This is a genomic window from Azospirillum sp. TSO22-1 (assembly GCF_003116015.1).
GTDB lineage: Bacteria > Pseudomonadota > Alphaproteobacteria > Azospirillales > Azospirillaceae > Azospirillum.
Window position 1 is genome coordinate 1 of sequence record NZ_LGQZ01000005.1, and the last position, 53738, is coordinate 53738.

The window sequence follows — 53738 nt, forward strand, 5'->3', positions numbered from 1 at the left end:
CGCAAGTCGGGCGACCGCGCTCCGCCTACGATCGCCTTCGGCGCTCGTTGCCTATGGCACCGGCTCCACGCCCCCAGCGGGGATGGGGGAGGGCTTATGAGGGCTTTACCCCTTCATGGATGCAGGCGATGCCGAAGCTCAGGTTCCGGTAACGCACGTCCGCCAGCCCGGCCGCCTCGAACATCCCCTTGAAGGTCTCCTGGTCCGGGAAGCGGCGGATCGATTCCACGAGGTACACGTAGGCCTCGGGGTTGCGCGCCACCAGGGCGCCCAGCGCCGGGATCACCGCGTAGGAGAATGCCGTGTAGAAGGGGCGCAGCGGCGCCACCGGGCGCGAGAACTCCAGGCACAGCAGCCGGCCGCCGGGCTTCAGCACGCGCGCCATCTCGGCCAGCGCGCGGTCCAGGTGGGTGGCGTTGCGGATGCCGAAGGCGATGGTCACCGTGTCCACCGAGGCGTCGGCCAGCGGGATGTGCTCCGCCTCGCCGGCCAGCCACTCGATGCCCTGGGAACCGCGGGCGCGACCGGCGCTCATCATCGGAAGGCTCGGGTCGCAGACCGTCACGTGCCGAGCCGGGCCGGCGAGCAGGCGGGCGACATCGCCGGTGCCGCCAGCCACGTCGACGATCACCTGGCCCGAGCGCGGAGCCGCCATGCGGGCGAAGGTGCGCTTCCACAGGCGGTGGATGCCCATGCTCATCAGGTCGTTCATCAGGTCGTAGCGCGGCGCCACGGCGGTGAACACGCGGCGCACGCGGGCGCGCCGCTCGTCCGGCGAGACGGCCTGATAGCCGAAACTGGTGGACAGATCGAAGGTCATGCGCCGCCCCGGATGCGCTGGATGATCTTCTCGGCCAGCTTGTCCGGCGTCAGGCGGTGCGGCAGGCGGTCGAGCAGCTTTCCGTCCGGCCCGATCAGGAAGAAGGACGCGGTGTGGTCCATGGCGTAGGCGTCGGGATCCTCGGGGCGGACGACGACCTTGGCGTACTTCACCCGCATCTGCTTCGCAAAGTCGGCGATGGCCGGCTCGTCGCCGGTCAGCCCGATCAGGTGCTTGTGGAACAGCTCCACGTAGCCGGACAGCTGGGCCGGCGTGTCGCGCTGCGGATCGACCGTCACGAACGCGGCCCGCACCTTGTCGGCCTCCGGCCCCAGCGCGTCCAGCGTCGCCGCCATGGTCTGCAGACCGGTCGGGCAGACGTCCGGGCAGGCGGTGTAGCCGAAGGTGAGCAGCAGGAAGCGGCCGGCGAAATCGGCCTGCGTCACCGCGCGGCCGGTGTGGTCGGTCAGCGCGAAGCGCGGGCTGACGTCCTGCGCAAGGGCCGGCGACAGGCCGGCCAGCAGCACGATCAGGGCGAGGAAGGCACGCATACGGGGTCCCTCAGGCGGCGGCGGGCGAGCACGACGCCCACCGCGGTGACGTTCATGACCAGGGCGTACAGGATGGCCGGCACCACCATGACCGGGTTGCCCAGCAGCACGGCGCACACGGTGATCGCCGTCGCGGCGTTCCGCAAGCCGCATTCCAGCACGATGGCGGTGGCGCGGCGGTCGTCCAGCCGCATCAGCCGCGCCCACAGGAAGGCCAGCGCCATGATGCCGACGTTCAGCGCCGCGACCGCCGGGCCGACCTCGGCGCCGTACTCGATCATCTGCGGCGCCTGGCTCCAGAACGCACCGAGCACGATGGCGGCGAAGATCGCCACGGCGACGCGCCGCAGCGCGCCGGCCAGCCGCTCGGCGGGAGCGGGCCGGAACCGCCGCAGCAGCATGGCGGCGGCCAGCGGCAGCCCGGTGGTGAGCAGCACGCCGCCGAGCGTCGGCAGCACCGGGAGCGAGACCAAGCTGCCGCTGCCGAGGAACAGCGCGGTGGCGGCGCTGGTGATCAGCGGCAGGGTGAGCATGGACACGCTGTTGGTCACGGCGGTGACCGACACCGACAGCGCCACGTCGCCGCCGGCCAGCAGGGTGAGCAGGTTCGACGTTATGCCGGTGGGGCTGGCGGCCAGCACCATCAGCCCGACCGCGAACTCCGGCCGCAGCGGGTGGATGGAGAGGATCAGCAGCGCCAGCAGCGGCAGCAGCACGAGCTGGCTGCCGAGGCCGACCAGCATGGCGCGCGGCTGTTCGATCAGCCGCACGAAATCGGCCACGGTCAGGCGGAGCCCGACGGTGAACATGATGACGGCCAAGCCGATCGGGAGCAGCACCGCAATGGGCAACGGTCAGGACCTCCGGGCGGGAATACGGCGGAACGGCCGTATCCTGCCACGTGCGGCGGCGGCCAGGGTTGACGGTGGTCAAGTGGAGTTGCTCCTTCCCTCCCCCTGCGGAGCAGGGGGAGGGAAGGAGGGGGCAGCGGCCTTTCGGGCAGGCCGTAGCCCCCACCCTCCCGCGTTCCGCGGGTCCCTCCCTCCCCCTGCGGAGCAGGGGGAGGGGCAATCTTCCTAATCCGCGGCTTCCAGCGCCTCCACGGTGCGCTTGCGGGCGATCCAGTCGCTGAGCTGCCGCTGGGCGGCGTCGAAGGCGTCGCGGATGGCGGCGCGCGGGTCGGTGTGGGCGTGGCTGTCGTCGCCGCGGACCGCGATGCGGCCGCCGGGCACCGTCAGGTCGATGCGGACATGGTACATCCAGCCCTTGCGCTGGTCGTGGTGCGGCCGTTCGACCACCACGTCGCAGCGGGTAATGCCGTCGAAGACCTTCTCGAGCTTCGCGGCCTTCTCGCGGATCTTGGCCTCCAGGAATTCGGACGGGTGCAGGTTGCGGAAACTCACCTGAAGCGGCAGACGCATGATGCGGTCTCCTTGCTCGAACCCTCCGCCGGACGGAAGGGGGCGAAGCCGCGCGGGCACCGGTGCTCGTCGTGATCGGGTGCCGGCGGGGCGGCCCTCGCTTCGTCGCAACGACGGAACGATGTCAGTATGACTCAAGCCCGAGGCCTCGTCCATGCCGCCAAGTCCATAGGACCCGACGGCCTGCCGCGTCATCCGACCGCACCCACGAAGTCGAGGTAGCGGTACCCTTCGGCGTAGTCGATGCCGTAGCCGACGACGAACAGGTCGTCCACCGAGAAGCCGACGAACTCCACCGGCACCGGCACCACGCGGCGGCTCGGCTTGTCGAGCAGCGCGCAGATGCGCACCTCGGCGGCACCGGCCTCCTCCATCAGGCGCACCGCGGCGTTCAGCGAGCGGCCGGAGTCCGCGATGTCGTCCACCAGCAGGATGCGGCGCCCGGCCAGCCCCTCCGGCACGTCGCCGATGATGCGCACGATGCCCGAGCTTTCCTTGCCCGCGCCGTAGCTGGCAAGGCGCAGGAAGTCCACCTGCGGCGTCATGCCGGCGCGGCCCAGCGCCCGCACGAGATCGGCGGCGAAGATGAAGCTGCCCTTCAGCAGCACCATGACCGTCACGTCGCCGGGCATGGCGGCGGCGATCTCCGCCGCCATCCCGTCGATGCGGCGGGCGATGGTCGGAGCGTCGAACAGGGGCGTGACGGGGGCGGTCTCGGGCGTCGGCATGGCACTCTCCGGCCGGGCGTGAAGGCGCCCGTTGTGCCGAAGCCCGACCCTCCCTGTCAATCGGACCCTGTCGACCGGGGTGCGATCACCCCTCCGGCGCGCCGGGGTCGTGGTGCAGCTTGTGGCGCGCGTCCTCGATGACCGAGGCGAGGTCGTCGCGGCTCAGGCCGTCGCCGTTCAGAAGGATGTCGATGATGGGATCGTCCAGCAGCTCGGCCAGCGTGGCCGCTTGGTCGCCTTGCGTCATGGCGTTTCCTCCCCATGGAGTCCGATGGGGTTGGGCGCCCGAGACCGGGGTCTCTCCCGTTTTTGTGCTGATCTTGCCCCGGCCGTCCGGCGGGCGCCCCACCGAACCACAGCACGGTAGCGTACAAAGCGGGCGTGACCAAAGCGTGCCACGGTGCGTCACGGTGCCGCGCGCAAGAATCGTTCCAAGAAAGACCCTACTCTGCGGAGGTTCTTTCGGGCGTCGGCCGGGTGACGACATAGACCGCGACCGCCGCCATGACCACGCCGGCGATCACCGGCACGGTCGGCCGCTCCGCCCCATAGGCCACCAGACACCAGCTGCCGGCCATGCCGGCCACCGCCGCCGCCTTGGCGCGCCGGGGGATGGCGCCGCGGTCGCGCCAGTCGGTCAGGAACGGGCCGAAGCGCGGGTGGCGGTACAGCCATGCTTCCAGGCGCGGGCTGCCCTTGGCGAAGGCCCAGGCGGCGACCAGCAGGAACGGCGTGGTCGGCAGCAGCGGCAGCACCACGCCGGCCGCCGCCAGCCCCAGCGCCGCATAGCCGATGCCGAGGTACGCCCAGCGCCAGGGGTGGCGCAGGTCGGGTCCGCCGCTCCGGCTATCGCTTTCCTGCTCGGTCATGTGGGCCTTCTGCGCTTCGCCGCTGTTTATATGTCCCATGTTCGGCAATCCGGCGAGGCTTATCCGGCCGAGCATCATCGAAAGTGGTTCACCCGCATGAAGACGTTGCTGGGTGAAAATCCCGCGCCACCTCAGTCTTGCGAACGGGTCCTTTCGAGTGCGGCGGAGGCTGACCGGCATGCTGTTCGAATTCGAGCCCTCGGGCGTCAACGACACCTATCTGCGCATCACGCGCAACGCGGTCTCGTGCATCCTGGCACCGGCGGACGCCTGGAACGGGCTGGTCCGCCTGAACTACGTCGTCGCCGGCACCATCGGCGGCCGCGAGCCGCACGTCATCTTCCGCTCGCTGGACGTGGGCTGGGACGACGGGCGCTTCTACTGGAAGGGCAAGGCGACGCCGGTGGTGGTCTCCACCGCCATGGTGGACGTGCTGAACGACCGCGGCCTGCTCAGCGACGACGAGGCGGAGCGGCTGGTCTTCGGCACGCCGGGCGCCGTGGCGGCCGGCGGCGGCTCGGACGAGGGGCTGATGCTGCGCGCCATGCTGGCGGGCTGCACCTTCGCGCCGGTCTACGACACCAAGCCGGGGATCTTCGACGGCACCCCGCCGAAGGTGACGGGCTTCGCGCTGAAGACGCTCAACGCGTCGGACGTGCACGTGCTGGAGGCGCGCAACGGCCTGCCGGTGCTGTCCACCGAGGCGCGCGACGCGCTGAAGCGCGAGGTGGGCTGAACTGAGCCGGTCTGCCCCCTCTCCCCAACCCCTCCCCCGCCAGGGGGGAGGGGCTTAGCCCGCCAGCCGTTCGAACAGCTCGGCGTTCGGGCAGAAGTCGCGGTGCGCGGTGTCGGCGGCCGGACGGCCCAGCCATGCGGTGCAGGTCTCGACGGTGCGGCACTGGCTGCACCGCCGCGCCGCCCGGGCGATCATCAGACCCAGGCCGCAGCCGTACGCTGCCTCGCTGTCGACGCCGAGGCGGCGCATCATGCGCGGCATGTTCAGCGCGCGCTGCTCGATCTGGTCCACGCGGGCCTCCATCCTTCGGTCCCTGGCGCAGCGTATACTCGCCTCCCGTGTGTTTCCCCGTGCGGCATTGCGCCTCATGCCACCATTTCGCCCCCGCCCCGTCACCGCCGCCCGTACGGCATCACCGTCTGGTCGATCGCCCCGAAGATGCTGCGCCCTTGCGCGTCCATCATCTCGATGCGCACGCGGTCGCCGAAGCGCAGGAAGGGCGTCGCCGGCTTGCCGTCCAGGATGGTCTCCACCGTCCGCACCTCGGCGAGGCAGGAATAGCCGACGCCGCCCTGGTCGATGGGCTTGCCCGGCCCGCCGTCCAGCCTGTTGGACACGGTGCCGGAGCCGACCACCGTCCCCGCGCCCAGGTGCCGCGTCGCCGCGGCGTGGGCGATCAGGCGGGCGAAGTCGAAGGTCATGTCCACCCCGGCCTCCGGCCGGCCGAACTCCCGCCCGTTGATCCAGGACAGCAGCGGCCGATGCACCGTGTGGTCCCGCCACGCGTCGCCCAGTTCGTCCGGCGTCACCGCGACGGGGGAGAAGCTGCTGGCCGGCTTCGACTGGAGGAAGCCGAAGCCCTTCGCCAGCTCCGCCGGGATCAGGCCGCGCAGGCTGACGTCGTTGACCAGCATCAGCAATTTGATGTGCCGCCCGGCCGCCTCCGGCGTCACCGCCATCGGCACGTCGTCGGTGATCACGGCGATCTCGGCCTCCAGGTCGATGCCGTGGTCTTCCGAGATGGCCTCGATGGGGTCGCACGGGCCGATGAAGCGGTCCGAACCGCCCTGGTACATCAGCGGATCGGTCCAGAAGCTCGGCGGCATCTCGGCGCCGCGGGCCTTGCGCACCAACTCCACGTGGTTGACGTAGGCCGAGCCGTCGCACCACTGATACGCCCGCGGCAGCGGGGCGGCGCATGTCGCCGGGTCGAACGGCACGGCGCCCTCCCCGTGCCCGGCCTCCAGCCGCTCGGCGATGATGCGCAGCGCCGGTTCGGTCTCCTCCCAGCGGTCGAGCGCGGATTGCAGGGTCTCGGCGATCTCCGGCACCGCCACGGCGCGGGTCAGGTCGCGGGAGACGACGACGAGGGTGCCGTCACGGCCGCCGGCCTTCAGGGACGCGAGCTTCATCGGGTCACTCCGCCGCCTTCGGGGGAGCCGGCGTCTTCCACGAGTCCACGTAGCCGGCGAACTCGACGCCGGCCGCCGCCTCGCCGACCTCCAGCGCGTCGCGGGCGTCGAGCATCACCGCGTACTCGTCGGTGGCCGGCTTCTTCGGCGTGAAGGCGTTGTTCAGCGCCTTCGGGTGCGGGCCGTGGGTGAAGCCGCAGGGGTGGAAGGTCACCATCCCCGGATGGATGTTGTCGCGCGAGAAGAAGTCGCCGGCGTGGTAGAACAGCACTTCGTCGAAGTCGTCGTTGTTGTGGTAGAACGGCACCTTCAGCGCCCCTGGATCGCTCTCGAACGGGCGCGGCGCGAAGGTGCAGACGACGAAGCGGTCGGCCACCCAGGTGGTGTGCGCGCTGGGCGGCAGGTGGTAGCGGTGGCTCATCACCGGCCGGATGTCCGCGACGTTCACCCGCACGACGCTGAGGTCGCCCTTCCACCCCACCGCGTCCAGCGGGTTGAACGGGTAGGTCACGGTGGTGACGGCGTTGCGGCGCTTGATGCGCACGGTCCACTCGGCCTCGTCCTGCTGCGCCCGGAAGGCGTCGTCGAGCTGCGGCACGTCGAGCACCGCCGGGTCGAAGATGGCGTGCGGGCCGAGCATGCCCTTCTCCGGCAGGCGGTAGGTGGAATTGGTCGCCTCGATCAACAGCGCGGTCACCGGCTCCGCACACTCGATCCGCCACATGGTCGAGCGCGGCAGCACGATGTAGTCGCCGGCGCGGAACTCCAGGTGGCCGTAGTCGCAGAACAGGTCGCCGCGGCCGGTGTGGATGAACAGCAACTCGTCGCCGTCGCCGTTGCGCGCCAGATGGTCCATCCGCTGGGGCGACCGCCACAACCGCATGCGCAGGTGCGCGTTGTGCAGCACGAGGGCGGCGTCCCACGGGCTGGGGTGCTCCCCGTTCAGCCTGGTCAGGTCGAAGGCGCGCGGCTTCAGCGGGCCGTTCCAGTTGGTCCAGCCGGTCGGCGGGTGGCGGTGGTACATGTGGGTCGCCGGGCCGAAGAAACCCTCCTTGCCCAGCTCGCGCTCGAACGTGCCGGGCGGCAGGTCGGCGTGCGCCTGGCGCGACGCGCTGCCCTCGACGCGCGGGAATTGGATGTAGCTCTTCACGGTTCCCCTCCCATGGCCCCGTTTACCGGGGCTTGACGCTGCATGCTCCCTCAGTAGGATTGTTTCAAACGAAACCGTTCGCAAGCCCCCCAATGGCGCAGATCACCGATGAGCCCGTCGCGGACGAGGAGAACGACGCCCTCGAACTGGGCCGCTTCCTGCCCTACCGCCTGTCGGTGGTGTCGAACCTGGTGAGCAAGGCGTTCGCCCGCCGCTACGAGGCGGCGTTCGGGCTGTCCATCCCGGAATGGCGGGTGATGGCGGTGCTGGGGCGCTACGCCCCGGCCTCCTCGGCGGACATCTGCGCGCGCACCGCGATGGACAAGGCGAAGGTCAGCCGCGCGGTGGCCCGGCTGGTGGCGGGCGGGCTGGTCAGCCGCAAGGACAACCCGCTCGACCAGCGGCAGAACGTGCTGGCGCTGTCGAGGAAGGGCCGCGGCGTCTACCAGCAGATCGTCCCGCTCGCCCGCGCCATGGAACGTGAGGTGCTGGAGACGCTGTCGGCCGACGAGGTGCGGCAACTGGACACGCTGCTGACCAAGCTGCACGCACGGGCCGAGGCGATGGCGCCGGGCGGCGGCGAGGGGGTGGACTGACCGCCCGACCAACAGTCCGTCTTGACAGCGGCCGGGCGCCGCCCGCTTCATCCGGACCCGACCGCCCGATCCCACTTTGACGCGTGGTGCACCATGAAGCTGTACGGTTACTTCCGCTCCTCCGCCGCCTACCGGGTGCGCATCGCGCTGAACCTCAAGGGTCTGGCGCCCGAACACGCCTTCGTCCACCTGCGCAAGGGCGAGCAGCAGGCGGCCGCCTACGCCGCGCTCAACCCGCAGAAGTTCGTGCCCGCTCTGGAGACCGACGACGGCGCGCTGCTCACCCAGTCGCTGGCGATCGTCGAGTACCTGGACGAGGTGCACCCCCACCCCGCCCTGCTGCCCGCCGACCCCGCCGACCGCGCGCGGGTGCGGGCCATCGCGCTGGCCGTCGCCTGCGACATCCACCCGCTGAACAACCTGCGCGTCCTCAAGCACCTGGGCAAGGCGCTGGGCCTGGACGAGGAGGCACGCAACGCCTGGTACCGCCATTGGATCGCCGAGGGCTTCGACGCGCTGGAGGCGATGCTGGCGAACGACCCGCGCACCGGCCGTTTCTGCCACGGCGACCAGCCGACGCTGGCGGACGTCTTCCTGGTGCCGCAGGTGTCCAACGCCGAGCGGTTCGACTGCGACCTGACGCCCTACCCGACCGTCGTGCGCATCGCCGCCGCGGCGCGCGCCCTGCCGGCCTTCGCCGACGCCGCCCCCGAACGCCAGCCGGACGCCGAATAGACCTCGCTTCGGAGGGAATGAACCACAGAGACACAGAGATTGGTTTTCCCTGTGCCCCTCCGTGTCTCTGTGCCTCTGTGTTTTCCGTCCCAACCCGAGGATGTTGCGCCGGCTTGACGCCGCGCCCCCGCTCTGGCCCGATGGCGCCAGGAGGATTCCGGGACATGGTTCAACGCGTCGACGTGGTGATCGTCGGCGGCGGCGTGATGGGGTGCGCCACCGCCTATTTCCTGGCAAACGACCCCGGCTTCCGCGGCAGCGTCGCCGTGGTCGAACGCGACCCGTCCTACGCGACGGCCAGCTCGGCACTGTCGGCCAGTTCGATCCGGCAGCAGTTTTCGACGCCCGCCAACATCGCGCTGTCGCGCTTCGGGCTGGAGTTCCTGCGCAACGTGACCGCGCTGCTGTCGGTGGACGGCGACGCGGTCGACCTCGGCCTGCGCACGCCCGGCTACCTCTACCTCGCCACCGCGGCGGGCGAACCGGTCCTGCGCGGGAACCACGCCATCCAGCGCGCCTGCGACGTGCCGGTGGCGCTGCTGACCCCGGATGAACTGGTCGCCCGCTTCCCGTGGCTGAGCACCGGGGGGATCGTCCTCGGCTCGCTGGGCCTGGAGGGGAGCGAGGGCTGGTTCGACGGCTACGGCCTGATGCAGGCGTTCCGCCGCAAGGCGAAGGCGCTGGGCGTCACCTTCCTGACCGGCGAGGCGGCGGGCATGGAGGTGCGCGGCCGCCACGTCGCGTCGGTGAGCCTCGCGGACGGCACGCGGCTGGAGTGCGGCACGGTGGTGAACGCCGGCGGCCCGCGGGCGCGCTCGGTGGCGGCGCTGGCGGGAGTGGAACTGCCGGTGTCGGCACGCAAGCGCTGCGTCTTCGTCTTCGACTGCCGGCAGGAGCTGCCCGGCTGCCCGCTGGTCATCGACCCGTCGGGCGTGTGGTTCCGGCCAGAGGGCAGGACCTTCATCTGCGGTGCCCCGCCGCCGCCGGACCGCGACCCCGACACCTTGGACCTCACCGTCGAGCACGACCTGTTCGACGATCACCTGTGGCCGGCGCTAGCCGGGCGCGTGCCTGCCTTCGAGGCGGTCAAGGTGACCGGCGCCTGGGCCGGGCACTACGAGTACAACGACGTCGACCAGAACGCGATCATCGGCCCGCACCCGGAAGTGACCAACCTGCTGTTCGCCAACGGCTTCAGCGGACACGGCCTGCAGCAGGCGCCGGGGGTGGGGCGCGGCCTGGCGGAGCGGATCGTGTACGGGGAGTACCGCACGCTGGACCTGACGCCGTTCCGGTACGAGCGGCTGGCGGAGGGGAAGCCGCTGCGGGAACTGAACGTGATTTGAGGTGGGCATGCGGGCCCTCCCCCAGCCCCGCTGGGGGAGGGTTGGGTGGGGGCAACGGCTTCGCGGAAAGGCCGCTGCCCCCACCCTTCCCGCTATGCGGGCCCCTTCCATCGGTCGCCCGCAAGTCGGGCGACCGCGCTCCGCCTACGATCGCCTCCGGCGCTCGTTGCCTTCGGCACCGGCTCCACGCCCCCGCCGGAGGCGAGGGAGGGAGAAATCCACCTCGCCAGGAACTCGTCCTCCGGCGGGACATCCACCGGCCGCCGCGCCGCCATCAGCACCTGCAACAGCGCGGTGTGCAGCTCCGTGCACGGCCCCAGGTCCAGGCGCGCGTCCGGCGTCGCCAGCAGCCAGTCGCTGAGCGGCAGCGCCTCCTCCACGCCGCACAGGCCCTCGAAGCGGGCAACCACGCCGTCGTAGCGGACCGGCATCACAGCAGCTCCCTCAGGTTGATCACCGGCAGCAGCCGGCCGTCGGACAGCTCCGCCGTGCCGCTGTAGCCGCGCAACGTGGCCAGCACGCCCGACAGCGGCTTCAGCACCGCGTCGAGCCGGTCGCGGATGCCGTCCACCACCAGCCCGATCGGCTCGCGGTCGAGGCGCAGCACCAGCACGGTGACGGTCCCGCCCCCGCCCTCGCCGTCCGGCAGCGCCAGCAGCCGGCGCAGGCGGAACACCGGAATCAGCTGGCCGCGCAGCACCACGCTCTCCGCGTGCTTGACCCGCCGGATGTCCGTGGCCGGCACCTTCGCCACCTCCGCCACCGCCGAGGTCGGGACACCGAACAGGCCGTCCGCCGCCTCCACCACCATCACCGGGGTGATGACCATGGTCAGCGGCAGGACCAGCCGCACCCGCGTGCCCCGCCCCAGCTCCGAGGCGATCTCCACCCGCCCGCCGGCCAGCCCCACCGCGGTGCGCACCGCGTCCATGCCGACACCGCGGCCGGAGACGTCGGTCACCGCCCTGGCGGTGCTGACGCCGGGCAGCAGGATCAGCGGCAGCGCCTCGGCGTCGGACAGCGCGGCGGCGCGCGCGGCGTCGATCACGCCGTTCTCCACCGCCTTGCGCCGCACCGCCGCGGCGTCGATGCCGCCGCCGTCGTCGGCGATCTCGATGACGACGCTGTCCTTGTCCTGGCGGGCGTCGATGCGGATGGTGCCCGCCTCCGGCTTGCCGGCGGCTGCGCGGCGCTCCGGCGCCTCGATGCCGTGGTCCACCGCGTTACGGACGAGGTGGATCAGCGGCTCGCCCAGCACGTCCAGCACATCCTTGTCGGCTTCGGTGCGCTCGCCGCCGACCAGCAGGTCGATCCGCTTGCCGAGCCGCTGGGCGAGGTCGCGGACCATGCGCGGCAGCGGCTGCAGCACCGTCGCCAGCGGCAGCATGCGCAGCCGCAGCACGGCGTTCTGCAACTCGTCGGACAGGCCGTCGATGGTGTCGGCGACCTCGCGCAGGGTGCGCGCCAGCGCGCGGTCGCCCTCGGCCTGGCGGACCAGCGGCGGCAGCCGGTTCTTCGCCACCGCCAGTTCGCCGACCAGCGCCAGCAGGCGGTCCACCCGCTCCGGCTCGACGCGCAGCGCGCGGCGGGCGGCGCGGGGTTCGGCGTGTTCGTTCAGCTTGGCCTCGGTCGCCTCGGCGGCCACCGCGGCGAGCAGCGTGGCGAGGTGGTTGGCCAGCGGCCCCGGCCGCCCGACCGCGCGCGCCGACGCCGCGGCGGCCTGCACCGCCGCCCCCTCGGCCGCGCGGCCCAGCGCCGTCAGCACGTTGAGCGCCGTCCGCTCCACCGAGGCGAACCGCCCCTCCAGCTCCCCCGGCGCGGCGTCGAGCGCCAGGATGCGCCGCTGCTCGCCGAGGATCGCCTCGGCCATCGCTGCGGCGCCCGGGGCCGGGGCGGCGGGCGGCGGCGCGGGGGCGGGGCCGACGAGGTCGGCGGGCACCGGGGCGACGCGCACCTGATCGGGCGCGGTGCGGAACACCGGCGCCACGTCGCCGGCCGGCGCGGCGCTGACCGCGCGGAAGCGCAGCCGGCAGCGATAGGGGTCGAGCGCCGCAAGGTCCGGCAGCGGTTCCGCCGCCTCGACGCGCAGCAGCACGAGGCGCGGGATGCGCCGGCACAGCGCCAGCGGATCGTCACCGTTGAAGAAGCACTCCGGGTCGGGATCGTAGGCGACGGCGGTCAGCGACGGCCCGGCGGCGCGCAGCGCCTCGCGCTCCTCGCGCGACAGGTCGCGCAGCCAGCCGAACGCGTCCGGCAGGGCGGTCTCCGGCGCCGCCTCGCCGGGCGCGGCGCGCAGGCGTTCCTCCAGCACGCGGGCCCGCTCGCCGGCGTCGGCGGGCAGGCCGCGGTGCTCGGCGATGTGGTCGATCCAGCGCGAACTCTGGTCGGCCACCGCGAACAGCCGGTCGATGAGGTCCGCCGTCGCCGCCACATCGCCGGACCGCACGGAGGCCAGCAAATCCTCCGCCGCGTGGACGAGGTGGGTGAAGGCCGGCCAGTCGAACAGCGCCGTGCCACCCTTCAGCGTGTGGAAGGCGCGGAACAGCTCGTTGATCGCCGCCTTGTCCTCCAGGCTGCGCTCCAGCCGCAGCAGCCCGGCGCCGATGCCGTCCAGCAGCTCGCGCGATTCGACGAGGAACTGGTCGAACAGCTCGCTCACGAGGCACCCCCGGCCACCGGGCGCCCGGTCAGCAGCCGCGCCGACAGGGTCAGCGCGTCGGGGCGCGCCGGCTTCACCAGATACCAGTTGGCGCCGGAGGCCAGCGCCTTCTGGCGGTCGGACTCCTTCGCCTCCGTGCTGACCATCAGGGCGGGGATGGCGCGCAGGCTCTCCTCGCGGCGCACGGCGCGCAGCATGGCGTAGCCGTCCATCTTCGGCATGTTGACGTCCACCAGCAGCAGGTCGGGCGGGTCGAGCAGCGCGCGCTCCAGCCCCTCGATGCCGTTGACCGCCTCCTCCACCGTGAAGCCGTCGGCCTCCAGCACCTGGCGCGTGTAGGCGCGCACGGTGACGGCGTCGTCCACCACCAGGACCCGGCGGGTCGCCTCGCTCATGCCTGCCTCCCCTCCTGGTGGCCCTTCTGGTAGACGATCGCCTCCGGGAACCGGCGTGGCACGTACAGCGACGACATGCGGGCCATGCTCTCCGAGTGGCCGAGGAAGACGAAGCCGCCCGGCGCCAGCGCGTCCCAGAACCCCGCGGCGGCCTCGCGCCGTCCGAGATCGTCGAAATATATCAGCATGTTCCGGCAGAAGATGACATCGAGATCGCGGAAGCGCCCCATCTGATCCGGATCCCGCAGGTTGAGGTGCGAGAAGTCGATGGACTCGCGCAGGTCCTGCATGATGCGCCAGCGGCCCGGCGCCTCCAGCGTGAAGTACTTCGACACGAGGTGCGGCGGGAGGAATTGCAAGGAGCGCTCCTCGTACAGCCCGGCGCGGGCGGCGTCGAGCACGCGGCTGTCGATGTCGGAGGCGTGCAGCTCGATCTCGAACTCATCCACCCGCTTCCAGAACTCCAGCAGCATGATGGCGATGGAGTACGGCTCCTCGCCGGTCGAGCAGCCGGCCGACCAGATGCGGATGCGGTCGCCCGGCTTGCGGTCGCGCACGATCTCGTCCAGCGTCGAGTTCACCAGACAGTCGAACTGGTACTTCTCGCGGAAGAAGTACGTCTCGTTGACCGTCATCAGGTTGACGAGCCGCTGCAGCTCCTCGCCCGACGCCTGGAAGCGCAGCAGGGTCAGGTAGTCGCGGAAGTCGCCGGCGCCGACCGCGGCCATGCGATCGACCACGCGGCGCTCGACGTAGTAGCGCTTGTTCTCCCCGAACGACAGACCGGTGCGCTGGCGCAGGAAGTCGCACAGCAATTCGTAATCCTCCGGCGAGGCACCGGAGGACGGCTTCTTTCCCTTGGCGTCGCGCGGCGCCAACCGGCTCAACCCTGCGCGAAGCGGCGGTGCGCCGCGTCCACCGAGAAGGCGACGACCGGGTCGTCCGGAAAACGCGCCTTCAGCCGGTCGAGCGCCGGCAGCGCCTCCGGCCGCCCGGCCTCGACCACGCCCTCGACGGCGGCGAGACAGACGTTGACGTGCGGCTCGTGGTCCAGAACGGCGGTCAGGCGGGCCATGCGTTCGGGGTGCGGCAGCTTGGCGACGAGCTGCACGGTGAAGATGCGCACGTCGGAATCCTCGTGCGCCAGCAGCGCCCCCACGTGCGGCAGCACGAGGTCGGGTGGCATCTGCTGCAAGGTCTCGATGGCGGCGTTGCGCAGGCCGGCGTCCTCGCTCTCCAGGAACGGCAGCAGGCCGGGGACGGCGTCCGGCGGGTGGCCGTGCAGCAGCGCGGTGAGGATCGCCTCGCGCACGCTCAGGTCGTCCTCGCGCGCGAGGCGGGCGCACAGCGCCGCCGCGGCGCCCGGACGGGAGGCGAGCTGGTGCGCCGCGCGGCGGCGGGCGGCGGGATCGCGGCTCTCCAGCAGCTCCAGCGGGTCGCCGGAGGGCGGCGGCGCGGTGCCGGCGGAGTCCTTCCTGGCCTTGATCAGTCCCATGGAAGCCAATCCCTTTCCTTCTTCGTCATCCCCGCGAAGGCGGGGATCCAGCGCTCGCGTCCGCGAGCCAGATGACTCATATCGCCCCTGCCGGGGCTCTTCCTGGATCCCCGCCTTCGCGGGGATGACGGTAAAAAATGCACTAGCCGCGGGCGGCCGGCTTCAACCACCGCACCAGCTGTCCCGCCACCTGCTCGGCCGGCAGCACCACGTCGGCGCCACCGCGGCGGATCAGGTCGGCGGGCATGCCGAAGACCACGGCGCTCGCCTCCGATTCCGCGATGGTCCGGCCGCCGCGGGCGTGCATCCCGGCCATCGAGGCGCCGCCGTCCACCCCCATGCCGGTCAGCAGGACGCCGACCAGCCGGGACGGCTCGACGTGCTGCACCGCGCTCTCCACCAGGCGGTCCACACTCGGGTGCCAGGGCCGCGCCGGGTCGGCCGGCACCGGCTGCACCACCAGCCGGCCGGCGCGCCGCGTCAGCACGGCGTCGGCGCCGCCGCGGGCGATGCAGACCATGCCGGGCTCCAGTGCCGTCGGCTGCGCCGCCTCGACCACCTTCAGGGCGCTGATGTCGTCGAGCCGGCGCGCCAGCGTGGCGGTGAAGGTCGGCGGCATGTGCTGCGCCACCACCAGCGGCCAGGGAACGTCCGCCGGCAGCTGGGGAATGATCTCCTCCAGCGTGCTGGGGCCGCCGGTGGACACGCCGACCAGCACCACCCCCGGACCGGCAGCGTCGGGCGGCGTCTCCGCCGGTTCGCCGGGCCGGGGGACCGCGGGCGACGGCAGTTCGCGGTCGCCGACGATGCTGGCCCTGGTGCGTTGCAGGCGCTCGCGCAGGCCGTGTGCGCGGCGCAGCCTGGCGCCGGCCGCGCCCTGGACGATGCGCACCAGCTCGCCGGCCATGCGGCGCAGGCCGACGCCGGCCACGCCCTGCTTGTGCACCACCTCCACCGCGCCCAGGCGCAGCGCCTCCATGCTGGTCTCGGCGCCGGCGTCGGTGAGGGCGGAGATCATCACCACCGGGCGCGGGCTCTCGGCCATGATGCGCTTCAGGCAGGACAGACCGTCCATCTCCGGCATGGCGACGTCGAGCGTCACCACGTCCGGCTGGAAGCGTGCCACCAGCTCCAGCGCTTCGGTGCCGTTGCGGGCGGTCTCCACCCGCATGCCGGCGGTGGTGAGAATGTCGGTGAGCTGGCGGCGCATCAGCGCCGAATCGTCCACCACGAGCACCTTCATGCCGGACTCCTCAAGCGGCTTCGAGGAGGGCTGCCAGGTGCTCCATGTCGAACAGGGCCTCGACCTCCAGCAGCAGCACCATGCGCTTCTGGCCGTCGAGGGTCGCGACACGGCCGATCAGCTGGCGTTGCGCCTCGCTCACGGCGGGCGCCGGCTCGATGGCATCCGCCGGGATGCGCAGCACGCCGCTGGTGGAATCGACGATCAGCCCGGCGCGGAACTCGCGCACCGCCAGGACGACGACGCGCTGGCGCTCGTCCAGCGCCGCCTCGCCCAGGCGCAGGATGCGGCGCAGGTCCACGACCGGCAGCGCCGATCCCCGCAGGTTGACCAGACCGGTGACGAACTCCGGCGCCTTGGGCAGCGGCGACAGCGTCTTCGGCCGGCGCTGGATCTCCTGCACGGCGGAGACCGGCAGACCGTACTCCGCCTCGCCCAGACGGAAGACGACGAAGGACTCGTCGGACCCGCCCGCGCTCCGCTCGGCCATGGTTGCCTCCCCTCCGCTGTGCTCCTCCAGCGCCGCCGCCACCTCGGCCGCGTGCGCCAGCATGCGCCCGGCCGACAGCACCGACACCAGACGCTTGCCCCCCTGCAGGCGGACGATGGACTGGATGTCCTCGAACTCGGCCTCGCGGGCGAGGATGGCCGGGACCGGGGCGACCAGGGCCGGATCGACGCGCAGGATCTCATGCACGCCGTCCACCGCCAGCCCCACCTGCGCCCCGTCGCCCAGCCGGACGACCACGACCCGCCCCTGGCCGGCCTCGGTGTTCCCGAGGCCGAACAGCTCGCGCAGCCCCACCAGCGGCAGCAGCCCGTCGCCCAGCGCCATCACGCCCAACAGGTGGGCGCGCGCCTTCGGCATGCGCGACACCTCCGCCGGGCGCGGCACGATGCGCTCGACGTCGGATACCGGCAGCGCGAACTCCTGCCCGGCGACCGCGAAGGTGACCAGCCCGACGGTCGCCGCCTTCGCCCCGGCCGCGACGGCGGCGACGCCGTCGTGCGCGGCGGCTCGCTCGGCGGGGCGGGCCAGTTCGGCGAACTGCCGCTCGACCAGCGGTCCGGCGTCGAGGATGGCCGCCGCCGCACCGCCCCTGGGGTCGCGGATCACACCGGCCAGCAGTTCGGCATCGACGCCGGCGTCCACGGCGTCGCGATCGATGCGCGTGTCGGCGACGGTGACGATGCCCTCGACGCGGTCCACCGCCAGCCCAATCGGCTGCCCCCTGTGGCCGACCACCACGACGCGCGCGTCCTTGTCGGCCGCCGTGCCGGGCAGGCCGAGCACGCTGCGCAGCCCGATCACCGGCAGCACCACACCGTGCCGCCGCGCCAACCCGTCCAGGCTGGGCGGGCTCAAGGGGATGCGGACGATCTCCGGCCGCCGGACGATCTCCCGCACCTCGGACAACGGCAGCGCCAGCACGCTGACGCCGACGCGCAGCGTGACGAAGCGGGCACCGCCCGCCGCCGCGCCGGCGCTGCTCCCCGCATCGGGAGCCGCGCGGGCGGCCTTCTTGCGCGGAGCGCGGGTCGCCATCACGCGGCGCCCTGCAGCTCGTCGGCCATGATGGCGATCTCCTCGACGGCGGCGGCCAGCTCCTCCGCCCCCTTGGCCTGCTCGCGCGCCGCCTTGGCGGCCTCGCCAGCGGCCATGTTGGCCTGGGTGGCGCCAGCGGCGATCTGTTCGACGCCGGCCTGAGTCTCGCGCACGGCGTTCATCATCTCCTCGGCGCTGGCCAGGATGTCCTGGTTGCTGGCGACGACGGTGCCCAGATCCCCGGCCGCGGCGGCGAGGCTGGCGGCGAATTCCTGATGCCGGGCGGCCTCGGCCAGCGCGGTGGCGGCGATCTCCTCGATGTCGCGGCGCACGCGGATCACCTGGTCCTGGATGCCCTTGACCAGATCCTTCACCCGGTCGGCGTTGTCGGAGGCGTCCTGCGCCAGGGTGCGGATGTCCGAGGCGACAACGTTGAAGCCGCGCCCGAACTCCCCGGCGCGCGCCGCCTCGACCGAGCCGGTGACCGCCAGCATGCTGGTCTGGATGCCGATGACGGTGATGGCATCGACGATCTTGTCGATGCGCCGCGCGGCCAGCTCCAGCTCGCCGATCTGCTCGGCGCTCCGGCGCCCGGCCTCGACCGACTGCGACACGCCGGTGGCCAGCTGCGTGACCGACTCCCGCATCCCGTCGAGCTGCGCGGCCATGGAGCGGCTGCGCTCCAGCGCGTCGGTGGCGCGGCCGACGCTCAGCTTGGCGCTCGCCTCGATCTCGGCGATGGCGGAGGAGGACTGCTGCGTCGCCGCCGACTGGGTCTCCGCGGCACGGGCGATCTGGGTGATGGCGATGGTGATCTGCGCGGCGGCGCGGTTGATCTCCTCGATGGCGGCGGACAGCTCCTCGGCGGCCGAGGCCACCTCCTCGGCGCTGCGGCGCACGTCGGTGCTGGCGGTCAGCTCGTCGGCGATCTCCGCCAGCTGCGAGGCGGTGGATTCGCTCTGGTTCAGCGCCTCGGCCTGCTGGCCGACGGTCTTCAGCGCCTCTTCGGCGGCGGCGGACTGCTCCTCGGCGGCGGCGGCGATGTTCTCTGCGCCGCGCTGCGCCGCGCGCACCGCCTGTTCGGCCTCCAGGGCGGCCTTCACCGTCTCCTGGCCGCCGCGGGCGATGACGGCCATGTCGCTGCGCACCCGCTCCAGTTGTCCGGTGACGTGACGGCCGCGCTCGACCTCGGTCTTGGCCGCTGCGGCGGAGCCGACAATGCCCTGGGCGATGGTGCCGACCGCCGCCTGGATCCGCGCCACGAGGTCCTGGATGTCGCGGGTGCAGCGCTCCGACCGCTCAGCCAGCGCCTGCACCTCGTCGGCGACGACGGCGAAGCCCTTGCCGGCCTCGCCGGCGCGCGCCGCCTCGATGGCGGCGTTGAGGGCCAGCAGGTTGGTCTGGTCGGCGATGGCGGCGACGCCCTGGACGATCTCGCCGATCTCGCCGGCCTGCCGCTCCAGCCGCCCGACCAGGACCACCGCGCCCTCCTGCCGCTCGGCGGCGCGGACGATGGCGTCCACGGAGCCGAGGATGCGGCCGGCGATGCCGCCGATCAGCGTCTCGAGCGCCTCGACCCGGACGATGGACGCCTCGGCGCTGCGGCGGGCACGCCCGACGTGCTCGGCCGAGCGGTCGATGGCGCGTTGCGACTGCTGGGTGGTGGCGGCGGCCTCGTCCGCGCTCGCCGCGACCTGCTCCATCGCCTTGCGCAGTTCCTCCGCCGCCGCCGCGGCCTGGGCGACGCCGCCGGCCAGCTGGGCGGAGGCCGCGGCGATGCCCTCGGCCGCCTTGCGGCGGCGGGTGGTGGCGCGCACGCGGCGCTTCTGCGCCTCGGCATCCGCCGCGTCCGGCGCGCCGGCCACGTCCTCGATGACCGGCGGCGCCTTGGCGGCGCCGGACTTCGCGATCTGCGTCTTCTTCACGAGGGCCATGGAAGGTCGTTCCTCTCTGCCCGGCTTCAGCCGGTGATTTTCCTTATGGTGTGGGCGATCCGTTCGCGCAGCGCCGCCTCGGCCGAGGCGTCCATGGCGATGAGGATCTGCCCGGCGATGTTGGTGCCGTGCACATGGAAGCGGATGGTGAAGACGATGGTCGGCGCCTCATCCCCGGCCGGCGCGCCGCAGCCGGCCAGGATCGCCGCGCCATCGCCGCGCAGCACCGTCGGCAGCGCCGTGTCCAGCCTGGCGTCGAGCATGTTGGCGACCACCGCCAGCCAGTTGTTCAGCACGATGTTGCCGACCTCGGCCAACGCCTCGCCCTCCAGCGCGGGGACGTCGGCGGCCCCGACCTCGGGCGGCAGCACGGCGCGCACCAGTTCGTGGCAGTGCCGTTCCGGGAAGACCAGCAGCGCCGCCCCGGTGAGCGCCCCGTCGAAGCACTCGGACACCGCGACGAGGTGCGTGGAGAGCGCCTCCTCCAGCCCGCGCGCCGCCGCGCCGCGCGGCATGACGCGGACGTCCGGCACGGACATCCGCACCTCGCCGCCCACCAGCTTGGCCAACGCCACCGACGCCTTGGCGACGCCGATGTTGCCCAGTTCGGTCAGCGCGTCGCGCTCGATCTCGTTCAGGGTGGCCATGCCGGGTCCGGTGCGGGGGTCAGGCGGAAGCGCCTGGACGGCGCGGCAGCAGCGTGGAGGCCAGGAAGCGCGCCACCTGCTCCTCGTCCACCGGCTTCGGCAGGAAGGCGGCGTGCAGCTCGCGGATGCCGGCGACCACGGAATCCTGGGCGTTGGCGGTGACCACGGCGATGTGCACGTCGCCCTGCCGGCGCTTCAGCTCGGCCGCCACATCCAGCCCGTTCATGCCCGGCATGTTGTAGTCGATTATGGCAATATGGATAGGACCTTCAGCCAGGGCAGAGAAGAGTTCATCACCGCTTCCCGCCTCCTTCACGGTCCAGTCCGGACGATGGCGCAGAACAATGCCGCGCAGATGCATTCTGGATAGCTTGCTGTCATCGACTATTATTATTGTTCTATTCACCGCATCACTCCACTGGACCTTCGTGACGGAGAATTCCCGCCAACCGACTATAGCGTGCGGAAAAGCCGCATAACCAGCATTCTGCGCCGGAAGGCGGTCGGTGGGAGCCATATGGGGACCGGCCGGAGGGAACGCCAGCGATTCCACGGCACGACAACGGATAGGAGTCCGCCAGCGCGCATTGGTTGCGGGGCGACTCGGATGATTGCGTAGCAAGACAACAGTTCCTCCCCCGCCCCCGGCGGGGGAGGTTAGGTGGGGGCAGCGGCCTGCCAGCAAAGCCGCAGCCCCCCTTCCCGCTTTGCGGGCCCCTTCCCTCCCCCTGCCGGGCAGGGGGAGGGAGAATTAGACCTCCTTCAGCACGCCGCGCTTGATCTGGTCGCGTTCGATGCTCTCGAACAGCGCGCGGAAGTTGCCTTCGCCGAAGCCCTCGTCGCCCTTGCGCTGGATGACCTCGAAGAAGATCGGGCCGATCACCGTCTTGGTGAAGATCTGCAGGAGCAGGCCGCCGCCCGGCGAGCCGTCGATCAGCAGGTTGTCCTTCTTCAGCCGCGCGATGTCCTCGCCATGGTTCGGCAGCCGTTCGGCCAGCATCTCGTAATAGGTGTCGGGCGGCGGCGGCATGAACTCGTTGGCGCGCCCGCGCATCGCCTCGACGGTGGCGTAGGCGTCGCCGGTGCTCAGCGCCACGTGCTGGATGCCCTCGCCGTGGTAGGCCTCCAGGTATTCCTCGATCTGATCCTTGCCGCCGTGCCCGGCGGACTCGTTGATCGGGATGCGGATCTTGCCGCACGGGCTGGTCATCGCCTTCGACCTGATGCCGGTCAGCTTGCCCTCGATGTCGAAGTAGCGGATCTCGCGGAAGTTGAAGAGCTTGGTGTAGAAGTCCGCCCACTCGTCCATGCGGCCCTTGTGGACGTTGTGCGTCAGGTGGTCGATGCACTGCAGGCCGACGCCCGCGGGCTCGGCCGGTTCGGTCTCGTCGAACTCGAAGTCGACGTCGTAGATGCTGCGGTCGCCGTAGCGGTCGACCAGATAGATCAGGCTGCCGCCGATGCCCTGGATGGAGGGGATGTTCAGCTCCATCGGCCCGGCGGTGCTCGGCCCAGGCCGGGCGCCCAGCGACAGCGCCCGCTTGTGCGCGTGCGCGGCGTCGGCGACGCGGAAGGCGATGGCGCAGACGCTGGGGCCGTGCACCCTGGCGAAGGCCTGGGCGTAGCTGTCCGGCTCGGCGTTGACGATGAAGTTGATGCCGCCCTGCCGCCACAGCGTGACGCTCTTGGAGCGGTGCCGCGCCACCGGGCGGAAGCCCATCTTCTCGAACAGGGCGGCGAGCTGGGCGGGATCGGGGGCGGTGTACTCGATGAACTCGAACCCGTCGGTGCCCATCGGGTTGATGTCGGAGATCATCTCCGCCATCCGTCGCGTGCTCATGCGTCTCTCTCCCTGGGATGCTCGAGGCTGTGCCATGGCCTTGATCTGGGGCGCGCGCGCCCGGCCGGCAAACGGCCCCCGTCCATTGGCCGATAGTATGATCCGTCAGGCCCCCTCCCCACCTTGCCGGGTCTGGAGTGAGGGTATACGCTTCGCATTACAAACAACTGATAAGGGCGACCCTTCCGTCGACGTCTTCACGAAGACCCGGCGGAAAAAATCGGTCGCCCACTGGGTACTGGTCACACCGTCCGAGGAGTGCGCCGATGCAGCGTTCGCTGAACATCGACCCCGGCAAATGCACCGGGTGTCGGCAATGCGAGATGGCCTGTTCGTATGAGAACGAGGGCGTCTTCAATCCTTCCAAGTCACGGATCCGCGTCTTCACCTTCGACGCCGAGGCGCGGTTCGTCCCCTACACCTGCACGCAGTGCGCCGAGGCGTGGTGCATGCAGGCCTGCCCGGTGGACGCCATCAAGGTCAACGCGCTGACCGGCGCCAAGGAAGTCCTCAACGAGCTGTGCGTCGGCTGCAAGGTCTGCACCATCGCCTGTCCGTTCGGCACCATCAACTACAACGCCTCCTCCGGCAAGGTCATGAAGTGCGACCTGTGCCAGGGCTCGCCCGCCTGCGCCTCGGCCTGCCCGACGCAGGCGATCACCTATGTGGACGCGGAATGGACCGGCCTGGACAAGATGCGCGCCTGGGCGTCCAGGACCGCGTCGGCCGCGGCGAACTGAGGGGGGCACGACGATGGGATGGGCTGGTAAGATCCTGCGCGTCAACCTGACCGCCGGCACGATCAAGAGCGAACCGCTGAACATGGACTGGGCCCAGAAGTACCTGGGCTCGCGCGGTCTCGGCACCAAGTACCTGGTGGAGGAGATCGACCCGAAGGTCGATCCGCTGTCGCCGGACAACAAGATCATCTACGCCACCGGGCCGCTGACCGGCACCATGGCCTCGACCGGCGGGCGCTACACCGTCATCACCAAGGGGGCGCTGACCGGCGCCATCGCCTGCTCGAACTCCGGCGGCTTCTTCGGCAACGAGCTGAAGAACGCCGGCTGGGACATGATCATCGTCGAGGGCAAGGCGCCGGCGCCCGTCTACCTCTACGTCGAGAACGGCGAGGCGCGGCTGCTGCCGGCCGACGACCTGTGGGGCACGTCGGTCTGGCACACCGAGGAGGCGATCAAGGCGAAGCACCAGGACCCGCAGATCCGCGTCTCATCGATCGGCCTCGCCGGCGAGCGCGGCGTGAAGTACGCCTGCATCGTCAACGACCTGCACCGCGCCGCCGGGCGTTCGGGCGTCGGCACCGTGATGGGCTCGAAGAACCTCAAGGCGGTCGCGCTGCGCGGCACGCTGGGCGTCAAGGTGCGCGACTTCCCGGCCTTCCTGAAGGCGGCGGAAGCCGGCAAGGCGGTGCTGTCCGGCAACGCGGTGACCGGCCAGGGCCTGCCGACCTACGGCACCCAGGTGCTGATGAACGTCATCAACGAGACCGGCGCCATGCCGACGCGCAACCACCGCGACGTGCAGTTCGAGGGCGCGCGCGCCATCTCGGCCGAGGCGATGGCGGAAAAGCGCCCGAGCGACGGCAAGCCCAATCTGGTGAAGAACGCCGCCTGCTTCGGCTGCACCATCGCCTGCGGCCGCATCTCGCAGATGGACAAGACGCACTTCTCGGTCTCCAACAAGCCGGAGTACTGGGGCGCCTCGGGCGGCCTGGAGTACGAGGCGGCGTGGGCGCTCGGCTCCAACACCGGGGTCGATGACCTGGAGGCGCTGACCTACGCCAACTTCATCTGCAACGAGCAGGGCTTCGACCCGATCTCGTTCGGCGCCACCGTGTCGGCGGCGATGGAGCTGTTCGAGACCGGCGCCATCACCACCAAGGAGACCGGCGGCATCGAGTTCCGCTTCGGCTCGGCCGAGGCGCTGGTCAAGGCGGCGGAGCTGACCGGCAAGGCCGAGGGCTTCGGCGTCGATCTCGGCCTCGGCTCCAAGCGGCTGTGCGAGAAGTACGGCCATCCGGAGTTCCACATGGGCGTCAAGGGCCAGGAGTTCCCGGCCTACGACAGCCGCGGCATCCAGGGCATGGGCCTGACCTACGCCACCTCCAACCGCGGCGCCTGCCACCTGCGCAGCTACACCGTGGCCTCGGAGATCCTCGGGATTCCCGAGAAGACCGATCCGCTGGCGACCGACGGCAAGCCCGGTCTGGTCAAGGCCTTCCAGGACGCCACCGCGGCCTTCGACGCGGCCGGCATCTGCATCTTCACGTCCTTCGCTTGGACCTTGCAGGACGTGGCGCCGCAGGTGGACGCGGCCATCGAGGGCGGCTGGTCGGTCGAGCGCATGGTCGAGACCGGCGAGCGCATCTGGAACCTGGAGCGCCAGTTCAACCTGGCGGCCGGCTTCACCGCCAAGGACGACACGCTGCCCAAGCGCCTGCTGACCGAACCGGCGAAGACCGGCCCGGCCAAGGGGCTGACCAACGGTCTGGCGAAGATGCTGCCGGAGTACTACGAGCTCCGCGGCTGGACGCCGGACGGCGTGCCGACCAACGAGACGCTGGCGCGGCTGGCGCTGTGACGTAAGCCCCTCCCCCCTCGCGGGGAAGGGGTTTGGGGAGAGGGGGCGCGGGCGAAGCCCGCAAGGTACGTCCGCCACCCTCTCCCCAACCCCTCTTCCGTCAAGGGAGAGGGGCTTTAAGGAATCTCACCCAAAGAACATCGGGTGCCCCATGCACTACGTCGTCCTAGGCGCCGGCCCGTCGGGCGTGGTCGCCGCCGAGACCCTGCGCAAGACCGACCCCGCCGGCACCATCACCCTGGTCGCCGGCGAGCCCGAACCGCCCTATTCCCGCATGGCCATCCCCTACGTGCTGACCGGCAAGGTCGGCGAGGACGGCACCTATCTGCGCAAGACGCCCGGCCACTACGCCGCGCTCGGCATCGAGGTGCGGCACGGCCTGGCGTCGCGGCTCGACCCCGACCACAAGCGCATCGACTTCCAGGACGGCAGCCACCTCGGCTACGACCGCCTGCTGATCGCCACCGGCGCGCGGCCGGTGCGCCCGCCGATCCCGGGACTGGAACTCAAGAACGTCCACCACTGCTGGACGCTGGAGGACGCCCGCAACATCATCCGCCTCGCCGAGCCGGGCGCGCACGTGGTGCTGATGGGCGCCGGCTTCATCGGCTGCATCGTGCTGGAAGCGCTGGCGGCGCGCGGCGTGCAGCTGACCGTGGTCGAGATGGGCGACCGCATGGTGCCGCGCATGATGAATTCCACCGCCGGCACCATGATCCGCACCTGGTGCGAGAAGAAGGGCATCCGCGTCCTCACCTCGACAAAGATCAAGAGCCTGCAGTCGGTGGCGGCGGAGAAAAGCCGCGGCATCTTCGGCTTTCTCCGGCGCCGCGAGGCGACCACCGAGGGCGACACCATCGACGTCGAATTGGACAGCGGCGAGCGCATCGGCGCGCACCTCGTCGTCGTGTCGGCCGGCGTGACGCCGAACGTCGACTTCCTGAAGGACAGCGGCGTCAAGGTGGAACGGGGCATCCTGGTCGACCGCTACATGCGCAGCAGCGTCAACGACGTGTACGCGGCGGGCGACGTGGCGCAGGGATACGACTTCTCGACCCGCGCGCACGACGTGCACGCCATCCAGCCGACCGCGTCGGAGCACGGCCGCATCGCCGCCATGAACATGGCCGGGCGCAACGTGCAGTACAACGGCAGCCTGCAGATGAACGTGCTGGACACGGTGGGGCTGATCTCCAGCTCCTTCGGCTTGTGGGCCGGCGTGGACGGCGGCGACAGCGTCGAGGTGGTGGACCACGCCAACCACAAGTACCTCAGCCTGCAGTTCCAGGACGACGTCCTGGTCGGCGGCACCGCCATCGGCCTGACCCAGCACATCGGCGTGCTGCGCGGCCTGATCCAGGCGGAAACTCGGCTCGGCCCCTGGAAAGAGCGGCTGAAGAAGGACCCGCACCGCATTATGGAAGCGTACGTCGCGCATTCCCAAGTGAGATAGATGCAGATCACGGTCAAGCTGTTCGCCACGCTCGCCGGCCACCTGCCCGCCGGGGCGCGGCACAACGCCGCCGAGTTGGACGTGGACGACGACGCCACCCCCGCGACGATCATCGAGCGGCTGAACCTGCCGCGCGAGAAGTGCCACCTGGTGCTGGTCAACGGCGTCTACGTGGTGCCGAGCCAGCTGGAGTCGCACCGGCTCAAGCCCGGCGACGCGCTCGCCATGTGGCCGCCCGTCGCCGGGGGATGATCGCGTCCGTCGTCAAGGAGATGGCGCTGACCCGCGCGGAGTTCCTGCGCCTGCTGCCGGGGGCGGCGGGCGGTCTGCCCGTGCACGAGGACGGTGGGGTGGTGTGGGTCGGCGACGCGGTGGAAATCGTCGCTGAGCCGCTGCCGCCGCGCCGGCTCGGGCTGTTCGAGATTCCGGTGATGCGGGTGACGCTGCGCTTCCATGGCTGCGGAGAGGAGGACGCGTGGGCTTTCGTGCGGCGCTTCGACCGGGCGTTCCAGAAGGGTGGCGGCTGAAACCTTTGCAAACCACGTCGAATGGTCGAGACTGCGCTGCCGTAGCGCCCCTTCGCACGGTGTCCCGCCCATGTCGGCCCTCCTCCGCATTGCCGCCGCGCTTCTGATCCTGACGGCGCCCGCCGCCCTGGCGGTGGAGAACCCCAGCTTCTCGCCGGCCGGTCCGGATGCCGACGCCTACGGCGCGGCGGCGGGGTATCCGGTCGGGCGCCGCGGCGCGCGCGAACAGCGCGTGCTGGTGGGCACCTTCAGCCACTTCGACCGGATCTACGACAGCCGCCCGGTGGCGCGGGCGCCGGTGGCATCGCCCCTGAAGCGGACGGACCACGGCGTCACGCTCCGCTACCGCTACGAGCGCCGCGACCGCAGCATCGAGGACTATCTGGCCGAGCACCCGGTCACCGGCTTCCTGATCGCCAAAGGCGACACCATCCTGGACGAGCGCTACCAGTACGGCCGCACCGACCGCGACCGCTTCACCTCGCAGTCCATGGCGAAGACGATCACCGGCATGCTGGTCGGCATCGCCGTGTCCGAGGGCGCCATCCGCTCCATCGACGAGCCGGCAGCCGCCTATGTCCCCGGCCTTGCCGGTACGGAGTACGGTGCCACGCCGATCCGCGCCCTGCTGCACATGGCCTCCGGCGTGGCGTTCCGCGAGGACTACGGCGGCGCCGACGACATCGCCCGGATGGGCCGCGCCCTGTTCGGCAAGGCGCCGCCGGACCCGGTCGCCACGGTGGCCCAGTTCAACACGCGCGACGCACCACCGGGCACGCGCTTCCGCTACGCCAGCATCGAAACGGAAATCCTCGGCCTGATCCTGCGCAACGCCACCGGCATGCCGGTGGCCGACTATCTGCGCACCCGGATCTGGCAGCCGATGGGCGCCGAGTCCGACGCCACCTGGGTGGTGGATTCCGCCGGGCAGGAGGCGACCTATTGCTGCTTCAACGCGGTGCTGCGCGACTACGCGCGGTTCGCGCTGCTGCTGGCGCACGACGGCGCATGGCAGGACCGGCAGATCATCCCGCGTCAATGGCTGCTCGACGCCACCACCGTGCACGCCGGTGAGGAGTATCTGGCGCCCGGCACGGCAACCTCCTACAGCGGCTACGGCTATCAGGTCTGGCTGCTTCCGGGCGGGCGGCGGATGTTCGCGCTGCGCGGCGTGTACGGGCAGGTGATCTTCGTGGACCCGGCGTCGAAGCTGGTGCTCGTGCACACCGCGGCCCGCCGCGTGCCCGCCAACGACCCGGCGGCCCGCGAGCTGCCGGCGCTGTGGAGCGCGCTGGTGGAGCGCTTCGGCAACTGATCCCTCAGACCACCGGCGCGCCATACCCCCAGGAGAACGGCACCGGGCCGGAGAGCGCCACCACGTCGCCGTCCTCCAGCGTGCGCTCCTGGTTGACCATGTCGCCAAGCGTCGGCGTCGGGTCGCGGCCGTTGATCAGCACGAGGTAGACGTCCCGCGGCGGGATGCCGAAGCGGCGGATCACGTCGCCCACCGTGCTGCCGGCCGGCAGCGGCACCGTCTGCACCGGCCGGCCGTGGCCGTGTGGCACCAGGCTGTTGAACAGCCGCACCTCCACCCGGATCTGGATCGCCCCGGAGTTGTCGCCGACGGAACGGTCCTGAACGAGGTCCTGCACGGGTCGATCCTCCACGCTGTTTGCCCGGCCTACGGTCATCCTGCCCCGCCGCGCCGCCCTTGACCGCCGTCAAGGCTGCCCCGCTCACGCGGTGGTGGTCGACCAAAGTATAAGGCCCCATATTGCTGCCCACCAACGAACAGGGAGAGCAGGGATGGTCGAGACGGTTCCGGGCCTGGAGAAGTACACCGCCGACATGAAGGCGTGGCGGCACGACCTGCACGCCCATCCGGAGACCGCCTTCGAGGAGCAGCGCACCAGCGACGTGGTCGCCGGCAAGCTGGAGAGCTTTGGGCTGGAGGTGCACCGCGGCCTCGCCAGGACCGGCGTCGTCGGCATCCTGCGCAACGGCGAGGGGCCGTCCGTCGCCTTCCGCGCCGACATGGACGCGCTGCACATCGACGAGCAGACCAACCTGCCGCACGCCTCGCGCCACGCCGGCCGCATGCACGCCTGCGGGCACGACGGCCACACCACCATGCTGCTGGGCGCCGCGCGCTACCTGGCCGAGAATCCGAATTTCCAGGGCTCCATCGCCTTCGTCTTCCAGCCCGCCGAGGAGAACGAGGGCGGCGGCCGGGTGATGGTCGAGGAAGGGCTGTTCGAGCAGTTCCCGGTCACCGAGGTCTACGGCATGCACAATTGGCCGGGCCTGGACGTCGGCCGGATGGCGATGCGCCCCGGTCCGATGATGGCGTCCTACGACGTGTTCGAGCTGACGCTGACCGGCAAGGGCACGCACGCCGCCATGCCACACCTGGGCACCGACGTGATCGTCGCCGGCACGCAGATCGTCAACGCCTGGCAGACGATCGCCAGCCGCAACACGCACCCCGTCGATTCGGCGGTGGTCAGCGTCACCCAGTTCCACGCCGGCGACACCTGGAACGTCATCCCGGCCAGCGCCGTGCTGCGCGGCACCACCCGCAGCTTCCGCGCGGAAGTGCAGGACACCATCGAGCGCCGCATGCGCGAGATCGCCCAGGCCATCGCCACGGTGATGGGTGTCGAGGCGTCCTTCCGCTACGAGCGCCGCTACCCCTCCACCGTCAACACCGCCGACGCCACCGAGAAGGCCCGCCGCGCCGCCGCCCGCGTCGTGGGCACGGAGGCGCTGGACCTCGACCCGATGCCCAGCATGGGTGCGGAAGACTTCTCCTTCATGCTGCAGAAGCGGCCGGGGTGCTATGTGTGGCTGGGCGCCGGCCCGTCGGATGGCGGGCGCAACCTGCACAGCCCGCACTACGACTTCAACGACGAGGTGCTGCCCATCGGCGCCAGCTACTGGGTGCGGCTGGCCGAGACGGTTCTGCCGAAGGCAGGATAATACGCATTACTAATGTGAATAACAGCCATATCCCGCATTTTAATCGGGGGATTTGCATCGTACCCCGTTCTGCCCCATAGTTCGGCCCTGAAGGAACTGGTCGGACCAATTCGGACGGCGCACGTGGCAGAGACGACGAACAGCATCCCCGGACAGGGCGGTATTTGGGAACGCCCCAACTCGCTGTGGGAGGCGACGGCCCCGCCGCCGCCGGCCCTGCCCGTCCTCAAGGACTCGGTGGAGGCCGACGCGCTGGTCATCGGCGGCGGCTTCACCGGTCTGTCGGCGGCGCTGCACCTCGTCGAGGCCGGCAAGCGCCCGGTGGTGCTGGAGGCGTCCGAGCTGGGCCGCGGCGCCTCGGGCCGCAACAACGGGCAGATCATCCCGACGCTGACCCGGCCGGACCCGGACGACCTCGTGGCGCGCTTCGGGCCGGTGGACGGCGAGCGATTCGTGGCGTTGGTGCGCGACAGCGCCTCGTACCTCTTCGACACGGTGCGCCGCCTGGGCATCGACTGCGCGGCGGAGCAGAACGGCTGGATCCAGCCGGCGCACACGCCGGGCCGAATCAAGATCGCGCAACGCCGGGTCGAGCAGTGGGGCCGCCGCGGCGCCGACGTCGAGCTGCTGGACCGCGACCGGGTCCGCGGCCTGCTCGGCTCCGAGTATTACCACGGCGGCTGGATCAACCGCACCGGCGGGCACATCAACCCGCTGGCGCTGGTGCGCGGGCTGGCGGCCAAGGTGGTGGAAGCCGGTGCGTCCATCCACGTCAACTCCCCCGCCCTGTCGGTGGAGCGCCGCGGCGACCGCTGGGTGGCCCGCACACCGGAGGGCGAGGTGACGGCCGACGCGCTGATCCTCGGCACCAACGGCTACGCCTCCAGCGTCTTCCCGACGGTCCGCACCGAGGTGGTGCCGATCCTGTCCTGGCAGATGGCCACGGCGCCGCTGGGCGACAATGTGCGCAAGACGGTGATCCCCGGCCGGCAGGCGATGTCGGACACGCACGGCGACCTGCGCTTCATGCGCTGGACCGCGGATAACCGCTTGGTCACCGGCGGCGCGCTGCTGATCCAGGTCAACGGGCCGGAGCGGCTGAAGACGATCGTCGGCGCGCGGCTGGCGGAGATGTTCCCGCAGCTGGCCGGCGTCACCTTCGACTATGTGTGGAACGGCCGCATCGCCATGACCACCGACTATTTCCCGCGCGTCCACCGGCTGGGGCCGAACGGCTTCGCCTGGGCGGGCTGCAACGGGCGCGGCGTGGCGCTGTCGGTGTCGCTGGGCCGCGAGCTGGCCCAGGCCGCCGCCGGGCGCGACATCCGCGAACTGGCGCTGCCCTTCACCGAACCGACGCCGCTGCCCTTCAACAGCCTGCTGCAACGCGTCGGGCCGCTGAAGCTGTTGCAGTACCGCTGGAACGATTCCCAAGAGATCTGAACGAGAGCATCATGGCCGACACCCCCGATTATCCCACCCTGCTGCGCAACTCCTACGCCATGCGCGCCGCCGCCTACGCGCACATGTTCGACGTGCTGCGCGAGCGCTTCGGCACCGAGACCGCGCTGGAGGTCGGCAAGGAATCGACCCGCCGCCTCGGCGAGCAGATGGGCACCAAGTACGCCGGGCACGGGCCGGGCGACCTGGAGGGCCTGTGCGGCGCCTTCCTCGACGGCATCCCGCTGCGCGACCAGATGTTCGCGCCGGAGATCAAGCGCTGCGACGGCGAGATGCTGGAGATCCACTTCCACCGCTGCCCGCTGAAGGAAGCCTGGCAGGGGCAGGGCCGCAGCGACGAGGATCTGGAGCTGCTGTGCAAGATGGCCGGCGCCATCGACGGCGGCCTGTTCGAGTCCGCCGGCTTCACCTTCAAGGGCGAGACCTGGAAGCCCGGCGACGAGGGCTGCTGCCGCCTGAAGGTCGTGCCGGGTCCCGGCGCTGCCGCCAAGTAAACCGATAAACGACAACGACTTCAGGGAACCGCAACGATGACCCTCCGTCTCGCCGCTCTCACCGCCACCGCCGTGGTCGGGCTGTCCGTGTCCGCCCACGCTGCCGACGTCAAGATCGGCTACCAGCTGCCGCTGACCGGCGACACCGCCCAGTATGGCCAGGACTTCCGCAAGGCCGCGGAGATCGCGCTGGACGAGTTCAAGGCCGCCGACAAGCCGTTCAAGGTGGAGATCGTCTTCGAGGACAGCCGCTCCGACGCCAAGGAGGGCGTGAACATCGCCCGCAAGTTCGTGGACGACAAGGCGATCGTCGGCGTGCTGGGCGACTTCACCTCGGGCGTGTCGATGGCCGCCGCGCAGGTCTACAAGGAGGCCGGCCTGGCCCAGCTGTCGCAGACCGCCTCGCACCCCGACTACACCAAGATCTCCAAGTACCAGTTCCGCAACATCGCCACCCAGGCGCAGGAAGGCCCCTACAACGCCAAGTGGATGGCATCCAAGGGCTTCAAGAACGTCGCGGTGATCGCCGAGCAGACCGACTGGGGCCAGTCGGTGGTCGCCGGCTACACCGAGGCGGTGAAGGCCGGCGGCGGCCAGGTGGCGTTCAGCGAGTTCTTCAACCGCGGCCTCAAGGACTACCGCTCGCTGATCTCGAAGATCGAGCGCGCGAAGCCCGACGCCATCTACACCGGCTTCTTCTACGAGGACGGCGCGCAGTTCCTGAAGCAGCTGCAGCAGCTGGGCGTCAAGACGCCGGTCTACTCGACCTCGGCTGCCTACAGCCCGAAGCTGCTGGAGCTGTCCGGCGACGCGGCGGACGGGCTGCACCTCACCTCGAACTTCCTGCCGACCAACCCGGACCCGGCCGTTCAGAAGTTCGTGGCGGAGTGGAAGAAGCGCTCCAACGGCGCCGAGCCCGGCCAGTTCCCGGCGCAGGCCTATGATGCGGTCCGCATCATGCTGGCCGCGGTGGAGAAGGCGCAGCCGAACCCGACGCGCGAGAGCGTGCGCGACGCGCTGGCCCAGACCAAGGACTTCCCGGGCATCACCGGCAAGACCACCTTCGACGCCGACCGCGAGGCCAACAAGGAGCTGACCAAGGTCGAGGTCAAGGGCGGCCAGTTCGCGCCGGTGAAGGAGTAAGGACGGAGATGGGGCGCGGCGCGCGCTTCACGCGCCGCCGCGCCTTCTTCTTTCGTCATCGTCTTTTCTTTCGTCATCCCCGCGAAAGCGGGGATCCAGGCAGCTTGGCGAAACCGTGCCTTGCAAGCGTCCCTGGATCCCCGCTTTCGCGGGGATGACGAAATGACGAAGGAATGCAGAACGGAGCGTCGCCCCGGTGGATTTGTTCGACCCCTACTACCTCCAGCAACTCGCCATCGGCCTGTCGCTGGGCATGACCTACGCGTTGATGGCGATCGGCTTCACGCTGATCTTCGGCGTGCTGAACGTCGTCAACTTCGCGCACGGCGAGATCTACACGCTGGGCGCCTTTGCCGGCCTCGTGCTGATCACCGCGGCTGCCCCGCCCATTGCGGCGGTGGTCTTCGCGGCGCTCGCCATCGGCGCCTTCGCCGGCTTCTCGCTGGAACGGCTGGCGTTCAAGCCGTTCCGTCGCTTCACCGACGAAGCGTCGCTGAAGTCGCGGGCGATGCGCGAGTCCACCCTGCTCTCCTCGCTCGCCGTGTCGATCGTCGTGCGCGAGGCGCTGGAGATCGTCTTCGGCTCGCAGATGCGCTCGGTGCCGTTCGAGTACCTGATCAACACGCCGGTGCGCGTCGGCCCGGTGATCCTGGTGACCGGCGACTTCATCATCCTGGGCGTCGCCGCGGCCATGCTGATCGGCCTGCAGTACCTGCTGACCCGCACCCGCATCGGCCTGTCGATCCGCGCCGTGTCCAACAACCCGCTGGGCGCCAAGTACGTGGGCATCGACACCGACCGCACCATCATCATGACCTTCGTGGTCGGCTCGATGATGGGCGCCGCCGCCGGCATCCTGGTCGGCCTGTACTACGGCGCGATCTTCCCGGCCATGGGCTTCGTGCCGGGCATCAAGGCGTTCGTCGCCATGGTGATGGGCGGGTTGTCCTCGATCCCCGGCGCGGTGATCTGCGCGCTGATCCTCGGCATCTCGGAGAGCATGGCGACCACCTTCGTCTCCTCCGGCTGGTCGGACATGGTGGCTTACGGCTTCCTGATCCTGACGCTGATCTTCTTCCCCAACGGACTGTTCGGAGCGGGCCGTGAGCGCGTCTAAGTCCCGCCCGCAATGGGTTCTGCCGGTCCTGATCGGCCTCCTGGTGTTCGCGGCATTGCCGGCTGTGCTGGCGTCGTTCGACCGCGGCTACTTCTATCAGATCGCCAATCTGGCGCTGATCTTCGTGCTGCTGTCCGCCTCCATGCACCTGGTGACCGGCGTCGCCGGGCTGCTGCACCTGGGGCACGCGGCGTTCTACGGTGTGGGCGCCTACACCGCGGCGCTGCTGACCACCAAGCTCGGCCTGGGGTTCACCTGGACGCTGCCGCTGTCGGGCCTCGTGGCGGCGCTGGTCGCCTTCCTGGTGGCGCTGCCGACCATGCGGCTGGTCAGCATCTACTTCGCGGTGGCGACGCTCGCCATCGGGCAGATGCTGTATCTGGTGATGCTCAACTGGGTCGAGTTCACCAAGGGGCCGAACGGCATCATCGTCACCAAGGGGCTGGAGCTGTTCGGCTTCAGCCTGTCCGGCCGGCTGGCCACCTACTACACGGTGGCCGCGGTGGTGGTGCTGTGCGTGGTCGCCATCGGGCGGCTCAGCCACTCCTACTACGGCAACGCGCTGCGCTCGATCCGCGAGGACGACCAGTGCGCCGACGCCATGGGTGTCCGCACCGTGCGGCTGAAGATGGAGGCGTTCACGCTGTCCGCCTTCTTTGCCGGCGTGGCCGGGAGCCTGTGGGCGCACATGACCGGCTACATCTCGCCGGGCGACTTCAAGTTCTCCGAATCCATCCTGATCCTGGCGATGGTGGTGGTGGGCGGCCTGGGCAGCCTGCCGGGCGCGGTGATCGGCGCGCTGCTCCTCATCCTGCTGCCCGAGGGCCTGCGCGGCTTGGGCGACTTCCGCAACATCATGGTCGGCATGGTGATGTTCCTGTCCATCCTGTTCCTGCCCAAGGGGCTGCTGGGCGAGGTCTCGGCGCTCAGGCTGGTCCGGCAGCAGCTGGGCGCGGCGTGGCGGCGCACCGACAACGGCATCGGGATCGGCTGGCGATGACGCACCTCCTGGAAATCGAGAACGCCTCGCGGCGCTTCGGCGGCGTGCTCGCCGTCAACGACGTCACCGCGCACGTGGACGAGGGCGAACTGGTCGGCCTGATCGGCCCGAACGGCGCCGGCAAGACCACGCTGTTCAACCTGATCTCCGGCTTCACACCGCTGTCCGCCGGCACCGTGCGCTTCGCCGGCACGCCGATCAACGGGCTGCGCACCAACCGGGTGGCGCGGCTGGGCATCAGCCGCACCTTCCAGAACCTGCGCGTCTTCCCGAACATGTCGGTGTTCGACAACGTGTCGGTCGGTGCGGTCGGCACGCTGCCGCAGGGACCGCTGGACGCGCTGTTCGGCGCAGCCAAGCGCGCCGATGCCATCAGCGAGCGGACTTGGGCCGCGCTGGAGGCGGTCGGCCTGACGCACGTCGCCGACGAGCTGGCGGCCAACCTGCCCTACGGCCGACGCAAGTACCTGGAGATCGCCCGGGCGCTGGCCATGCAGCCGCGCTTCCTGATCCTCGACGAGCCGGCCGCCGGCCTCAACGACACCGAGACGCGCGAGCTGGCCGCCTTCATCAAGCGCCTGCACGGCCAGGGCCTCACCATCATGCTGGTCGAGCACGACATGAACCTCGTCATGAGCATCTGCCAGCGCGTGCTGGTGCTCGCCACCGGCCGCAAGATCGCCGACGGCCCGCCGGAGGTGATCCGCCAGGACCCGGCGGTGCTCGAAGCCTATCTCGGAGTGGACGCATGACGACGCTGCTGTCCGTAGACGACCTGCACGTCGCCATGGGGCCGCAGGAGATCCTGCACGGCGTCAGCCTGACGGTGCCGGAAGGCGCGATCGTCGCCGTGCTCGGTTCCAACGGGGTGGGCAAGACGACGCTGATGCGCGCCATTTCCGGCGTCTACCGGGCGCGGCGCGGCAGCATCACCTTCAAGGGTGAGTCCATCGCCAACCTGCCGGCGCACCGCATCGTGCAGGCGGGGCTTCTCCAGGCGCCGGAGGGGCGGCAGATCTTCTCCAACATGAGCGTGCGCGAGAACCTCGTGCTCGGCGGTGGCGAGCACGGCCTGGGCGAGCTGGACCGGGTGTTGGCGATGTTCCCGGTGCTGGGCGAGCGGTTGAAGCAGAACGCCGGCTCGCTGTCGGGCGGCGAGCAGCAGATGCTGTGCATCGCCCGCGCGCTGATGCGCAAGCCGACGCTGCTGCTGATGGACGAGCCGTCGCTTGGCCTGGCGCCAAAGATCGTCGCGCTGATCTTCGATCTGGTGCGGCGCATCCGCACCGAGGGCGTGTCGATCCTGCTGGTCGAGCAGAACGCCCGCGCCGCGCTGCGCGTCGCCGACCACGCCGCGGTCATGGAGGATGGCCGCATCGTGCTGGCCGGCCCCGCCGATCAGCTGCGCGACGACCCGCGCATCGCCGAGGCCTACCTCGGCGGCCACGTGCATTGAGGAGACGTTTATGGCTGACCAGATGGGCATCCTGGAGCGCCGCCGCATCGAGGCGGAGATCCTGAAGCCGGTCTACGAGGAGATGGTCGCCCGCTTCGGCGAGGCCGCCGCGCAGGAGGCGCTGGACGCCGCCATCACCAGGGCGGCGATGACCGCGGCGTCGAACTTCGCCAAGGCGGAGCCGGAGGGGACGAGCCTGCAGAGCTTCGCCGACCTGATGCCGCTGTGGCAGAAGGACGACGCGCTGCGCATGGAGGTGCAGCGGCAGGACGAGACGCACTACGACTTCAACGTGACGCGCTGCCGGTATGCCGAGATGTACCGGGAGATGGGCCTCGGCCACATCGGCCACCTGCTGTCCTGCAACCGCGACGGCGCCTTCTGCGAGGGCTATGACCCGAAGATGAAGATGACGCGGACGCAGACCATCATGCAGGGGGCGAGCCACTGCGACTTCCGGTACACGTACGAGGAATAGCGAACACTTGCCCCCACCCTAACCCTCCCCCGCTCTCGGCGGATCCGAAGGATCCGCCTGTCGCGTCAGCGCAAGCGAAGCTTGCGCGAGAGCTTCGCAGGGGAGGGAACTCCGCCGCTCTGCCCCCTCCCCTGCGAAGCGGGGGAGGGATGGGGTGGGGGCAATTACGCCGCCGCCACCCGCCGCCGCAGCAGCGCCAGCGGCTCATCCTCGCCGACGCTCGCCTGATAGGCGATGGTCACGGTGTTCAGCGTGCGCGCCCAGGTCTCCACGTCGGTGCCGTCCGGCACCTCGACGGTGCTGACGCCGCAGCGGACCAGCAGCGGGTACTGGTCGGCGATGATGTTGCCGACCGCGCGGATCTCACCCGTGTAGCCCCAGCGCTCGCGCAGTTCGCGCGCCGTGGTGAAGCCGCGGCCGTCGCGGAACTTCGGGAACTCCACCACCACCAGGGCGAAACGCTCCAGGTCCGGCGCGACGGCGCCGGCGGACACGGTGCTCGGCAGCCGCACGCCCAGCGGCGCGGAGCGCGCCAGCAGCGCGTCGCGCTCGGCCTGCCAGCGGGCGAAGCTGACGATCACCCCACCCTCGGCGGGCAGCGCCGCGTCGTCGGCCAGCGACACCCAGCGGTCGGCGACGGCGCGCCCGTTCTCAATCAGCGGCATAGGCCGTCTCCTTGAAGGGGGCCTGCCCGAGGCGGGCCAGGGTGGCGAGGAAGCGCTCGCCCGGCTGGCGGCGCTCCAGGTAGCGGTCGACGATGCGCTCCACCGCGTCCACCGCCTCGTCGGCGGTCAGCGCGGGACCGAGGATGTCGCCGATGGAGGCGTCCAGCTCGGCGTTGCCGCCCACCGTGATCTGGTAGAACTCCTCGCCCTTCTTATCGACGCCGAGGATGCCGATGGCGCCGACGTGGTGGTGGCCGCAGGCGTTGATGCAGCCGCTGATCTTGATCTTCAGGTCGCCGATCTCCGCCTGCTTCGCCGGGTCGGCGAAGCGCTCGGACAGCGCCTGGGCGATCGGGATCGAGCGCGCGTTGGCGAGCGAGCAGTAGTCCAGCCCCGGGCAGGCGATGATGTCGCCGATCAGCCCGGCGTTGGCGGTCGCCAGCCCGACGGCCGACAGCGCCTGCCACAGCGCGTACAGGTCGTCCTGCTTCACGTGGGCGAGCACGAGGTTCTGCTCGTGCGTCACGCGGATCTCGCCGAAGCTGTGGCGGTCGGCGAGGTCGGCCACCGCGTCCATCTGCTCGGACGAGATGTCGCCCGGCACGCCGCCGGCCGGCTTCAGCGAGATGGTGACGCTGGCGTGACCCGGCGCCTTGTGGTCGCGCACGTTGGTGCGGACCCACGCGTCGAACGCGGCGTCGTCGGCGCGGCGGCGGACGGCGAGGTCCGACGCCGGCGGCAGCTCCTCGAACGGCGGCGGCGCAAAGTGGCTGCGGATCGCCTCGACGATGGCGGAGTCCAGGCGGAACTTCGGGCCGCGGATGCGCGCGAACTCGTCCTCGACCAGGGCGATGAACTTGTCGAGCTTGGTCTCGTGCACGAGGATCTTGATGCGCGCCTTGAAGGCGTTGTCGCGGCGGCCGGCCTGGTTGTAGACGCGCAGCACCGCCTCGATGTAGGCGATCAGATCCTCTTCGGGCAGCCAGCCGCGGGTCTTCGGCGCGATGAAGGGCGTGCGGCCCAGGCCACCACCGACGTACACTTCGAACCCGGTCTCGCCCTCCGCGTTCTTCTTCACCACCAGCCCGATGTCGTGCACGCGCACGGCGGCGCGGTCGGCCTCGCCGGACGCGCTGATGGCGATCTTGAACTTGCGCGGCAGGAAGGTGAATTCCGGGTGGATGGTCGTCCACTGGCGCAGGATCTCGGCGTAGACGCGCGGGTCCACCACCTCGTCCGGGGCGGCGCCCGCGAATTGATCCGTCGTGACGTTGCGCACGCAGTTGCCGCTGGTCTGGATCGCGTGCATGTCGATCTCGGCCAGCTTGCCCAGGATGTCCGGCGTGTCCTCCAGCTTGATCCAGTTCAGCTGCAGGTTCTGGCGCGTGGTGAAGTGGCCGTAGCCCTTGTCGTAGCGGCGCGCGATCTCCGACAACCCGCGCAGCTGGTGCGAGGCCAGCGTGCCGTAGGGGATGGCGATGCGCAGCATGTAGGCGTGCAGCTGCAGGTACAGGCCGTTCATCAGCCGCAGCGGCTTGAACTCGTCCTCGCTCAGCTCGCCCTTCAGCCGGCGCTCCACCTGGAAGCGGAACTGCTCGACACGCTCGCGGACGAACTGGCGGTCCAGCTCGTCGTAATGATAGATGCCGGCGTGGTTGCGCGGATGCACGTAGGTCATGGTGTGGATCCTCAGGCAGCGGCGCGGGCGATGGGGTCGGCCTGCTTGCCGACGTCGGCGCGCACGCTGGGGCCGAGAGCGCGGATGCGCTCCTTCGTGCGCAGCGGCGACGGCGCGCCGTCCAGGATCTCCACGTCGAGGGTGTAGATCGCCACCACGAGGTTGCGCGCCTCGTCCTGCTGGGCCTGGGCCAGCGCCGCGGCGGCGCCCGCCTCGTCGTAGGTGGCGGCGGCGTCGATCCGCTCCACCCAATCGCCCTTCTGCCCAAGCCAGACGACGGCGCCGTCGCGCAGCCGGTTCGCGGTGATCGCCTTCAACGCCATCGGATCCATTCTCCCGACCACATTCTACAGAACGCCACATTCTACAGAACGAAAGTGGTATTAACATGCTGTGTGAGGGTATTTAAACGCCCCGCCCCGGACATTTCAACACCAAATTCGCCGCTCAATTCTCTATTAAACACATAGATAAGTGTAAATGCGTTGCAACGTGATTTTGTGGGTGGTAGTGTTCAGACGCACACGATCAACTCATCCTATATGTAGAATTGCCGCCATGCCCGAAGGAAACCTCACGCCTCCCGAAGTTCTCCGCGCGGCCGAGCTGACCGAGCGCTACGGAACCCTCGACGGCACCGCACTGATGCAGGCGGTGTTGAAGGAGGAGTTCCCGGATACCATCGCGCTGGTCTCGTCCTTCGGCACCGAATCGGCGGTGCTGCTGGCGCTGGCGGCCGAGGTGGATCCGACCGTCCCGGTGATCTTCGTCGATACGGGGAAGCTGTTCGGCGAGACGCTGCGCTACCGCGACCAGCTCATCAAGCGTCTCGGCCTCACCGACGTGCGCACCGTGGGGCCGGGCAAGGGCGACCTCGCGGCGGCCGACAAGGACGGCCTCTTGTGGCAGAAGGCGCCGGACGCCTGCTGCCACCTGCGCAAGACGCTGCCGCTGCGCGAGTCGCTGCACGGCTTCGAGGCGTGGATCACCGGGCGCAAGCGCTTCCAGGCATCGACCCGCGCGGCGACCCCGCTGTTCGAGACGCAGGACGGCCGGGTCAAGGTGAACCCGCTGGCGCTGTGGGACCGCGAGCGCCTGGACGAGGAGTTCGCCCGGCGCGACCTGCCCCGCCACCCGCTGGAGGAGGACGGCTTCCTCTCGATCGGCTGCTACACCTGCACCGAGCGCGTCGCCCCCGGCGCCGACCCGCGCTCCGGCCGCTGGGCCGGCCTCGGCAAGACCGAGTGCGGCATCCACACCACCAACTCGACCTACAGCGACGCCTGGACGATCTGAGCAACGGCCCTTTGCGCACGTCAGTCACCACGAAGGCACGAAGACACGAAGGTGGGGAGCGCGCACCCGCCACCTTCGTGTCTTCGTGCCTTCGTGGCGAAAAACGCTGCTGGCGTTCCGCTCCCTCCCCGCCCCGGGCGAGGGGCTTGACGTGTCTTCCGCCCTGCTTTAGCGGGGACATCCGAACATAGGAGTGGTCATGTCCATCAAGACCCGCGCCCTGGCGCTCGCCCTCGCCGCGATGGCCGCGTTCACCGCGCCGGCGCGCGCTGCCGATCCGGTGAAGCTGGACGTCGGCTACATCCCGATCCTCGCCGCCGCGCCGCTGTTCGTGCTGACCGGCGAGGGCTGGGCCAAGCAGGAGGGGCTGGACGTCAAGCTCACCCGCTTCGTCGACGGCCCCGCCGCCATCCAGGCGCTGGCCGCCGGGCAGATCGACATGATCTACGCCGGCGTGGCGCCGGTGATCGTCGCCCGCTCCAAGGGCGTGGACGTGTCGGTCGTCGCCAACTCCGGCATCGAGGAGCTGGTGCTGGTCGCCCGCGGCCCGCTCGCCAAGCTGGCCAAGGAAAAGCCGGCCGCCGACGCGGTGAAGGAACTGGCCGCCGCCACCGGCCGCAAGATCAAGTTCGGCACTCAGCCGGCCGGTTCGGTGCCTGACACCGTGCTGCGCCACTGGCTGTTCAAGGTCGCCAAGCTCGACCCGGCCATCGTCGAGATCGTGCCGATGGGCATCGAGAAGACGCAGCAGGCGCTGATGGCCGGTGCGCTCGACGCCGCCGACATCCGCGAGCCGACCATCACCATCGTGAAGAAGACCGACCCGCAGGCGCACATCATGGCGCTGGGCGGCGAGATGTTCCCCGGCCAGCCGGGCACCGTCGTGGCCGCCCGCGGCGAGCTGCTGAAGAAGCACGAGGACGCCATCAAGCGCTTCGTGAAGATCCATGCCCGCGCGGTGGATGTCGTCACCAAGGACCCGAAGCGCGCCGCCACCCTGTCCAACGAGCATCTCGGCAAGGGTATGGTCGAGCCGGAGGTGCTGGAGGAGGCGCTGACGTCCCCCGCCAGCAAGTTCGCCGCCGACCCGCGGGTGATCGTCGAAGCGGTCAAGCGCATGCAGGCGTTCCAGCAGGAGATCGGCACCGCCCAGGGCGGCGGCGCCCCGGTGGACGAGGCCTTCGACCTGCGCTTCATCGACGCGGCGAAGTAAGCGATGTCGAAGCGGACCGCCGCCCTGCTTTCCGCGGCGGGCGTGATCGTCTTCCTGCTGGCCTGGGAAGGGCTGGGGCGCAGCGGCATCGTGCCGCAACGCCTGCTGCCCTCCCCCAGCGCCGTGCCGGCGACCTTCATCGCGGAAATCAAGAACGGCCAGTGGCAGGCCATGGTGCTGGCCAGCCTGTCGCATTACCTGAGCGGCCTGGCGCTCGGCTCCTTCCTCGGCATCGCGGTGGGGACGGCGGCGGCGCTGTGGCCGCGCTTCAACGCCTTTCAGGCGGGCATCGTGCGCATGCTGCGGCCGATCCCGGCCATCGCCTGGATCCCCTTCGCCATCATCTGGTTCGGCGTGTCGGAGGCCTCCGCCGCCTTCCTGATCGCGCTGACGGTGTTCTGGATCAACTACTTCGCTGCCTACGCCGCGGTGGCGTCGGTGGACAAGGACCTGATCGAGCTGGGCCACGCCTTCGGCCAGGGGGCACTGATCCCCAGGCTGTTCAAGATCATCCTGCCCGGCGCGCTGCCCGGCATCTTCGCGGGTTTGCGCGCCGGCCTGGGCCAGGGCTGGATGACCGTCGTGGCGGCCGAGCTGTTCGGCATCCCCGGAGTCGGCATGCGGATGATGGAGGCCTCGGGCCTGCTCGCCACCCACATCGTGGTTCTCTACATGATCACCATCGCCGTGCTGTACGGCATCTCCGACTTCCTGTTCGTGCGCGTCCAGTCGCGGGTGTTGGCATGGCAGCGGTGATCGCCCTCAAGGGCGTGTCGATCGGCTACGGCGCCGACGCGCCGCCAGTGCTCGCCGGCCTCGACCTGGAGGTGGAGCGCGGCAGCTTCGTCGCCATCGTCGGCCCGTCCGGAGTCGGCAAGTCCACGCTGCTGCGGGTCGTCGCCGGGCTGCACCGGCAGCGCGCCGGCACCGTGGTGCTGAATGCCTCGGAACGGCCGCAGCACCGCCCCTTCGGCCTCGTCTTCCAGGACCCGCGCCTGCTGCCCTGGCGGCGGGTCGAGCGCAACGTGCAGCTCGGCCTGGAGGGGCTGCCGGTCGGCCGCGCCGAGCGCCAGGAACGCGCCCGTACGGCGCTGAAGCTGGTGCGGCTGGAGGAGTACGGGACGCGCTGGCCCTACGAGCTGTCGGGCGGCCAGCGCCAGCGCGTCGGCATCGCCCGCGCGCTGGCGGTGGACCCGGACATCCTGCTGATGGACGAACCGTTCGGCGCGCTGGACGCCATCACCCGGCGCGGCCTGCAGGACGAGCTGAAGCGCATCCACCGCGAGACCGGCAAGACGACGCTGTTCGTCACGCACGACATCGAGGAGGCGGTCTTCCTCGCCGACCGCGTGCTGCTGCTGTCGGGAACGCCGGCGCGGGTGGCGCAGGACCTCGACACGCGCAACGGCACCAGCGCCGAGAATGTCGAGCGGATCCGGGCCGGGCTGGCGGGGGATTACGAGATCTGACGGTGTATTGCCCCCACCCTACCCCTCCCCCGCTTCGCAGGGGAGGGAACTCCGCCGCCCTGCCCCCTCCCCTGCGCCAGCGGGGGAGGGATGGGGTGGGAACACGTGGCGCGGCCTACACGTGCTCGCTGACGATCCCCGTCACCGTCTTCGCCACGTCCTTCAGCCGGTCGGCGACCAGCGCCACGAGGTCGTAGGTCTCCTCGACCAGCAGCTTCTCGCCCGACGACAGGGTGTTCCCGGTGCTCCACAGCTGCGCCAGGCCGGAGTCGCGCAGGTCGTTGACCACCTTCTTGGCGCGCTTGACCTTCTTGAAGTTCTCCAGGAGCGGCTCCGACTCCCGGCTGACGGATTCCAGCATCGGCATGCTCTCGCGCACGATCTCGGCGCAGCGCACCACCTCGTCGGCCATCTGCTTCATTTGCGGGGTGAAATCGTGGATGCCGCGCAGCAGGATGCGGCGCGAGGCGTCCTTCATGGTGTCCACCGTGTCGTCCAGCCCGTCGATCAGCGCCTGGATCTGCGAGCGGTCGAAGGGCGTGATGAAGGTGCGGTGGGTGGCCTCGATGGTCTCTTCGGTGATGCGGTCGGCCTCGCGCTCCATCTTGCGGATGATGGCGACGAGGTCCTCGCGCGTGCCTTCACCGTGGATGATGGCGCGGAACGCCCGCGCCGCCTCGGCGACCCGGTCGGCGTGCTCGACGAACTTGTCGATGAACGGCTCTTCCTTCGGCATGAGCCGGTTGAAGAGGCCGATGAAGGTGCGCAGCATGCCGGTCCATCCGATCTGGTCGTTGTGCCGGCGCGCACTCTAGCCGCGCATCATAAAAACGCAACATTCCGGGGCGCAGGCCAGAAGCGCATCAAGGCCGCCGCCCGCCTCGAAGGCTGGAGCGGCGGCCCGATGGAGGTCAACACCGTAACCGGAAGGAGCATCAGCGCCTTTTGCGCCTCGCTGACGCCACTGTCGCGAATTCCACCCCGGGCCGCAGTGACGGCCGTCACACCCTAGCAACTGATCGACAGGCCGGACGTGGACGGCGTGGCGACGTCGGCGTCCGCAGCGGGGGAGCGGTCGATCGACGCCGCGGCCTCGTAGGCGGCGGCGCTGCGCTTGGCCAGGGCCGGCGACGGCAGAACGGTGCGCACCGCCGGGCGCGGCGGCGGGACGGCCTCGGCCAGGGGGCGGGACGGCGGCGGCGGATTGAGGGTGGCGCGGCCGATGGTGGCGACGACCGCCGGCTCGGTCGACAGCGCGGACGCGAAGTCGCGCTGCGGAGCGGGCGCCCGCTGGGACTGGATGGTGTCCGCCTCGCGGTAGCGCCGCGTGACCGCCGACGCCACCGATGCGGCCCCTATGCCCGACTGCGCAACCACGCCTTACGCCCTTCCTCCGGTCATTCCCCGCGATCATCGCACACGCACGGCCGGTCCGCAGTGACGGCCGTCACAGCTCACCCCTGCGTGTTTCGGATTTGACGAATTTGGCCGCCATTCGTCGGAAAATTCTTCGTCTTCGAAGCTTACCCGACGCGCTACCTTCTACCCCACGAGGATGGAGGGAGTCATGAGCGTGTTGGGCCGGACCGTGATCGGCGTGCTTTTCCTGTCCCTGTGCGGGGCGGCGGCACCGGCATCGGCGAGCGACGGCGCCGCGTCCGCCAACGCCTGCCCGTACGACATGGCGGTGACGGTGGCGCTCGGCCGGCAGTCGCTGACCATCCCGCAGAGCGCGCTGCTGGAGGGCGGCGACGTCATCGACGGCTATGAACTGCGCCCGGACCACAGCCGACTCGTGCTGGAAATCGTCGGCCGGCGCGGCGAGGTGTGGCACGCCCCGATGACCAAGCTGGTGCGCGGGAAGCGCTGCCAGGGCATCTTCCTCGGCCGCCCGGTGCAGGCGGCGGCGCGCAGCGACTAGCACCCGCGCACCACTCCGACGGCGCGGACGATCTGATCCCCCCAGAACGGCTTGTGGATGATGACCAAACGCCCTGTGGAGGCGTCGGGGAAAACGTCGCTGTAGCCGGTCATGACGACGATGGGCAACCCGGGGCGCCGTTCGCGCATCCGGGCGATCAGGCCGATCCCGTCGAGCCGCGGCATACGCAGGTCGGTCACCAGAACGTCGGCGGGGTCGCGCGCATCCAACTCCAGCGCCTCGATCCCGTCGCGCGCCAGGGTGACGCGGTAGCCGCTCTCCTCCAGCATGCCACCGACGGTGACCGCGACCAGTGGTTCGTCTTCGGCGATGATCACATGCGGGAACGAAGACATCGGAACCGGCCTGAAAACGCATCACGACTGCGCGGTTGTACCCTACTTGGCCCCGGCGCCGTTATTCGCCATGCGGCAGAGCGACACATCCTGGAAGGCATACCGAAAGACGGACCGCACGCCCCGCCCTAGTCCGCCGCACCGCCGTCCTGGCTGCCGCCGGGCCGGTGCAGCAGCCGCGCCTGATTCTGCCGGGCCGTCTGCGCCGTGGCGGCGCGCAACAGACGGATGCCGTCCCAGGCTTGGGCGTAGGCGGCTTCAGCCCGCGCCAAGCTCTCCTCGACCTGCATGCGCAGTTCCTCCGCCCGGTCGACGATGATGCGGGCACGCCGCGCCCGCTCCGCGGCCTCGGGATTGCCGGGCAGCGCGTTCCGGCCAGCTTCCGCCGCGATGTGGCGGGCCAGATCCTCCGCACGCTTGGCGGATTCCAGAAGGCGGCGCTGCGAATCGATGGAGGCGGGCATGTCGGGGTCACGCATCGGGTTTTGCTAAAACCTGGGAATGATACGTGCGCTTCGGCGGCGGCGAAGGCAACTTGGTCCTTCGGCAATTTTCGGCATAGGCCTCGACGAAATTGTTACCCCGTCCGGCGATGCCCTCCTCGCCCGGCGCACAAAGAAAAAAGGCCGCCGGTTCGCACCCGCGGCCCTGAGTCTAGGGAGGAAACGCCCTGTAAAGGGCATGCCGCCGAAGCGACAACTGATATACTAATACCGCGCCGCACAAAAGCCAAGCCCCCACCGGCCGCCTTTCGGCGCCTGTGTCTGCGACGCAACAACGCAGCGTCCCAACCGCCGTCAGACCGCATACAACGAAGTTCATATTGAAGTGTCTAAACAGTTTTGTATGCTAGCAGCTGAGGATATGCACTATCGCATCTAGGATGCCATGTTACCTCGGGCCGCCGGGCGCACGCTCCGGCGGCCTTTTTTCTTCCGATGCCGGCAGTGCCCCGGTCTTTTTCCACGATGCGGAAATCCCGGCGGCGAATTGCGCCAAATCAATCACCGGCGCCCGCAGCCGACCCAATGTTTGCTCCACCAACCAACAGCCGAGGGGGAGTGAAACGATGAAAGCCATGGACCTGATGACACCACAGGTCATCACCGTTGGCCCGGACACGACCATCGCCGACGCGGCCAGGACGATGCTGGAGAACCGCATCAGCGGCATGCCCGTGGTAAACGCGGCGGGCCAGGTCGTCGGCATCATCAGCGAAGGCGACCTGCTGCGGCGTGTCGAACTGGGCACCGAACGCCATCGCTCCTGGTGGCTCGGCATCGTGTCCGGCGGCACCCTGCCCGCGGAGGACTTCATCAAGTCCCATGCCCGGAAGGTCGCGGACGTGATGACCGCCCACGTCGTCAGCGTGGACGAGAACGCGACGCCCGAGGAGGTGGTGCGCCTGATGGAGACGCGCCGGATCAAGCGCGTCCCGGTGGTCCGCAACGGGACGCTGGTCGGCATCGTCAGCCGCGCGAACCTGCTCCGCGCGCTGGCCAGCGTTGCGCCGGAGACGGCACCGGCCAGCGCGGACGACCGTGCGCTGAAGGACCGCGTGGCCGCCGCCGTCAAGGGCTTGGCCTGGGATCCCCGCGCCCACGACGCCATCGTGGTCCGCAACGGCGTCGTCCACCTCTGGGGCTTCGTCAGCACCGAGTCCCAGCGGGACGCCGTGCGCGTCGCCGCCGAAGGCGTTCCCGGTGTCAGGGGGGTGGAGAACAACATCCAGGTCGTCGATCCCGTCGAGAGCGGCGCCTGGGGCCTCTGACCGCGACCATCATACCCGACAAAAAAACGGCCGCCCTCCTGGGCGGCCGTAGTCGTGACAGGAAGAAACATAGCAGTGCTGGTCAACGCTCATGCCCCACCACCGCCGTCGACGCAATCGACGGCGCTTGGCGTTTTCACGGAACGGAAATTCGGGGTATCCGCTTGGGGAAATGGCGGCCCCGGCGAACGCCGTCGCAGACAGCCCGACGGTGCGCGGGGAGCAACCCGACCCGACGGCTGTACCGCGGTGGCGCCGGCTCATTCCGAAGCCGTGGTCCCGATGATGCGCTCGAAAGCCGCAAGGGTCTCGTCGCTCACGTGATGCTCGACGCCTTCGGCATCGCGCTCCGCCGTCTCGGCGCTCACCCCGATTGCTTTCAGGAAGCCGACGACGATGGCATGCCGCTGACGTGACCGCTCGGCCATCGCGCGCCCGGCCTCGGTCAGGAAGATGGAGCGGTATGGCTGGCTCTCGACCAGTCCGTCCCGTTGCAGGCGGGCGATCGTCTTGACCACGGTCGGGTGGGCGACGCCGAGACGCCGGGCTATGTCGGCCGCGCGCGCCTCGCCTGCGGTGTCGATCAGGTCGGCGATGAGTTCGACGTAGTCCTCGGCCACCTCGGTCTGGTGGGCCTCCCGGACCCGCTGGAAGTTCGCCGCCTGCCGGTCCGCGTCCGGCAGCGACACCAGCACCCTGCGCGTGCGCTCTGCGTTCACCGCTCCGTCCTCCCATCGCCTGCGCAGTGTGCCACAACGCCCAAGGGCGCGGCGGCGCTTCAGTGTCGCCCGAAGGAAAATCCGGGCGGCGGTTGAGAATTATAGCCGAAGCTACATGTTATGGCATCGGGTACATCGCCGGACCGGTGCGGGATCGGTCGCGGTGCGGATGCGCCCTCGTGCCAGGGGTGGAAGAGCGATGCTTCATCGGGCCAGCGAACCCTTCACGGAGGTGCCCTCCACCATTCCCCCCAGCCTGCAGGAGGTCTACCGCAGCGTCCGCGTCCCCGCCGCGGCGAGCGCGGGGCGGCGCCTGTTCGCCTTCGTCGGCCCCGGCTACCTCGTCGCCGTCGGCTACATGGATCCGGGCAACTGGGCCACCTCGCTGGCCGGGGGATCGGCGTACGGCTACACGCTGCTGTCGGTGGCGCTGCTCTCCTCGCTGATGGCGATGCTGCTGCAAGCCCTGTGCGCGCGGGTGGGCATCGCCACGGGACAGGATCTCGCCCAGCTGTGCCGGGACCGCTTCCCCCGCCCGGTCGCCTGGGGGCTCTGGGTGCTGGCCGAGGTCGCCATCTGCGCCACCGACCTGGCCGAACTCATCGGCACCGCCATCGCGCTCAAGCTGCTGTTCGGCATCCCCCTGCTCGGCGGCGTCATGCTGACGGCGCTCGACGCGCTGCTCGTCCTCTGGCTCCAGCATCGCGGCATGCGCTGGCTCGAGGCGTTCATCGTCGCCATGATCGCCCTCATCGCCGGGTGCTTCCTGATGGAAATCGCGCTGGCCGACCCGGACTGGGCGGCCGTGCTCTCCGGCTACGCGCCGTCGGCCTCGCTGCTGAGCGACTCCACGCAGCTGTACCTCGCCATCGGCATCCTCGGCGCCACCGTCATGCCGCACAATCTGTACCTGCACACGGCGACGGTGCAATCACGGGCATTCCGACAGGACGAACAGGGGCGGCGCGAGGCCATCCGCTTCGCGACCGTCGACTCCACGGTGGCCCTGTCGATCGCTCTGGTCATCAACTCCGCCATCCTGATCCTGGCGGCGGCGGTGTTCCACGCCGCCGGTCGGACCGAGATCGCCGAGATCCAGGAGGCCCACCAGCTGCTCACCCCGATGGTCGGCGCCGGGACCGCGGCGACGCTGTTCGCCGTGGCGCTGCTCGCCTGCGGCCTCACCGCGACGGTGACCGCGACGCTCTCCGGGCAGGTGGTGATGGAGGGTTTCCTGCGCTTCCGCCTGCCGCCGGTGTTGCGCCGGTTGGTGACCCGGCTCATCGCCATCATCCCGGCCGTGATGGTCACCTGGCAGTATGGCGAGAGCGGAACGGCGCAACTGCTGATCCTGTCGCAGGTCACGCTGTCCCTTCAGCTGCCGTTCGCCGTCATCCCGCTGATGCTGTTCGCCACCGACCGCTCCCGGCTCGGCGTCCTGGCGGCGCCGCGCTGGCAGGCTGTCCTCGGCTGGGCGGCCACGGCCCTGATCGTCGGGCTGAACCTGAAGCTGCTGTACGACACCGCGGTCGGTTGACGGCAGCCCGGCGCGGCCACCGCGCCCGACCGGCCGCACGCGCTCCGCCCTTGCGGACGGCCGGGCTTGGGATCATGATCCGGCCGCATCGCCGCCAGCCTTCGCGGCCCGATCCAAAGCGTTGTCATGTCTTTGCCCCGGCCAGCGGCCACGATCCTCGGCTGTGTCCTGCTGACCTGCTCAGCGCCGAGCCTTGCCCTCGCATCCGTCGGGATCACCGGGAGCGACTTCCGAACCGTTCCGAGCGCCACCGACGCCATCGGCTCCGCGCCCGCCGCGTGGCGGCCCGTGGGCGGCGCGCCGGACGGGGCGACACCGATCGACGAGCCGGAAGGGGATGCCGCCGAAAGTGGCGAAGCCGGGATCGGGCGCTCGGACGCCGCCGCGCCGGTGACTGCGGAGCTTCGCAAGGAGGCGGAAGACGGCGACGCCGAGGCGCAGTACGAGCTCGCGACCGCCTACGCCGTCGGCGGCGGCGTGCCGCGCGATCCGGCCACCGCCGCCCAATGGATGGAGAAGGCGGCGCTTCAGGACTTTCCTCCGGCCGTGGCGGACCTCGGGGTCATGTACCTGCACGGCGACGGGGTGCCCCGCGACCTGGTCAGGGCGTGCGCCCTCCTGACGGCCGCCATCGGTCTCGCTGTGCCGGCGGAGATCCGGCCAGAGGTGGCGTGCGGCGAACTGTCGGCCGACGACCGGAAGAGGGCCGAGGCGATCGCCGCGGACCGGGCGCTCTGGCGCGGCCATGCGGAACCGCCGTCGGGGCTTCCGTAATCCGGTCTGCCCGGTCAGGCGGCCGAGGGGCCGGCGCGGTGGCCATGGCGGTGGTGGATGTCCGGGTAGTGCGGATGGGCGTGCACCACGGGGGCGTGGGCATGCGGATGGCTGTGCGGCTCTGGCCCCTCCCATCCCTCATGCTCGTGCCGGTGGTGTTCGTCGTGGACGTGGCGGTGCTCGTGCCGCATCGGATCGTGCCGATGCCGGTGCTCGTGGCGCTCGGTAAGGTGCAGGTACAGCCCGACGCCCATCAGCACGGCCGCCGCCGCGAACCGCACCGTCATCGGCTCGCCGAAGGCCAGGATCGCCACCGCGGCCCCGGCGAAGGGGGCGAGCGAGAAGTAGGCGCCGGTCCGCGCCGAGCCCAGGTGGCGCAGGGCCAGCACGAACAGGGTGAGCGACACCCCATAGCCCAGGAAGCCGATGGCCGCCGCACCCAGGAGCGGCCCGGTCGACGGCAGCGCAGCACCGACGGACAGGGCGAGGGCGACGTTCACTACCCCCGCGACGGCGCCCTTGAGCATGGCGATCTGGAGCGGGTCGGCCCTCGACAGCTTGCGGGTCAGGTTGTTGTCGATGCCCCATGCCAGGCACGCCCCGGCGATGGCGACAGCACCCCGACCGACCCCTTCGGGTCCACCGCTCCACGACAGCAGAAGCGCCCCGGCAAGGATCGCCGCCGCCCCGAGGGCGATGCGCCGATCGACGTTCTCGCGGAACACCACCCAGGCAATCCCCAGGGTGAACAGGCCCTCCAGGTTCAGCAGCAGCGACGCCGTCGAGGCGGGCGTCGTGCTCAGGCCGACCATGAGCAGCACCGGCCCGGCGACACCTCCGGCCGCGATGACGGCGGCCAGCCAGGGCAGGTCCCGGCGGCTCAGCGGCGCCTCGGACGACCGCCCGCTCCCGAGGCGGCGGGCGGCGTGGAGCGCGGCCAGCCCGAGGCCGGAGGCGAGGTAGAGCAGCCCGGCGAGCATCCACGGACCGACGTCGCCGAGCAGCGCCTTGGCCAGCGGTGTGCTGGCGCCGAACAGCAGCGCGGAGAGAAGTGCGGCGGCGATGCCCTGCCAGCGGGGATCCATGGCGGCGATCCTCCTATACGACCTCAACCGGAGCGAGGTGACAGCCATCCCCGTCGTGCTCAACCTGGATGGTCGCGTGCCCGATGCCGTACCGCTCCTTCAGGTCGTGCGCGACCCGCCTCAGCAGCTCGTCGTCGATCCCGGCGCCGGGGCGCACGAGGTGCGCCGTGAGCGCCGTGTCGGTCGTGCTCAGGCCCCAGATGTGCAGGTCGTGGACCGCAACGACGCCCGGCAGTCCCGCGAGGTAGTCCTCGACCTCGGAACGGCGGACACCCTCGGGGATGGCGTTCATGGCGAGATTGGCGGATTCCCGCAGCAGCCCCCAGGTGCCGACGACGATGACCGCCACGATGGCGAGGCTGACCAGCGGGTCGAGCCAGAGCCAGCCCGTCCAGCCGATCAGCAACGCGGCCACGACGACGCCGAGCGACACGCCCGCGTCGGCGACCATGTGCAGGTAGGCTCCCTTGACGTTGAGGTCGGCGTCCTTGCCGCCCATGAAAAGCCACGCCGTGACGGTATTGATCGCGATGCCGACGGCGGCCACCCACATCACCACGCCGCCCTCGACCGGCTCGGGGTGCGACAGGCGCCCGACCGCCTCCCAGGCGATGGCGCCGACGGCGACCAGCAGGACCACGGCGTTCAGCAGCGAGGCCAGGATCGAGGAACTGCCGAACCCGTAGGTGTGGCGCTGCGTCGGCCGGCGCCGGGTCAGCCACGCGGCTCCCCACGCCAACAGCAGTCCGAGGACATCGGAAAGGTTGTGCCCGGCGTCGGCCAGCAGGGCGACCGAGTTGGCCACGACGCCGTAGAACGCCTCGACGGCCACGAAGCCGAGATTCAGCGCGGTGCCGATGGCGAAGGCGCGGTCGTGGCGCACCGGACCATGGTGATGGCCGCCGATGCCGTGGGAATGGCCGCGATCATGGCCCTCGTGGGGGTGCCTGTGGCCGTGGGCGTGGTCGTGCGGCACGGATGTCGTCTCCTCGTCACTTGGGGCGCATGGCGCTGGACTTGCCGACCATTGCAGGCACTTCCAAGGTCCCGGCCCTCCCGAAGGTGACCGCGAGTGGGAATTCCTGGCCGGGCTTCAAACCGCCCTTCTGGTCCATCAACATGACGTGCGTTCCTCCCGGCATCGTATCGAGTACACCTCCAGGCAGAACCGTCAAGAGTCCGAACCCCTCCATCGTCAGCACGTCGCCCTCCTGCTTTGTTTCATGCGCCATGACGTGCCCGGCGACCGGTGCCTGCATGGCGGCCAAGCGGCCGGGGTGCGGGCCGGCGTTGCGGATCGTCAGGTAGGCGGCGCCGGTCTTCGCGGCAGGCGTGGGCGCGCGCCACGACGCCTGCCGCGAGTTCGACGACGAACATCGCGGCGTTGATGCCCAGCGCGGTCCAGAGGACTCGGCGGTAGCCCGTGTCGACCGGCGTCCGCAAGGACGGGCAGCCGCCGTTGCAGCACGATCCCGCCACGGCGGATCTCCTTGCGTTCGTGTGTGCCGCCCCTGAAGATGGACCCTCTAGCAACTGCAGGGTCAAGGGGGATATTCCGATGAAATCCGGGCTGGGCATCGGGGCCTTGGCGAAGGCTACCGGGACGAAGCCGGAAACCATCCGCTTCTACGAGCAGATCGGCATCCTGCCGGAGCCCGCGCGCACAGCCGGGAATTACCGGACGTACGGCACGGAGCACCTCCGTCGACTGAGCTTCGTGCGCCGGGCTCGGGATCTCGGGTTCCCGCTCGACGTGGTCCGGGCGATGCTCGCGTTGGCCGACCAGCCGGATCGTCCGTGCGGCGAGGTGGATGATCTCGTGCTCGGGCAGTTGCGTGAGGTCGAGCGCAAGATCACCGACCTCCAGCGCCTGCGCGATGAACTCGACCGTCTGGCCCACCAGTGCCGCCGCGGGGGGCGCATGGCGGACTGCCGCATCATCGAGGCACTGTCGCCGCAGAACGCCGATATGGAGAGACGACCATGAACGCATTGGCCGTCTACGCTGCTCGGCGGTCGGCGGTCGGCGGTCGGCGAGATCGCGGAGATGGAAGACGTTTCCATCTATACCGAAACCACCGTGAAAACGCTGCGCCGCGTCCACCGCCAGCACGTGCCGGACATGCGCGACCGCGTTTTGAAGGCGCTGGGGAGGGGGGAACGGGGGTGTTAGCGTGGATACAAACCGTATCTTCGCTGAAAACTGGCGGACCCGGCGGGATTCGAACCCACGACCTCTGCCTTCGGAGGGAAAGCAACAACCAAATATTATTGTCAGGATGACTTTACATATACCTAGTATACTTTAATTATCAGAAAAATAAATGTAGATGGCGTTAGCGTTTATTCGCAGAAATAGTGGCTAAATTTCCCTTTTCTGCGCGATTGAGCGGTATTGATTTGACAATGCTGCATGCGCCTT

The 53738-nt window shown here is 70.2% G+C and carries 61 protein-coding genes; 28 read left to right on the forward strand and 33 right to left on the reverse strand.

What is annotated here, in order from left to right; all coding sequences use genetic code 11:
- Positions 1-94: 94 nt before the first annotated feature.
- The 7 genes from TSO221_RS01195 to TSO221_RS01220 all read right to left on the reverse strand — a co-directional run bounded on the left by TSO221_RS01195 (position 95) and on the right by TSO221_RS01220 (position 4389).
- Positions 95-820, reverse strand: a complete 726-nt coding sequence (locus TSO221_RS01195; protein WP_109116658.1) for a class I SAM-dependent methyltransferase — start codon at positions 818-820, stop codon at positions 95-97.
- On the reverse strand, positions 817-1371 hold the full coding sequence (locus TSO221_RS01200) for an SCO family protein (protein WP_158283960.1): 555 nt from the start codon (positions 1369-1371) through the stop codon (positions 817-819). Before TSO221_RS01200 ends, TSO221_RS01195 begins: the two co-directional genes overlap by 4 nt.
- Entirely contained in the window at positions 1350-2222 is an 873-nt protein-coding gene (locus TSO221_RS01205) for a bile acid:sodium symporter family protein (protein ID WP_109116660.1), read from the reverse strand. The genes TSO221_RS01200 and TSO221_RS01205 overlap by 22 nt, the downstream gene beginning before the upstream one ends.
- Positions 2223-2447: 225 nt before the next feature.
- Positions 2448-2792 (reverse strand): HPF/RaiA family ribosome-associated protein, encoded by a 345-nt coding sequence (locus tag TSO221_RS35255; RefSeq protein WP_158283961.1) that lies wholly within the window; start codon positions 2790-2792, stop codon positions 2448-2450.
- A 191-nt stretch (positions 2793-2983) separates the two neighbouring features.
- Positions 2984-3520: a hypoxanthine phosphoribosyltransferase gene (hpt, locus tag TSO221_RS01215; RefSeq protein WP_109116662.1), complete on the reverse strand. Its 537-nt coding sequence runs from the start codon at positions 3518-3520 to the stop codon at positions 2984-2986.
- 85 nt (positions 3521-3605) lie between these two features.
- A complete protein-coding gene (locus TSO221_RS35260; protein WP_158283962.1) occupies positions 3606-3767 on the reverse strand; it encodes a hypothetical protein in 162 nt (53 codons plus the stop codon).
- A gap of 196 nt (positions 3768-3963) precedes the next feature.
- The gene (locus TSO221_RS01220) at positions 3964-4389 is read right to left on the reverse strand and encodes a YbaN family protein (RefSeq protein ID WP_109116663.1); all 426 of its coding nucleotides are present in this window, start codon (positions 4387-4389) and stop codon (positions 3964-3966) included.
- A 178-nt stretch (positions 4390-4567) separates the two neighbouring features.
- Here TSO221_RS01220 and TSO221_RS01225 point away from each other — a divergent pair, with 178 nt between their 5' ends.
- Positions 4568-5125 carry a hypothetical protein gene (locus tag TSO221_RS01225; protein WP_109116664.1) on the forward strand — a complete coding sequence of 186 codons (558 nt, stop codon included), beginning with the start codon at positions 4568-4570 and terminating at the stop codon, positions 5123-5125.
- A 54-nt stretch (positions 5126-5179) separates the two neighbouring features.
- Here TSO221_RS01225 and TSO221_RS01230 read toward each other — a convergent pair whose 3' ends face one another.
- The 3 genes from TSO221_RS01230 to TSO221_RS01240 form a co-directional block, all read right to left on the reverse strand.
- Complete coding sequence (locus tag TSO221_RS01230) at positions 5180-5416, reverse strand: DUF6455 family protein (RefSeq protein WP_146208667.1); 237 nt, start codon at positions 5414-5416, stop codon at positions 5180-5182.
- Between the two features lie 101 nt (positions 5417-5517).
- The gene (locus TSO221_RS01235) at positions 5518-6537 is read right to left on the reverse strand and encodes a fumarylacetoacetate hydrolase family protein (protein WP_109116666.1); all 1020 of its coding nucleotides are present in this window, start codon (positions 6535-6537) and stop codon (positions 5518-5520) included.
- A gap of 4 nt (positions 6538-6541) precedes the next feature.
- Positions 6542-7687, reverse strand: coding sequence for a homogentisate 1,2-dioxygenase (locus tag TSO221_RS01240; protein ID WP_109116667.1), 1146 nt, complete (start codon positions 7685-7687; stop codon positions 6542-6544).
- Positions 7688-7779: 92 nt separating this feature from the next.
- On the opposite strand from TSO221_RS01240, the gene TSO221_RS01245 reads away from it, so the two are divergent.
- From TSO221_RS01245 to TSO221_RS01255, 3 genes are all read left to right on the forward strand, one after another.
- Positions 7780-8283, forward strand: a complete 504-nt coding sequence (locus TSO221_RS01245; RefSeq protein WP_109116668.1) for a MarR family winged helix-turn-helix transcriptional regulator — start codon at positions 7780-7782, stop codon at positions 8281-8283.
- 93 nt (positions 8284-8376) lie between these two features.
- The gene (gene maiA, locus TSO221_RS01250) at positions 8377-9018 is read left to right on the forward strand and encodes a maleylacetoacetate isomerase (RefSeq protein WP_109116669.1); all 642 of its coding nucleotides are present in this window, start codon (positions 8377-8379) and stop codon (positions 9016-9018) included.
- Positions 9019-9182: 164 nt separating this feature from the next.
- Positions 9183-10364, forward strand: a complete 1182-nt coding sequence (locus TSO221_RS01255; RefSeq protein ID WP_109116670.1) for an FAD-binding oxidoreductase — start codon at positions 9183-9185, stop codon at positions 10362-10364.
- Between the two features lie 92 nt (positions 10365-10456).
- On the opposite strand, the gene TSO221_RS01260 is transcribed toward TSO221_RS01255, so the two are convergent.
- The 11 genes from TSO221_RS01260 to hppD all read right to left on the reverse strand — a co-directional run bounded on the left by TSO221_RS01260 (position 10457) and on the right by hppD (position 22123).
- Complete coding sequence (locus tag TSO221_RS01260) at positions 10457-10795, reverse strand: hypothetical protein (RefSeq protein WP_247877872.1); 339 nt, start codon at positions 10793-10795, stop codon at positions 10457-10459.
- On the reverse strand, positions 10795-13023 hold the full coding sequence (locus TSO221_RS01265; protein ID WP_109116671.1) for a chemotaxis protein CheA: 2229 nt from the start codon (positions 13021-13023) through the stop codon (positions 10795-10797). The genes TSO221_RS01260 and TSO221_RS01265 overlap by 1 nt, the downstream gene beginning before the upstream one ends.
- Positions 13020-13418 carry a response regulator gene (locus TSO221_RS01270; RefSeq protein ID WP_109116672.1) on the reverse strand — a complete coding sequence of 133 codons (399 nt, stop codon included), beginning with the start codon at positions 13416-13418 and terminating at the stop codon, positions 13020-13022. Before TSO221_RS01270 ends, TSO221_RS01265 begins: the two co-directional genes overlap by 4 nt.
- Positions 13415-14296 carry a protein-glutamate O-methyltransferase CheR gene (locus tag TSO221_RS01275; protein ID WP_109116673.1) on the reverse strand — a complete coding sequence of 294 codons (882 nt, stop codon included), beginning with the start codon at positions 14294-14296 and terminating at the stop codon, positions 13415-13417. Before TSO221_RS01275 ends, TSO221_RS01270 begins: the two co-directional genes overlap by 4 nt.
- Positions 14297-14301: 5 nt before the next feature.
- Positions 14302-14913 (reverse strand): HEAT repeat domain-containing protein, encoded by a 612-nt coding sequence (locus tag TSO221_RS01280; protein ID WP_109116674.1) that lies wholly within the window; start codon positions 14911-14913, stop codon positions 14302-14304.
- Positions 14914-15055: 142 nt separating this feature from the next.
- The gene (gene cheB / locus TSO221_RS01285; protein ID WP_109116675.1) at positions 15056-16156 is read right to left on the reverse strand and encodes a chemotaxis-specific protein-glutamate methyltransferase CheB; all 1101 of its coding nucleotides are present in this window, start codon (positions 16154-16156) and stop codon (positions 15056-15058) included.
- Positions 16157-16166: 10 nt separating this feature from the next.
- Positions 16167-17702 (reverse strand): chemotaxis protein CheW, encoded by a 1536-nt coding sequence (locus TSO221_RS01290; protein ID WP_109116725.1) that lies wholly within the window; start codon positions 17700-17702, stop codon positions 16167-16169.
- Positions 17702-19636, reverse strand: coding sequence for a methyl-accepting chemotaxis protein (locus TSO221_RS01295; RefSeq protein ID WP_109116676.1), 1935 nt, complete (start codon positions 19634-19636; stop codon positions 17702-17704). The genes TSO221_RS01290 and TSO221_RS01295 overlap by 1 nt, the downstream gene beginning before the upstream one ends.
- Before the next feature lie 26 nt (positions 19637-19662).
- Positions 19663-20283 carry a chemotaxis protein CheC gene (locus tag TSO221_RS01300; protein ID WP_109116677.1) on the reverse strand — a complete coding sequence of 207 codons (621 nt, stop codon included), beginning with the start codon at positions 20281-20283 and terminating at the stop codon, positions 19663-19665.
- A 19-nt stretch (positions 20284-20302) separates the two neighbouring features.
- Positions 20303-20800, reverse strand: coding sequence for a response regulator (locus TSO221_RS01305; RefSeq protein WP_109116678.1), 498 nt, complete (start codon positions 20798-20800; stop codon positions 20303-20305).
- Between the two features lie 234 nt (positions 20801-21034).
- Positions 21035-22123: a 4-hydroxyphenylpyruvate dioxygenase gene (hppD, locus tag TSO221_RS01310; RefSeq protein WP_247877873.1), complete on the reverse strand. Its 1089-nt coding sequence runs from the start codon at positions 22121-22123 to the stop codon at positions 21035-21037.
- A gap of 266 nt (positions 22124-22389) precedes the next feature.
- Between hppD and TSO221_RS01315 the strand changes: the two genes are divergently transcribed.
- The 6 genes from TSO221_RS01315 to TSO221_RS01340 all read left to right on the forward strand — a co-directional run bounded on the left by TSO221_RS01315 (position 22390) and on the right by TSO221_RS01340 (position 28019).
- Complete coding sequence (locus TSO221_RS01315) at positions 22390-22863, forward strand: 4Fe-4S dicluster domain-containing protein (protein ID WP_109116680.1); 474 nt, start codon at positions 22390-22392, stop codon at positions 22861-22863.
- Between the two features lie 13 nt (positions 22864-22876).
- Entirely contained in the window at positions 22877-24724 is a 1848-nt protein-coding gene (locus tag TSO221_RS01320) for an aldehyde ferredoxin oxidoreductase family protein (protein ID WP_109116681.1), read from the forward strand.
- A gap of 151 nt (positions 24725-24875) precedes the next feature.
- Positions 24876-26177 carry an FAD-dependent oxidoreductase gene (locus tag TSO221_RS01325; RefSeq protein WP_109116682.1) on the forward strand — a complete coding sequence of 434 codons (1302 nt, stop codon included), beginning with the start codon at positions 24876-24878 and terminating at the stop codon, positions 26175-26177.
- Positions 26178-26429: a MoaD/ThiS family protein gene (locus TSO221_RS01330; protein WP_109116683.1), complete on the forward strand. Its 252-nt coding sequence runs from the start codon at positions 26178-26180 to the stop codon at positions 26427-26429.
- Positions 26426-26704, forward strand: coding sequence for a hypothetical protein (locus TSO221_RS01335; RefSeq protein ID WP_109116684.1), 279 nt, complete (start codon positions 26426-26428; stop codon positions 26702-26704). The genes TSO221_RS01330 and TSO221_RS01335 overlap by 4 nt, the downstream gene beginning before the upstream one ends.
- A gap of 70 nt (positions 26705-26774) precedes the next feature.
- Positions 26775-28019, forward strand: coding sequence for a serine hydrolase (locus TSO221_RS01340; RefSeq protein ID WP_109116685.1), 1245 nt, complete (start codon positions 26775-26777; stop codon positions 28017-28019).
- Between the two features lie 4 nt (positions 28020-28023).
- Here TSO221_RS01340 and TSO221_RS01345 read toward each other — a convergent pair whose 3' ends face one another.
- On the reverse strand, positions 28024-28356 hold the full coding sequence (locus tag TSO221_RS01345) for a MoaD/ThiS family protein (RefSeq protein WP_158283963.1): 333 nt from the start codon (positions 28354-28356) through the stop codon (positions 28024-28026).
- Positions 28357-28510: 154 nt separating this feature from the next.
- On the opposite strand from TSO221_RS01345, the gene TSO221_RS01350 reads away from it, so the two are divergent.
- The 9 genes from TSO221_RS01350 (at position 28511) to TSO221_RS01390 (ending at position 36832) form a co-directional block, all read left to right on the forward strand.
- On the forward strand, positions 28511-29683 hold the full coding sequence (locus TSO221_RS01350; protein ID WP_109116687.1) for a M20 aminoacylase family protein: 1173 nt from the start codon (positions 28511-28513) through the stop codon (positions 29681-29683).
- Positions 29684-29806: 123 nt separating this feature from the next.
- Positions 29807-31126, forward strand: a complete 1320-nt coding sequence (locus TSO221_RS01355; RefSeq protein ID WP_199229356.1) for an FAD-binding oxidoreductase — start codon at positions 29807-29809, stop codon at positions 31124-31126.
- An 11-nt stretch (positions 31127-31137) separates the two neighbouring features.
- On the forward strand, positions 31138-31638 hold the full coding sequence (locus TSO221_RS01360) for an L-2-amino-thiazoline-4-carboxylic acid hydrolase (protein ID WP_109116688.1): 501 nt from the start codon (positions 31138-31140) through the stop codon (positions 31636-31638).
- A gap of 36 nt (positions 31639-31674) precedes the next feature.
- Complete coding sequence (locus tag TSO221_RS01365; RefSeq protein ID WP_109116689.1) at positions 31675-32781, forward strand: ABC transporter substrate-binding protein; 1107 nt, start codon at positions 31675-31677, stop codon at positions 32779-32781.
- Positions 32782-32977: 196 nt separating this feature from the next.
- Positions 32978-33898, forward strand: coding sequence for a branched-chain amino acid ABC transporter permease (locus TSO221_RS01370; protein WP_247877874.1), 921 nt, complete (start codon positions 32978-32980; stop codon positions 33896-33898).
- On the forward strand, positions 33885-34898 hold the full coding sequence (locus tag TSO221_RS01375) for a branched-chain amino acid ABC transporter permease (RefSeq protein ID WP_109116690.1): 1014 nt from the start codon (positions 33885-33887) through the stop codon (positions 34896-34898). Before TSO221_RS01370 ends, TSO221_RS01375 begins: the two co-directional genes overlap by 14 nt.
- Complete coding sequence (locus TSO221_RS01380; RefSeq protein WP_109116691.1) at positions 34895-35650, forward strand: ABC transporter ATP-binding protein; 756 nt, start codon at positions 34895-34897, stop codon at positions 35648-35650. The genes TSO221_RS01375 and TSO221_RS01380 overlap by 4 nt, the downstream gene beginning before the upstream one ends.
- Positions 35647-36354: an ABC transporter ATP-binding protein gene (locus TSO221_RS01385; RefSeq protein WP_109116692.1), complete on the forward strand. Its 708-nt coding sequence runs from the start codon at positions 35647-35649 to the stop codon at positions 36352-36354. Before TSO221_RS01380 ends, TSO221_RS01385 begins: the two co-directional genes overlap by 4 nt.
- A gap of 10 nt (positions 36355-36364) precedes the next feature.
- Positions 36365-36832, forward strand: a complete 468-nt coding sequence (locus TSO221_RS01390; protein ID WP_109116693.1) for an L-2-amino-thiazoline-4-carboxylic acid hydrolase — start codon at positions 36365-36367, stop codon at positions 36830-36832.
- 164 nt (positions 36833-36996) lie between these two features.
- On the opposite strand, the gene TSO221_RS01395 is transcribed toward TSO221_RS01390, so the two are convergent.
- The 3 genes from TSO221_RS01395 to TSO221_RS01405 are packed head-to-tail and all read right to left on the reverse strand — an operon-like array spanning position 36997 to position 39498.
- Complete coding sequence (locus TSO221_RS01395; RefSeq protein WP_109116694.1) at positions 36997-37497, reverse strand: DUF934 domain-containing protein; 501 nt, start codon at positions 37495-37497, stop codon at positions 36997-36999.
- On the reverse strand, positions 37484-39175 hold the full coding sequence (locus tag TSO221_RS01400; RefSeq protein WP_109116695.1) for a nitrite/sulfite reductase: 1692 nt from the start codon (positions 39173-39175) through the stop codon (positions 37484-37486). Before TSO221_RS01400 ends, TSO221_RS01395 begins: the two co-directional genes overlap by 14 nt.
- Positions 39176-39186: 11 nt before the next feature.
- Positions 39187-39498, reverse strand: a complete 312-nt coding sequence (locus TSO221_RS01405) for a DUF2849 domain-containing protein (protein ID WP_199229357.1) — start codon at positions 39496-39498, stop codon at positions 39187-39189.
- A gap of 235 nt (positions 39499-39733) precedes the next feature.
- Between TSO221_RS01405 and TSO221_RS01410 the strand changes: the two genes are divergently transcribed.
- From TSO221_RS01410 to TSO221_RS01425, 4 genes are all read left to right on the forward strand, one after another.
- Entirely contained in the window at positions 39734-40471 is a 738-nt protein-coding gene (locus TSO221_RS01410; RefSeq protein ID WP_109116696.1) for a phosphoadenylyl-sulfate reductase, read from the forward strand.
- 199 nt (positions 40472-40670) lie between these two features.
- On the forward strand, positions 40671-41684 hold the full coding sequence (locus TSO221_RS01415) for an ABC transporter substrate-binding protein (protein ID WP_109116697.1): 1014 nt from the start codon (positions 40671-40673) through the stop codon (positions 41682-41684).
- A gap of 3 nt (positions 41685-41687) precedes the next feature.
- Positions 41688-42440, forward strand: a complete 753-nt coding sequence (locus TSO221_RS01420; RefSeq protein ID WP_109116698.1) for an ABC transporter permease — start codon at positions 41688-41690, stop codon at positions 42438-42440.
- Positions 42428-43153, forward strand: a complete 726-nt coding sequence (locus TSO221_RS01425; RefSeq protein ID WP_109116699.1) for an ABC transporter ATP-binding protein — start codon at positions 42428-42430, stop codon at positions 43151-43153. The genes TSO221_RS01420 and TSO221_RS01425 overlap by 13 nt, the downstream gene beginning before the upstream one ends.
- 115 nt (positions 43154-43268) lie before the next feature.
- Here the strand turns inward: TSO221_RS01425 and TSO221_RS01430 are convergent, their stop codons facing one another.
- The gene (locus tag TSO221_RS01430) at positions 43269-43925 is read right to left on the reverse strand and encodes a DUF47 family protein (protein WP_109116700.1); all 657 of its coding nucleotides are present in this window, start codon (positions 43923-43925) and stop codon (positions 43269-43271) included.
- Between the two features lie 236 nt (positions 43926-44161).
- A complete protein-coding gene (locus TSO221_RS01435; RefSeq protein ID WP_146208668.1) occupies positions 44162-44497 on the reverse strand; it encodes a hypothetical protein in 336 nt (111 codons plus the stop codon).
- Between the two features lie 223 nt (positions 44498-44720).
- Between TSO221_RS01435 and TSO221_RS01440 the strand changes: the two genes are divergently transcribed.
- The gene (locus tag TSO221_RS01440) at positions 44721-45074 is read left to right on the forward strand and encodes a hypothetical protein (protein ID WP_109116702.1); all 354 of its coding nucleotides are present in this window, start codon (positions 44721-44723) and stop codon (positions 45072-45074) included.
- On the opposite strand, the gene TSO221_RS01445 is transcribed toward TSO221_RS01440, so the two are convergent.
- Positions 45071-45430 carry a response regulator gene (locus TSO221_RS01445; RefSeq protein WP_109116703.1) on the reverse strand — a complete coding sequence of 120 codons (360 nt, stop codon included), beginning with the start codon at positions 45428-45430 and terminating at the stop codon, positions 45071-45073. The genes TSO221_RS01440 and TSO221_RS01445 overlap by 4 nt on opposite strands.
- A gap of 128 nt (positions 45431-45558) precedes the next feature.
- Entirely contained in the window at positions 45559-45909 is a 351-nt protein-coding gene (locus tag TSO221_RS01450; protein WP_109116704.1) for a hypothetical protein, read from the reverse strand.
- Between the two features lie 590 nt (positions 45910-46499).
- On the opposite strand from TSO221_RS01450, the gene TSO221_RS01455 reads away from it, so the two are divergent.
- Positions 46500-47201 (forward strand): CBS domain-containing protein, encoded by a 702-nt coding sequence (locus tag TSO221_RS01455; protein ID WP_109116705.1) that lies wholly within the window; start codon positions 46500-46502, stop codon positions 47199-47201.
- Positions 47202-47461: 260 nt separating this feature from the next.
- On the opposite strand, the gene mntR is transcribed toward TSO221_RS01455, so the two are convergent.
- Positions 47462-47920 (reverse strand): manganese-binding transcriptional regulator MntR, encoded by a 459-nt coding sequence (gene mntR / locus TSO221_RS01460; RefSeq protein ID WP_282187694.1) that lies wholly within the window; start codon positions 47918-47920, stop codon positions 47462-47464.
- A gap of 199 nt (positions 47921-48119) precedes the next feature.
- On the opposite strand from mntR, the gene TSO221_RS01465 reads away from it, so the two are divergent.
- Both TSO221_RS01465 and TSO221_RS01470 read left to right on the forward strand, forming a co-directional pair.
- Complete coding sequence (locus tag TSO221_RS01465; protein ID WP_109116707.1) at positions 48120-49457, forward strand: Nramp family divalent metal transporter; 1338 nt, start codon at positions 48120-48122, stop codon at positions 49455-49457.
- A gap of 126 nt (positions 49458-49583) precedes the next feature.
- Positions 49584-50231, forward strand: coding sequence for a tetratricopeptide repeat protein (locus TSO221_RS01470; protein ID WP_109116708.1), 648 nt, complete (start codon positions 49584-49586; stop codon positions 50229-50231).
- A 14-nt stretch (positions 50232-50245) separates the two neighbouring features.
- Here TSO221_RS01470 and TSO221_RS01475 read toward each other — a convergent pair whose 3' ends face one another.
- Genes TSO221_RS01475 through TSO221_RS01485 form a run of 3 tightly spaced genes read right to left on the reverse strand, consistent with a single transcriptional unit; the run spans position 50246 to position 52620 of the window.
- Complete coding sequence (locus TSO221_RS01475) at positions 50246-51316, reverse strand: DMT family transporter (RefSeq protein WP_109116709.1); 1071 nt, start codon at positions 51314-51316, stop codon at positions 50246-50248.
- Positions 51317-51329: 13 nt separating this feature from the next.
- Positions 51330-52292, reverse strand: a complete 963-nt coding sequence (locus tag TSO221_RS01480) for a cation diffusion facilitator family transporter (RefSeq protein ID WP_109116710.1) — start codon at positions 52290-52292, stop codon at positions 51330-51332.
- A gap of 16 nt (positions 52293-52308) precedes the next feature.
- Positions 52309-52620, reverse strand: a complete 312-nt coding sequence (locus TSO221_RS01485) for a copper chaperone PCu(A)C (protein ID WP_348770244.1) — start codon at positions 52618-52620, stop codon at positions 52309-52311.
- Between the two features lie 254 nt (positions 52621-52874).
- Between TSO221_RS01485 and TSO221_RS01490 the strand changes: the two genes are divergently transcribed.
- On the forward strand, positions 52875-53303 hold the full coding sequence (locus TSO221_RS01490; protein WP_109116712.1) for a helix-turn-helix domain-containing protein: 429 nt from the start codon (positions 52875-52877) through the stop codon (positions 53301-53303).
- Positions 53304-53738: the final 435 nt, after the last annotated feature.

Excerpts from the sequence above, each read along its gene's own strand:
- TSO221_RS01195 (WP_109116658.1), bottom strand. The coding sequence starts at position 820 with ATGACCTTCGATCTGTCCACCAGTTTCGGCTATCAGGCCGTCTCGCCG.
- TSO221_RS01200 (WP_158283960.1), bottom strand. The coding sequence starts at position 1,371 with ATGCGTGCCTTCCTCGCCCTGATCGTGCTGCTGGCCGGCCTGTCGCCG.
- TSO221_RS35255 (WP_158283961.1), bottom strand. The coding sequence starts at position 2,792 with ATGCGTCTGCCGCTTCAGGTGAGTTTCCGCAACCTGCACCCGTCCGAA.
- hpt (WP_109116662.1), bottom strand. The coding sequence starts at position 3,520 with ATGCCGACGCCCGAGACCGCCCCCGTCACGCCCCTGTTCGACGCTCCG.
- TSO221_RS35260 (WP_158283962.1), bottom strand. The coding sequence starts at position 3,767 with ATGACGCAAGGCGACCAAGCGGCCACGCTGGCCGAGCTGCTGGACGAT.
- TSO221_RS01220 (WP_109116663.1), bottom strand. The coding sequence starts at position 4,389 with ATGACCGAGCAGGAAAGCGATAGCCGGAGCGGCGGACCCGACCTGCGC.
- TSO221_RS01225 (WP_109116664.1), top strand. The coding sequence starts at position 4,568 with ATGCTGTTCGAATTCGAGCCCTCGGGCGTCAACGACACCTATCTGCGC.
- TSO221_RS01235 (WP_109116666.1), bottom strand. The coding sequence starts at position 6,537 with ATGAAGCTCGCGTCCCTGAAGGCCGGCGGCCGTGACGGCACCCTCGTC.
- TSO221_RS01245 (WP_109116668.1), top strand. The coding sequence starts at position 7,780 with ATGGCGCAGATCACCGATGAGCCCGTCGCGGACGAGGAGAACGACGCC.
- maiA (WP_109116669.1), top strand. The coding sequence starts at position 8,377 with ATGAAGCTGTACGGTTACTTCCGCTCCTCCGCCGCCTACCGGGTGCGC.
- TSO221_RS01255 (WP_109116670.1), top strand. The coding sequence starts at position 9,183 with ATGGTTCAACGCGTCGACGTGGTGATCGTCGGCGGCGGCGTGATGGGG.
- TSO221_RS01260 (WP_247877872.1), bottom strand. The coding sequence starts at position 10,795 with ATGCCGGTCCGCTACGACGGCGTGGTTGCCCGCTTCGAGGGCCTGTGC.
- TSO221_RS01270 (WP_109116672.1), bottom strand. The coding sequence starts at position 13,418 with ATGAGCGAGGCGACCCGCCGGGTCCTGGTGGTGGACGACGCCGTCACC.
- TSO221_RS01280 (WP_109116674.1), bottom strand. The coding sequence starts at position 14,913 with ATGGGACTGATCAAGGCCAGGAAGGACTCCGCCGGCACCGCGCCGCCG.
- cheB (WP_109116675.1), bottom strand. The coding sequence starts at position 16,156 with ATGAAGGTGCTCGTGGTGGACGATTCGGCGCTGATGCGCCGCCAGCTC.
- TSO221_RS01290 (WP_109116725.1), bottom strand. The coding sequence starts at position 17,702 with ATGGCGACCCGCGCTCCGCGCAAGAAGGCCGCCCGCGCGGCTCCCGAT.
- TSO221_RS01295 (WP_109116676.1), bottom strand. The coding sequence starts at position 19,636 with ATGGCCCTCGTGAAGAAGACGCAGATCGCGAAGTCCGGCGCCGCCAAG.
- TSO221_RS01300 (WP_109116677.1), bottom strand. The coding sequence starts at position 20,283 with ATGGCCACCCTGAACGAGATCGAGCGCGACGCGCTGACCGAACTGGGC.
- TSO221_RS01305 (WP_109116678.1), bottom strand. The coding sequence starts at position 20,800 with ATGGCTCCCACCGACCGCCTTCCGGCGCAGAATGCTGGTTATGCGGCT.
- hppD (WP_247877873.1), bottom strand. The coding sequence starts at position 22,123 with ATGAGCACGCGACGGATGGCGGAGATGATCTCCGACATCAACCCGATG.
- TSO221_RS01315 (WP_109116680.1), top strand. The coding sequence starts at position 22,390 with ATGCAGCGTTCGCTGAACATCGACCCCGGCAAATGCACCGGGTGTCGG.
- TSO221_RS01320 (WP_109116681.1), top strand. The coding sequence starts at position 22,877 with ATGGGATGGGCTGGTAAGATCCTGCGCGTCAACCTGACCGCCGGCACG.
- TSO221_RS01325 (WP_109116682.1), top strand. The coding sequence starts at position 24,876 with ATGCACTACGTCGTCCTAGGCGCCGGCCCGTCGGGCGTGGTCGCCGCC.
- TSO221_RS01330 (WP_109116683.1), top strand. The coding sequence starts at position 26,178 with ATGCAGATCACGGTCAAGCTGTTCGCCACGCTCGCCGGCCACCTGCCC.
- TSO221_RS01335 (WP_109116684.1), top strand. The coding sequence starts at position 26,426 with ATGATCGCGTCCGTCGTCAAGGAGATGGCGCTGACCCGCGCGGAGTTC.
- TSO221_RS01340 (WP_109116685.1), top strand. The coding sequence starts at position 26,775 with ATGTCGGCCCTCCTCCGCATTGCCGCCGCGCTTCTGATCCTGACGGCG.
- TSO221_RS01350 (WP_109116687.1), top strand. The coding sequence starts at position 28,511 with ATGGTCGAGACGGTTCCGGGCCTGGAGAAGTACACCGCCGACATGAAG.
- TSO221_RS01360 (WP_109116688.1), top strand. The coding sequence starts at position 31,138 with ATGGCCGACACCCCCGATTATCCCACCCTGCTGCGCAACTCCTACGCC.
- TSO221_RS01365 (WP_109116689.1), top strand. The coding sequence starts at position 31,675 with ATGACCCTCCGTCTCGCCGCTCTCACCGCCACCGCCGTGGTCGGGCTG.
- TSO221_RS01380 (WP_109116691.1), top strand. The coding sequence starts at position 34,895 with ATGACGCACCTCCTGGAAATCGAGAACGCCTCGCGGCGCTTCGGCGGC.
- TSO221_RS01385 (WP_109116692.1), top strand. The coding sequence starts at position 35,647 with ATGACGACGCTGCTGTCCGTAGACGACCTGCACGTCGCCATGGGGCCG.
- TSO221_RS01390 (WP_109116693.1), top strand. The coding sequence starts at position 36,365 with ATGGCTGACCAGATGGGCATCCTGGAGCGCCGCCGCATCGAGGCGGAG.
- TSO221_RS01395 (WP_109116694.1), bottom strand. The coding sequence starts at position 37,497 with ATGCCGCTGATTGAGAACGGGCGCGCCGTCGCCGACCGCTGGGTGTCG.
- TSO221_RS01400 (WP_109116695.1), bottom strand. The coding sequence starts at position 39,175 with ATGACCTACGTGCATCCGCGCAACCACGCCGGCATCTATCATTACGAC.
- TSO221_RS01405 (WP_199229357.1), bottom strand. The coding sequence starts at position 39,498 with ATGGCGTTGAAGGCGATCACCGCGAACCGGCTGCGCGACGGCGCCGTC.
- TSO221_RS01410 (WP_109116696.1), top strand. The coding sequence starts at position 39,734 with ATGCCCGAAGGAAACCTCACGCCTCCCGAAGTTCTCCGCGCGGCCGAG.
- TSO221_RS01415 (WP_109116697.1), top strand. The coding sequence starts at position 40,671 with ATGTCCATCAAGACCCGCGCCCTGGCGCTCGCCCTCGCCGCGATGGCC.
- TSO221_RS01420 (WP_109116698.1), top strand. The coding sequence starts at position 41,688 with ATGTCGAAGCGGACCGCCGCCCTGCTTTCCGCGGCGGGCGTGATCGTC.
- TSO221_RS01425 (WP_109116699.1), top strand. The coding sequence starts at position 42,428 with ATGGCAGCGGTGATCGCCCTCAAGGGCGTGTCGATCGGCTACGGCGCC.
- TSO221_RS01430 (WP_109116700.1), bottom strand. The coding sequence starts at position 43,925 with ATGCTGCGCACCTTCATCGGCCTCTTCAACCGGCTCATGCCGAAGGAA.
- TSO221_RS01440 (WP_109116702.1), top strand. The coding sequence starts at position 44,721 with ATGAGCGTGTTGGGCCGGACCGTGATCGGCGTGCTTTTCCTGTCCCTG.
- TSO221_RS01445 (WP_109116703.1), bottom strand. The coding sequence starts at position 45,430 with ATGTCTTCGTTCCCGCATGTGATCATCGCCGAAGACGAACCACTGGTC.
- TSO221_RS01450 (WP_109116704.1), bottom strand. The coding sequence starts at position 45,909 with ATGCGTGACCCCGACATGCCCGCCTCCATCGATTCGCAGCGCCGCCTT.
- TSO221_RS01455 (WP_109116705.1), top strand. The coding sequence starts at position 46,500 with ATGAAAGCCATGGACCTGATGACACCACAGGTCATCACCGTTGGCCCG.
- TSO221_RS01465 (WP_109116707.1), top strand. The coding sequence starts at position 48,120 with ATGCTTCATCGGGCCAGCGAACCCTTCACGGAGGTGCCCTCCACCATT.
- TSO221_RS01470 (WP_109116708.1), top strand. The coding sequence starts at position 49,584 with ATGTCTTTGCCCCGGCCAGCGGCCACGATCCTCGGCTGTGTCCTGCTG.
- TSO221_RS01475 (WP_109116709.1), bottom strand. The coding sequence starts at position 51,316 with ATGGATCCCCGCTGGCAGGGCATCGCCGCCGCACTTCTCTCCGCGCTG.
- TSO221_RS01490 (WP_109116712.1), top strand. The coding sequence starts at position 52,875 with ATGAAATCCGGGCTGGGCATCGGGGCCTTGGCGAAGGCTACCGGGACG.